Below are 48,835 nucleotides of genomic sequence, written 5' to 3' on the forward strand. Positions count from 1 at the left end.
TTCACCGCGGTTGGCGATCAGGATTTTGTGGAGGGTGGGCATGGTGGGGTTCCTGAGATGATAGCGGTGAATGGGATGGCCGCATCGCTGGCAAGCCAGCTCCCACAGGTTATTTGAGCAAATGAGAATCCGTGTGGGAGCGGGCTTGCTCGCGAAGCTTTTAGCTGACCCACCGAGGGTTACGTTTCTGCATAAAAGCCATGGTCCCCTCGATTCCTTCGTCTCCGGTCACCGCCGCGCTGAACCACTGCGCCGCCTCATCAAGCAAGTCACTCGACGGCTGTCCGGCACTCGCCAGCAACAACTTTTTCGTCACCGCATTCGCTTCCGGTGCGCAGCGCAGCACCTGTTGCAACACCTCATCCAGTCGCTCGGCCAACGCTTGCGCATCCTGTTCAACGAAATGCACCAGCCCTACTCGCTGCGCCTCAGCGCCATCGAAACGCGCCGCCGTCAGCGCGAGCCGGCGGGTTTCGGTCAAGCCGATCCGTTGCACCACAAACGGTGCGATTTGCGCCGGGATCAGGCCGAGGCTGGTTTCCGGCAAACCGAACTGCGCCTGGTGATCGGCCAGGGCGATATCGCTGACGCAGGCCAGACCGAAGCCGCCGCCGAGGACGGCGCCTTGCAGCACAGTGATCAGCACTTGTGGTGTGTGTTGGGCTTGTTCCAGTAACGCACCGAACGCCCGGTTCAACTCACGGTAAGCCTCCGCCCCCTGAGCCCGTGCATTGGCCATGTCCTTGATGTCGCCGCCGGCGCAAAAATGCCCGCCGGCACCGCTGAGCACCAAGGCCCGCACTGTGCGGTCATCGCGTATCGCCGCCAGCACTGCGCGCAGTTCGGCGACCATTTGCAGGCTCATCGCGTTGCGGCTGTCCGGGCGGTTGAGGGTGATGTGCAGCACGCCGCCATGCAGTTCCAGCAACAGCGTCTGGCAATCGGGCAGGCGGCTCATTTCTTTTTCCCGGGCAGGATGCCCATCAGTTTGCAGATGATGCCCAGCATGATTTCGTCGGCGCCGCCGCCAATCGACACCAGACGCACATCGCGATAGGCGCGGGCCACCGGGTTGTCCCACATGAAGCCCATGCCGCCCCAATATTGCAGGCAGCTGTCGCTGACTTCACGGCCGAGGCGTCCGGCCTTGAGCTTGGCCATCGACGCCAGTCGGGTGACGTCCTGACCTTTGATGTACTGCTCGGTGGCCTGATAGACCAGCGCGCGCAGGCATTCGATTTCGGTCTGCAATTCGGCCAGGCGGAAGTGAATCACCTGGTTGTCGATCAGCGCGTTGCCGAAGGTCTTGCGCTCCTTGCAGTACTCGATGGTGCTGTCGATGCAATATTCCAGGCCCTTGATCATGTTCGCCGCGCCGAACAGGCGTTCCTCCTGGAACTGCAGCATCTGCATCATGAACCCGGCGCCTTCGTGGCCGATGCGATTGCGCTGCGGCACGCGCACGTTGTCGAAGAACACCTGCGCGGTTTCCGAGCTGCGCATGCCGAGTTTGTCCAGGTGCGAGCTGAGGCTGATGCCCGGGGTGGTCATCGGCACCATGATCAGCGACTTGTTGATGTGCGGCTTGTCGTCCGACGTGTTGGCCAGCAGGCAGATGAAATCGGCGCTCGGCGAGTTGGTGATCCACATTTTGCTGCCGTTGATCACGTAGTCGTCGCCGTCCTTGCGCGCCGTGGTTTTCAGCCCGGCAACATCGGAGCCGGCGCCGACTTCGGAAACGCCGATGCAGCCGACCTGCTCGCCCGTGATCGCCGGCCGGAGGAACTCTTCGCGCAGTTCATCGGAGCCGAAGCGGGCGAGGGCCGGGGTGCACATGTCGGTCTGTACGCCGATCGACATCGGAATCCCGCCGCAATGAATGGTGCCGAACTCTTCGGCGGCGACAATCGAATAGCTGTAGTCGAGGCCCATGCCGCCGAATTTTTCCGGCTTGGAAATGCCCAGCAGGCCCAGCTCGCCGGCCTTGCGGAAAATCTCGTGGATCGGAAAGCGCCCGGCCTTTTCCCATTCTTCGACGTGCGGGTTGATCTCGTGCGTGACGAACTGGCGGACGGTGCGGCGCAGGGCTTCGTGTTCCGGGGTGAAGATCATTGTTGTTGTTCTCCGTAGGATCCGTGGCGGTCAGAAGCGGCTGACGCCGAAGCTGTTGGGTTGCAGCGTACGCCGGTCGGCTTCGTGGCAGATATCCAGCAAGTAGCCAAGCAGGGTGCGGGTGTCGCGCGGGTCGATCAGGCCGTCGTCCCACAGGTTGGCGCTGCCGTACAGGGCGGTGGATTGGCTGTCGAGTTTCTGCGCGGTCATCTGTTCGAGCATGTCGAGCATTTTCGGATCGGGCTCGATGCCGTCCTTCAGCTGTTTGGCCTCAGTGACGATGCGCAAGACCTTGCCGGCCTGCGCGCCACCCATCACTGCCGTTCGGCTGTTGGGCCAGGCGAAGATGAAGCGCGGATCGAGCCCGCGTCCGCACATCGCATAATTGCCGGCGCCGTAGGAACCGCCGACGACGATGGTCAGTTTAGGCACCCGTGCATTGGCCACCGCCTGGATCAGTTTCGAGCCGTGCTTGATCACGCCTTGCTGCTCCGATTCGGTGCCGACCATGAACCCCGTGGTGTTGTGGAAAAACAGCAGCGGCGTCTGGCTCTGGTCGCACAGCTGGATGAACTGCGCCGCCTTGCTCGCACCTTGCGGGGTGATCGGGCCGTTGTTGCCGATGAAGCCGCAGGCGCGGCCCTGGATTTTCAGTTGGCCGCAAAGGGTTTGCTGATCGAACTCGCCTTTGAATTCGAGAAAGTCCGACTCATCGGCGATCCTCGCGATGATTTCGCGCACGTCGTAGGGCTTTTTCGCATCGTCGGGGATCAGCCCCAGCAGTTCGTCGATGGGGTAGAGCGGTTCCTTGTATTGCGGCTCCGGCAGCCAGGGCAGCTGTTCGTTCCACGGCAGCATGCGCATGATGTCGCGGACCTGACGGATGCCGTCAGCATCGTTTTCAGCGAGATATTCGGCAGTGCCGGCGACCTGCGCGTGCATCTCGGCGCCACCGAGTTCTTCATCGGTGGCCACTTCGCCGGTCGCGGCTTTGAGCAACGGTGGGCCAGCGAGAAACAGCTTGGCCTTGCCGCGCACCACCACCACGTAATCCGACAAGCCCGGTTGATAGGCGCCGCCCGCCGTGGCCGAGCCGTGCACCACGGTGATCTGCGGCAAACCCATCGCTGACATGCGCGCCTGGTTGGCGAAACTGCGCGCGCCTTCGACAAAAATCTCCGCCGCGTAGTTGAGGTTGGCGCCGCCGCTTTCGGCGAGGGTGATCATCGGCAGTTTGTTTTCCCGGGCGATCTGTTGCAGGCGCAGGGATTTTTTCAGGCCGCTCGGCGAGATCGTGCCGCCCTTGATTGCGCTGTTGTTGGCGACCACCATCGCGCGGATGCCGCAGACATAACCGATGCCGGCAATCAGCCCGCCACCGGCCGAACTGCCGTCCTTGTCGTCATGCAACTTGTAGCCGGCGAGGCTGGCCAGTTCGAGGAACGGCGCGCCGGGGTCGAGTAACAGATTCAGGCGCTCGCGGGGCAACAGTTGCCCGCGTTTGCTGAATTTGTCTTTGGCTTCGGCGGCCTTGTTCAGCAGGTTCTGTTCAAGCTGCTGCACCTGCTCGATGGCGGCAAGCATGGCCGCGCGGTTGCGCGCGAACGCTTCGCTGTGCGGGTCGAGTTGCGACTGGATCTGCGCCATGGCTTATTCCTTGTCCTTGAGCGCGTCGGGACGCAACACTTCTGGTAAATAGGCGCGGTGAAAACCATTGAACGATTCGCTGTGGCTGGCCTTGTGCAGCGGCCAGGCGCGACTGCCGAGGCTGGCGGCGCCGTCGATTTTCACTGTGGTGCCACTGATGAACGCTGCCGCCGGGCTGAGCAGAAACACGATCGCCGCACTGACTTCCGATTCGGTGCCGATACGCTTGAGCGGCACGTGCTCGCGCAGGGTCGGGATCACCGCTTTGAACGCGCCTTCGTAAGTGTCCATGCCACTGGAGGCGATCCAGCCCGGCGCCACGGCGTTGACCCGCACTCCGGCATAACCCCACTCGAACGCGGCAGTCTTGGTGAAGTTGTCCATGCCCGAACGCGCCGCGCCCGAGTGGCCCATGCCGGGCATGCCGCCCCACATGTCGGCGAGCATGTTGACGATGCTGCCGCCGTGTTTGCTCATCGACTGGTTGAACACTTCCCGGGCCATGAGGAAACCGCCGACCAGATTGGTGCGCAGCACGGTTTCAAAACCCTTCTGATTGATCGAGGCCAAGGGCGACGGATACTGGCCGCCGGCATTGTTGACCAGACCGTGGATCGGCCCGTGTTCGACGATCAGCTCTTTGACCAATTGTTTGACCGCTTCTTCATCGCGGATATCGCAGGCCTTCCAGTGCGCGCGGCCGCCGTCCTCGGCGATTTCGGCGGCGACCTTTTCGAGTTTTTCCGGCTTGCGCCCGACCAGCAGCACATTGGCGCCAAGGGCCGCCAGTTCATGGGCGGTGCAGCGACCGATGCCGCTCCCGCCGCCGGTGACAATCAGGTTCTGGCCGCTGAACAGATCGGCGCGAAAAATCGACGCGTAAGCCATGCACACCATCCTCTAGTCGAGCTGTTCGGCGATGCTCTGCGGCACCGGAATCTGGATTTCCAATAGTTGTTGAGCGAAGGCCTTGCCCTGCGGATCGATGCGCAGACTGGCGACACCGCCACCGCCGAGGGCGTTTTCCAAGAGAAAGTTGAGGCTGTGGCTGCCGGGCAGATACCAGCGTTCGACACGCCCGAGAAGTGGATCGAGGACGTGACGCATCCAGTCGACCACCACCGAAGTGGTCAGCGCTTCGGCGATCCACGGCAGGTAATCGGGATGGCGCGGCATCACGCCGATGTTGCTGTGGTTGCCCTTGTCGCCGGAGCGCGCCACCGCCAGTTTCACCAGCGGCACACTGGCATCGGCGCGGCCCTGGGGTTTGGATGGCTGATGGGCGATCGGCAAATCTGCGCTGTCGAGGGCCACCGGGTCGGGCAGGGCGCACGGATGGCGCTCACCGGCCATGTCGATTTGCAGGGCGCAGGCGCTTTTATCGACGAGGAACGAGAACAAGCGGATGACTGGGTACACGGTCGGACGTCCGCCGACAATGCCGGTCAGACCCGGCGCCATACCGGTCGCGGCCTGGGCGATCTCTTTGGAAAACAGCACCAGCGCGCGTTTGTCAGGATGGCGCACGGCGATCTTGATCACCACTTCACGGCTGTCGCGGCGTTGGCCGTGGGGGCCGTAGGTGGCTTCGCTGCCGAGCAGTTCGACATGGGTTTCGCTATAGGGCGCCCAGCCGCGCAGGCTGAACATCTCGGCGGTCTTGTCGATGATCGCCTGACTGACACGCCGCGCCTTGTCTACCGCGTCGATGCCGGCCATCAGGCAACTCGCCGTACAGCGAAAACCGTCCGGGTACGTGGCGCTGACCTTGTATTTATCGCTGGGCGGCAGGCCTTTGGCACCGTGCACCTGCACGATATTTATGCCTTGTTGCTGAAGTTTGACCTGAGTGAAATCGCAGATCACATCGGGTAACAGATAGGCCTGCGGATCGCCGATTTCGTAGAGCATCTGCTCGCCGACGGTCAGCGGCGTGACCAGGCCGCCGGAGCCTTCGGGTTTGCTGACGAGGAACTGGCCGTCGGCGCTGACCTCGACGATCGGAAAACCGATGTGCTCGTAATCCGGCACCTCGCGCCAGTCGGTGAAATTACCGCCGGTGCACTGCGCGCCGCATTCGATGATGTGTCCGGCCAGCGCGGCCTGGGCGAGTTTGTCGTAGTCGTGCCACGACCAGCCGAATTCATGGACCAGCGCCGCGCTGACCACGGCGCTGTCGACCACCCGGCCAGTGATGACGATGTCGGCACCCAGGCGCAACGCTTCGACAATTCCTGGCGCGCCGAGGTAAGCGTTGGTCGATACGCACATTCGCGGCAGTGGAGCGCCGCTGAACATTTCGCGGATATCGGCGGGGTTTTTGAGCTGTCCTTGCAGGTCATCGCCGAGCAATACGGCAATCTTCAGCGGGACCCCAGCCTGGTCGCAGGCCGCTTGCAGGGCCGCCGCGCAAGCCTGCGGATTGACCCCGCCGGCGTTGCTGATCACGCGGATCTTCTGTTCAGCCAGTTGCGTCAGCAGCGGCGCCAGCACTTCAACGAAGTCGCTGGCGAACCCGGCCTGCGGGTCTTTCAGGCGCGCGCCTGCCATCAGCGACAGGGTGATCTCGGCGAGGTAATCGAACACCAGATAGTCGAGGTTTCCCCCCGTGACAAGCTGGGCGGCAGCGGTGGAGGTGTCGCCCCAGAAGGCACTGGCGCAGCCGATACGCACGGTGTTTGGCATTTTTATCTCCGACTCAGGGCCCTGCGACAGAAGTGTTTGGAGGCTACCAAGCAAGCGCTTGGTTTGTAAACAGGAGAAACATTCTTCTGCCCAAGCGCTTGCTTGGTGCCCGCGCGCGGCTTAAATTGCGCGCAACCCTGCGGTTACAGGGGGCAACACACTGATCGACTGTAGGAGAGAACGGGTGGACGAGCAAAAAGCCCTGCGGGTCATGCGCGAACTGGTCGAGCAAGGCCAGTTGACCGACCCGGACAGCGCCCGTGGCAAATTGCTGCAAGTGGCGGCTCACCTGTTTCGCAACAAAGGCTACGAGCGCACCACGGTGCGTGATCTGGCCAGCGCTGTGGGCATTCAGTCGGGCAGTATTTTTCATCACTTCAAAAGCAAGGATGAAATCCTTCGCGCAGTGATGGAGGAGACCATCCGCTACAACACCGCGTTGATGCGCGCAGCCCTGGCCGAGGCAAGCGACGTGCGCGACAAGGTGCTGGCGCTGATTCGTTGCGAGTTGCAGTCGATCATGGGCGGCAGCGGCGAAGCGATGGCGGTGCTGGTGTACGAATGGCGCTCGTTGTCCGAAGATGGCCAGGCTAAAGTCCTGGCTTTGCGTGACGTTTACGAAGACATCTGGCTGCAGGTTCTGGGCGAGGCCAAGGACGCCGGCTACATTCGCGGCGACGTTTTTATTACCCGACGTTTCCTCACCGGCGCACTGTCCTGGACCACCACCTGGTTCCGTGCTGGCGGCAGTTTGAGTCTCGATCAACTCGCCGACGAAGCGCTGATTCTGGTCCTCGAAGCACGTTGAATAGCCGTCTGGTTCGGGCGGGAAACTGGCTAACTCGGCGAAACCGCCTAGCTTGAATGCATTGATCGCTATTTTTTTCGGGGAGTGGGGTGTTTTGAAGTCTTCGCCAATTCGGACAGCCGCCGGGCTGATGCTCGCTGCGCTGGCTGCGTTATGGGTATTGCCCGCTCAGTCAGCGCAATTGGTCCGGGTCGGCGCCGCGCATTTCCCGCCCTATACGATTCGCCCGGAAAACGGCGCCGACACCGGCCTGTTGCCGCAATTGGTCGAGGCGCTGAACCGCTCACAGAGCGAGTATCAGTTCGTCCTGGTGCCGACGTCGATCCCGCGCCGTTTCGGGGATTTCAAGCAGGGCCGTATCGACATGGCGATCTTTGAAAACCCTGAATGGGGCTGGAAGGACATTCCTCACGATGACGTCGACATGGGCTTGGAAGACGCCGAGATTTTCGTCGCCCAGCGCGAGGATGGCCGCCAGCAGAACTACTTTTCCAGCCTCTCAGGCAAGCGCTTGGCGCTGTTCAGCGGCTATCACTACGAATTCGCCAACTTCAACGCCGACCCGAAATACCTCGCGAAAAACTACAACGCCACGCTGACCTATTCCCATGACAGCAACCTGCTGATGGTGCTGCGCGGGCGCGCCGACATTGCCCTGGTGACGCGTTCCTATCTGTTCGACTACCTGCTGCGCAACGAAAAGGTCCGCGATGCGCTTCTGGCCTCCCAGCGTACCGATCAGATCTATCACCATTACGCGATTCTGCGGCCAAGCGCTCCGATCAGCGGCGAAGCCTTCGGCAATCTGTTGCAGCGTTTGCGCGACAACGGCGAGTTATTGAAGATTTTCGAGCCGTACAGGATTGCCGTGGTGCCGGTGCCGCATCACTGAAGCGCTGTTTTCGTCCCGCGCTTAAATTTCCCTTCCCGGCTCACGTCACTTCGTTGAACTGTCGACGATTACGTGAGCCCGACCCATGTCCCATCTGAACGACCTGACTGCTTTGGCGTTGCCCTCAGGCAGTCAATTAAACGCTGATGCTACCGAGAGCCGACTGAGCCTGAGGCTGGACGGGCAACCGTTGATTCGGCTGCGCCTGGACCGCGAGGGCAAAGGCCCGATCCAGCTCGATGAGCGTTTTGCCCTGCCGCCCGGGCAGGCCTTGTGGGCCGCCTGCTATTGGTTGTTCGCCCGCGATCCGGCGTGTCAGCAATTGACCTGGCAACTCGATCAGCCGCCGACCGAGGCGTTGCTCAGCGGTTTGCTGATTAATACCGATGTCGCCGGCGAATATCGCTGCGAGCGCACGCTGTTCTGGCAACTGCCGCAGCCGTGGCTGGGCACTTCACTGACCGGCAGCTATCCGCAGCAAATGGTCATCAGCCAGGGCAAGCGCCACCCGCTGCGACCGGTGAAACCGCGCGGTGAAGTCTATCGGCGTTTCGATGCGCGGCTTGGCGCATGGGTTTCCTTGCGTACGCTGGAAATCGAAGAAGATCTGTCGCGCTTCAATCGCTGGCAGAACAGCCCGCGCGTGGCGAGTTTCTGGCAGGAGGAGGGCAGCCTTGAGCAGCATCGCGAGTACCTCAACAAGCTCGATGCCGATCCGCACACGCTGACGCTGATCGGCTGTTTCGATGATCAGCCGTTCGCCTATTTCGAAGCCTACTGGGCCAAGGAAGATCGCATCGCGCCGTTCTACGATGCCGGCGATTACGACCGTGGCATTCACATGCTGGTCGGTGAGGAAAGTCATCGCGGCCCGCACAAAGTCGCGAGCTGGTTATCGGCGCTGGTGCATTACCTGTTTCTCGATGATCCGCGCACCCAGCGCGTGGTTGCCGAGCCGCGTGCCGACAACGCGAAGATGATCGGGCATATGCACAACCAATGTTTTCACTGCGAGAAGGAATTCGATTTTCCGCACAAGCGCGCGGCGCTGATGATTCTGGGGCGGGAGCGGTTTTTTGATCGGTGCAGCTTGGCCTGATGCGTTCGGCCTCGGTATTGCGTTGAGTCTGAGGCCGCTTTCGCGAGCAGGCTCGCTCCCACTGGATTTGTGTTGTTGTTCAAACCCTGTGGGAGCGAGCCTGCTCGCGAATGGCTTGACGCAAAATCCGGATCCTAACGACGACCCGCGATCACCGCATCCCGCCGATTGCCCGAGACCTTGCGGCAGTGCACCAGCGCATCACGAATCATGAAGTTGACCAGGGTGGGCGATACGCCCAGTTCCTTGGCGATGTCTTTCTGCGGTACGCCGTGCAAGCGGTACATCTCGAAGGCATAACGGGTGCGGCTGGGCAGCTCGGTCAGCGCATCGGCGATGTGTTCGAGGGTTGAGAAGTTGATGTGCGAAGTTTCCGGCGAAGCGCCCTGAATCACCACGTTCAAGCCTTCCTCTTCCGGGCCTGAGTATTTCTGTTCGAGCGCCTGCTTGCGGTAATGATCGATGGCGAGGTTGCGCACGATCTGGAACAGGTAGCTCAGCTGAGCCTTGATCGACGACGTGATCGGCGGCGCCGATTGCAGTCGGAAAAACGCATCCTGCACCACGTCTTCGGCGCGAGACCTGCAGCCGGTAATGCGCGCTGCAATCTTGACCAGAATCAGTCGATTGTCGACGAATGCCTGAAGTAGCGGTGAATCGCACCTGCTTGTGGATACTTGTTCCGTCATGGAAATCACCTTGCTGCCAATAGGTTAGTGGGAGGGCCTCGGGGGATGGCGCCGTCCTACACATCGAGCGACAAATTATGTTGAATGATAATGATTGTCAAATGAGAAAGAGAGGTATTGCTGTAAGGCGATGTGTTTTGCGAACTGCGACACGCCGCCGCACCCCAGCCCTGCTGGACGTCGCGCCTGCCGACTAATTATTTCCCCAGGTCATCCGTTCTCATTGGTGAATGGTGCCGGGTGCAGATCCCCGGCCCCAGCGCATTTCGATGCCTCGCGCGGTCGGCACAGACCGCGCCCCGCACGCCTCTCGACAGGTGTGACGCAGCTACCCGATTCCACTTGCAAGCCGAATTCAGGCAGGAAACCTCATGACCGACGCGTTCGAACTCCCCAGCACCCTGGTCCATGCCCTCAAGCGTCGCGCGGCCCTGACGCCGGACCGACTGGCCTTGCGTTTTCTCGCCGAAAACGCCGATCAGGCTGTGGTGCTCAGCTATCGCGAACTGGATCAAAGGGCGCGCACCATTGCCGCCGCGTTGCAGGCCGAGGCCGGTTTCGGTGAGCGTGCGGTGTTGCTGTTTCCCAGTGGCGCGGATTACGTCGCGGCGTTTTTCGGCTGCCTGTATGCCGGTGTGATCGCGGTGCCGGCCTATCCGCCGGAGTCCGCGCGTCGTCATCACCAGGAGCGTTTGCTGTCGATCATCGCCGACGCCGAGCCCAAGCTGTTGCTGACCAGCGCCGATCTGCGCGATGCCTTGCAGCAAATCGACGGCGCACCGCCGCTGTTGTGTGTCGACACCCTCGACAGCGCACTGGCCGAACAGTGGGTTGAACCGAGCCTGCCAGCCGAGCACATCGCCTTCCTGCAATACACCTCCGGCTCCACCGCGTTGCCCAAGGGTGTGCAGGTCAGCCATGGCAACCTGGTCGCCAATGAACTGCTGATCCGTCATGGTTTCGGCATCGACGTTAATCCGGACGATGTCATCGTCAGTTGGTTGCCGCTGTACCACGACATGGGGCTGATCGGCGGTCTGTTGCAGCCGATTTTCAGCGGCGTGCCGTGCATTCTGATGTCGCCGGCCTACTTCCTCGGCCGGCCATTGCGCTGGCTGGAAGCGATCGCCGAATACGGCGGCACCATCAGCGGCGGGCCGGATTTCGCCTACCGCTTGTGCAGTGAACGGGTCAGCGAGTCGGCCCTTGAGCGCCTCGATCTGAGCCGTTGGCGCGTGGCCTATTCCGGCTCCGAGCCGATCCGTCTCGATACCCTCGAGCGCTTCGCGGAAAAATTCGCTGCTTGCGGTTTCAGCGACAACAGTTTCATGGCCTCGTACGGTCTGGCCGAGGCGACCCTGTTTGTCGCTGGCACACCGCGCGGCACCGGCATCCCGGCGCTGCGCGTGGACGATCAGGCGCTGGCGCAAAACCGCGCCGAGCCGGGCGATGGCAGCGCGATCATGAGCTGCGGCATCAGCCAGCCTGAGCACGCGGTGCTGATCGTCGAACCGAATACCCTCGAAGAACTCGCCGATAACGCTGTCGGCGAAGTCTTGGCCGCCGGCCCGAGCATCGCCCACGGTTACTGGCGCAACCCCGAAGCCAGCGCCAAGACTTTTGTCCAGCACGCCGGCCGCACCTGGTTGCGCACCGGCGACCTGGGTTTTATCCGTGACGGCGAACTGTTCGTCACCGGGCGCCTGAAAGACATGCTCATCGTCCGTGGCCATAACCTCTACCCGCAGGACATCGAGCAGACTGTCGAGCGCGAAGTCGAAGTGGTGCGCAAGGGCCGCGTGGCGGCGTTCGCGGTCACTCACGACGGCGAAGAGGGCATCGGCATCGCTGCGGAAATAAGCCGCAGCGTGCAGAAAATCCTTGCGCCAGATGCGCTGATCAAAGCCATTCGCCAAGCCGTGGCCGAGGCGTATCAGGAGGCGCCAAGCGTGGTGGTGCTGCTCAATCCGGGCGCGTTGCCGAAAACCTCCAGCGGCAAACTGCAGCGCTCGGCGTGCCGCAATCGTCTGGCTGATGGCAGCCTCGACAGTTACGCGCTGTTCCCTTCGATCACAGCCGCAACGGAAAACGCGACCAGCAGCACTTCGGACCTTGAAGCGTTGATCGGGCAAATCTGGGCCGAGCAACTCAACGTCAAGCAGGTCAGTGGCGACGACCATTTCTTTCTGCTCGGCGGCAACTCGATCGCTGCCACGCAAGTAGTGGCGCGGGTTCGCGAAGCACTCGGTGTCGAGCTGAGCCTGCGCCTGCTGTTCGAAGCGCCAACCCTGTCTGCCTTCGCCGCCGCTGTGGCGCAGCTAAAACAGGACGGCGGCAGCGCTCAAGGTCCGATCAGCACCTTGTCGCGCAGCGAGCCGATGCCGCAGTCGCTGGCACAAAACCGTCTGTGGATCACTTGGCAACTCGATCCACAGAGCAGCGCCTACAACATTCCCGGCGGCCTGCGCCTGCGTGGTGAACTCGACGAAGACGCCTTGCGCAACAGCTTCCAGCAACTGATCGAACGCCACGAATCCTTGCGCACACGTTTCTTCGAGCGCGACGGCGTGGCATTGCAGCAAGTGCTTGCCGCTGCCGAATTCAACCTGCAACTGGTCGACATCAGCGACCTGCCAGCGCCCGAGCGTGAAGCCCGTGCCGAGCAGATTCGCGAAGACGAGGCGCGCACTCGGTTCGATCTGGAAAAAGGCCTGTTGCTGGCGGTGACACTGGTGCGTCTCGATGACGAAGAACATCAACTGCTGGTGACCCTGCACCACATCATCGCTGACGGCTGGTCGCTGAATATCCTGCTCGACGAATTCTCGCGTCTCTATGCCGCCGCTACCCAAGGTGCAACGGCGACGCTGGCAGCGCTGCCCACGCAATACGCCGATTACGGCAACTGGCAGCGGCAATGGCTGGCGCAAGGCGAGGGCGAGCGGCAACTGGCGTACTGGAAAGCGCAGTTGGGCGAAGAGCATCCGCCACTGGAACTGGCCACCGATCACCCGCGCTCGGCCAGACACAACCACAGCGCCGCACGCTACAGCGTGCGCTTGAGTAGCAAACTCAGCGAGGCGATCCGTCAGACTGCGCAGGCCCACGAAGCCACGCCGTTCATGCTTCTGCTCGCTGCCTTGCAAAGTTTGCTGCACCGCTACAGCGGTCAGCGCGACATTCGCATCGGCGTGCCCAACGCCAACCGTCCGCGCCTGGAAACCCAAAGCCTGATCGGCTTCTTCATCAATACCCAGGTGTTGCGTGCGCAAATCGATTCGCGCCTGACATTTGCCGAGTTGCTGAACCAGACCCGCCAAGCCGCACTCGGCGCCCAGGCACATCAGGATCTGCCCTTCGAACAACTGCTCGAAGCTTTCCCGCAGGCCCGCGAACAGGGACTGTTCCAGGTCATGTTCAACCATCAGCAGCGCGACCTCAGTGCACTCAAGCGCCTGCCGGGTCTGCTCGCCGAAGAACTGCCGTGGCACAGCCGCGAGGCCAAGTTCGATCTGCAATTGCACAGCGAAGAGGATCGCAACGGGCGTCTGAGCTTGGCGTTCGACTACGCCAGCGAACTGTTCGATGCCACGACCATCGAGCGTCTGGCCGAGCATTTCCATAATCTGCTCAGCGAGGTCTGCGAACAGCCAAAGCAGGCCATCGGCGATCTGTGCTTGCTGACCGCCAGCGAGCAGAGTCAGCAGAAGGACTGGAGCGTTGCTCCGTGCACCCCGGCGCAACACTGGCTGCCGGAACTGCTCGAGCAACAATTGCGCAACACCCCGCAACGCACCGCGCTGGTGTGGGACGGCGGTAGTCTGGATTTTGCCGAGCTGCACGCGCAAGCCAACCGCCTCGCCCATTACCTGCGCGACAAAGGCGTTGGCCCGGACGTGTGCGTGGCCATTGCCGCCGAGCGTTCGCCGCAACTGCTGATCGGTCTGCTGGCGATCATCAAGGCCGGCGGCGCCTATGTGCCGCTTGATCCAGATTATCCGGCCGAACGCCTCGCCTACATGCTCAGTGACAGCGGCGTTGAATTGCTCCTGACCCAGACGCAATTGCTCGAGCGTTTGCCGGCCAGCGACGGTGTCAGCGTGATCGCCATGGATGCGCTGCACCTGGATAAATGGCCGAGCCAGGCACCGGGCCTGCGACTGCACGGCGATAACCTCGCCTACGTGATTTACACCTCGGGTTCCACCGGGCAACCGAAAGGCGTCGGCAACACCCACGCCGCGCTGGCCGAGCGCCTGCAATGGATGCAGGACACTTACCGCCTCGACGAAACCGACGTGCTGATGCAAAAAGCGCCGATCAGTTTCGACGTCTCGGTGTGGGAATGCTTCTGGCCGCTGATCACTGGCGCGCGTCTGCTGCTTGCCGCCCCCGGCGAGCACCGTGACCCGCATCGCATTGCGCAACTGATCCAGAAGCACGGCGTGACCACGCTGCACTTCGTGCCGCCGCTGCTGGCGCTGTTCATCGACGAGCCGCTGAGTGCCGAGTGCACCAGCCTGCGCCGGGTGTTTTCCGGCGGTGAAGCCTTGCCCGCCGAGTTGCGCAACCGGGTACTGGCGCAATTGCCAGCGGTGCAGTTACACAACCGCTACGGGCCGACGGAAACCGCGATCAACGTCACCCATTGGCACTGCACAACTGCCGATGGCGAGCGCTCACCGATTGGCCGGCCGCTGGGCAATGTGGTCTGCCGCATCCTTGATGCCGATCTCAATCCAGTGCCGGCGGGTGTCGCGGGTGAACTGTGCATCAGCGGTCTTGGTCTGGCTCGCGGTTACCTTGGTCGTCCAGCGTTGACCGCCGAGCGTTTTGTCGTCGATCCACTGGGCGAGCAGGGCGCCCGTTTGTACCGCACCGGCGACCGTGCGCGTTGGTCCTCGGATGGCGTGATCGAATACCTCGGCCGTCTCGATCAGCAGGTCAAGCTGCGTGGCTTTCGCGTTGAGCCGGAAGAAATCCAGGCGCGACTGCTGGCGCAAAATGGCGTCGCCCAGGCCGTGGTACTGGTGCGCGAAACCGCTGCCGGTGGGCAACTGATCGGCTACTTCACGGCGAGCGATACGCAGGAAAATGCCGACCAACAAATCGCTCGGCTGAAGAACGCTTTGGCCGCTGAGCTGCCGGATTACATGGTCCCGGCGCAACTGCTGCGCCTCGACGCGATGCCGCTCAGCCCCAGCGGCAAACTCGACCGCCGCGCCTTGCCCGAGCCGCAATGGCAAGTGCGTGAACACATCGAACCGGTCACTGAGCTGGAGCAACAGATCGCCGGCATCTGGCGCGAGGTGCTCGGCCTGAGCCAGGTCGGCCTGCGTGATGATTTCTTCGCCCTCGGCGGTCACTCGCTGCTGGCCACGCAAATCATTTCACGCACACGTCAGGCCTGTGACGTGGAGCTGCCGCTGCGCACCTTGTTCGAGCACAGCGAACTGGGCGATTACGCCGAACAGATTCGCCTGATCCAGGTCAGCGGTCGCACCAATCAACAGTTGCCGATTGCAAAAATCGACCGCAGCCAAGCGGTGCCGTTGTCCTATTCGCAACAGCGCATGTGGTTCCTCTGGCAGATGGAACCGGACAGCCCGGCGTACAACGTCGGCGGTATGGCGCGCTTGCGCGGCGTGCTGCATGTCGAGCATTTCGAGGCCGCGTTGCAGGCGCTGATCCTGCGCCACGAAACCTTGCGCACCACATTCCCAAGTGTCGATGGCGTCGCCCGCCAACAGGTGCATGCCGAGACCGGTGTGCGCATGGGCTGGAAGGATTTTTCCAGCCTGCCGGCGCAGCTGCGCGAGCAACAAGTGCAACAACTGGCTGACGCAGAAGCGCACCAGCCGTTCGATCTGGAAACTGGTCCGTTGCTGCGTGCCTGTCTGGTCAAGACCGCTGAGCACGAGCATTACTTCGTCCTGACCTTGCACCACATCGTCACCGAAGGCTGGGCAATGGACATCTTTGCCCGTGAACTCAGTGCGCTGTACGAAGCGTTCGTCGATGAGCGCGAATCACCGCTCGCGCCGCTGCCGGTGCAATACCTCGACTACAGCGTCTGGCAGCGTCAGTGGCTGGAGTCCGGCGAGCGCCAGCGCCAGCTCGATTACTGGACCGCGCAACTCGGTCGCGAACATCCGCTGCTGGAACTGCCCGGCGACCGTCCGCGTCCACCGGTGCAGAGCCATCAGGGCGAGCTGTTCCGTTTCGATCTGAGCGACGATCTCGCTGCGCGGGTGCGGGCGTTCAATGCGCAAAACGGTCTGACCCTGTTCATGACCATGACCGCCGCGCTCGCCACATTGCTCTACCGCTACAGCGGCCAGACCGACCTGCGCATCGGCGCGCCGGTGGCCAACCGCATCCGCCCGGAAAGCGAAGGGCTGATCGGTGCGTTTCTCAACACCCAGGTGCTGCGTTGCCAGCTCGATGAGCAGATGTCGGTCGGCGAACTGTTCGAGCAGGTGCGCCACACCGTGATCGAAGGCCAGTCCCATCAGGATCTGCCGTTCGATCATCTGGTCGAAGCCTTGCAGCCGCCACGCAGCGCGGCTTACAACCCGCTGTTCCAGGTGATGTGCAACGTGCAGCGCTGGGAATTCCAGCAGAGCCGCACGCTCGCTGGGATGACAGTCGAGTATCTGGCCAACGATGCGCGGGCGACCAAGTTCGATCTCAATCTGGAAGTCACCGACCTCGACCATCGCCTCGGCTGCTGCCTGACTTACAGCACCGATCTGTTCGACGAACCGACCATCGAACGCATGGCCAGGCATTGGCGCAACCTGCTTGAAGCGTTGATCGCTGATCCGCAGCAACGCCTCAGCGAACTGCCGTTGCTCGACAACACCGAGCAACAGCACCTGCTCGACAGCCTTGGCGTCGAGCCGGGCGAACATCGTCTCGACCAGTGCATCCATCATCTGTTTGCCGAACAGGCACTGGCGCGCAAAGACGCGCCGGCGCTGACCTTCGCCGGGCAGACCCTGAGCTACGCCGAACTCGATGCCCGGGCCAATCGTCTGGCCTGGGCGCTGCGTGAGCGCGGCGTCGGCCCGCAAGTGCGGGTCGGTCTGGCGCTGGAGCGTTCGCTGGAAATGGTGATCGGCCTGCTGGCGATTCTCAAGGCGGGCGGCGCTTATGTGCCGCTGGATCCGGAATACCCGCTGGATCGTTTGCACTACATGATCGAAGACAGTCGTATCGGCTTGCTACTCAGCGATCGGGCGATGTTCGAAGCCCTCGGTGAGTTGCCGCCAAGCGTGGCGCGCTGGTGCCTGGAAGATGACAGTGCAGCGTTGGCCAGCTTCCCGGCCAGCGAGTTGCCGTTTATCAGCCTGCCGCAACATCAGGCCTACTTGATTTACACCTCGGGCTCGACCGGCAAACCGAAAGGCGTGGTGGTCTCCCACGGCGAAATTGCCATGCACTGTCAGGCCGTGATCGAACGCTTCGGCATGCGCCCGGACGACTGTGAACTGCATTTCTATTCGATCAACTTCGACGCCGCCACCGAACGTTTGCTGGTGCCGCTGTTCAGCGGTGCGCAGGTGGTGCTGCGGGCGCAAGGGCAGTGGGACGCGGAAGAAATCTGCGGCTTGATTCGCAGGCATCGGATCAACGTCCTCGGCTTCACGCCGAGCTACGGCAGCCAGTTGGCGCAGTTCCTTGCCACGCAGAATGACGTCCTGCCGGTGCGCATGATCATCACCGGCGGTGAAGCGCTGACTGGCGAGCATCTGCAGCGCATCCGCGCGGCGTTCCAGCCAGCGCTGTTCTTCAACGCCTACGGCCCGACTGAAACCGTGGTCATGCCGCTGGCCAGTCTGGCGCCGCAGGTACTGGAAGAGGGCGCCGGCAGTGTGCCGATCGGCAGTGTGATCGGGGCGCGAGTCGCCTACATTCTCGACGCCGATCTGGCCTTGGTGCCGCAAGGCGCGACTGGTGAATTGTTTGTCGGCGGCGCCGGTCTGGCTCAGGCCTATCACGACCGCCCGGGCATCAGCGCCGAGCGTTTTGTCGCTGACCCGTTTGCCGCTGATGGCGGACGCATGTACCGCACCGGCGACTTGGTGCGCCAGCGTGCCGATGGTCTGGTCGAGTATCTGGGGCGGATCGACCATCAAGTGAAAATCCGCGGTTTCCGCATCGAACTGGGCGAGATCGAAACGCGCCTGCTCGATCACCCTTCGATCCGCGAAGCAGTGGTGCTGGCGCTGGATGCGCCGAGTGGCAAGCAGTTGGTGGGTTACCTCGTTACGGAGGTCGCCGACCAGAGCGAAGCGCAACAGGCTGAACTGCGCGAAGCGCTCAAGTCGCACCTCAAGGCGCAACTGCCGGACTACATGGTGCCGACCCACCTGATGCTGCTGGCAAGCATGCCACTCACCGCCAACGGCAAACTCGACCGTCGCGCCTTGCCGGCGCCGGATCCGCAGCTCAATCGTCAGGACTATGTCGCGCCAAGCAATGAGCTGGAGCAGACCCTGGCGCAGATCTGGTGCGATGTGCTCAACGTCAGGCAGGTCGGCCTCAACGACAACTTCTTCGAACTCGGCGGCGACTCGATTCTGTCGATTCAAGTGGTCAGCCGCGCGCGTCAGCAGGGCATCCACTTCAGCCCGCGCGACCTGTTCCAGCATCAGACTGTGCAGACGCTCGCCGCCGTTGCCAGTCGCACCCAGCAAGTGACAGCCGAGCAAGGCCTGGTGGTCGGCGAGTCGCGTCTGACGCCGATTCAGCACTGGTTCTTTGATACGGACATTCCCCAGCGCCAGCACTGGAATCAGGCGCTGTTGCTGGAACCGACTGCGCGCCTCGAGCCGCAACGATTGCAGCAAGCTTTGCTGGCCGTGATCGAGCAGCACGATGCGCTGCGTCTGCGTTTCACTGAAACCGATGATGCATGGCAAGCGACGCATCAAGCGCTGACGAATGAGGATGTGCTCTGGCAAGTCAGCGTCGATTCGCTGGATCGGTGCGAATCTCTGTTCGCCGACGCGCAACGCAGTCTGCATCTGCACAACGGCCCATTACTGCGCGCAGTGCTGGTCGATGTTGCGGGTGGTCAGCAGCGCCTGTTCATCGCCATCCACCACTTGGTGGTCGACGGCGTTTCCTGGCGCGTTTTGCTGGATGATCTGCAAACCGCCTATCGCCAGCTCGACGCTGCGCAGCCGCTGAAACTGCCGGCGAAAACCAGCGCCTTCAAGGACTGGGCCGCGCGTTTGCAGGCTTACGCCGGCAGCGAATCGCTGCGTGAGGAATTGAGCTGGTGGCAGGCGCAACTGGCCGGGCCGAGCGCTGATATGCCTTGCGAAAACCCGCAGGGCGGCAGGCAGAATCGCCATGCGCAAACCGTCAGCGTGCGCCTCGACGCCGAGCGCACCCGACAGTTGTTGCAACAGGCGCCGAGCGCTTACCGCACCCAGGTCAACGACCTGCTGCTGACCGCGCTGGCCCGTGTGCTGTGCCGCTGGAGCGGTCAGCCTTCTGCTCTGATTCAACTGGAAGGCCACGGTCGCGAAACCCTGTTCGACGAGATCGACCTGACCCGGACCGTCGGTTGGTTCACCAGCGCTTACCCGCTGCGCCTGACCCCGCATGATGTCGAAGAAGCCGCCGGGCAGGGCGCTTCAATCAAAGCGATCAAAGAGCAATTGCGCGCCGTGCCGCACAAAGGTCTCGGTTATGGCGTGCTGCGTTATCTCGCCGATGAAGGCTGCCGCCAAAGCATGGCCGCGCTGCCGCAGGCGCCGGTCACTTTCAATTACCTCGGCCAGTTCGACCAGAGCTTCGGCAGCGATGCGCTGTTCCGTCCGCTGGATGAGGCGGTCGGTGCCGCCCACGATCCGCAGGCGCCGTTGCCCACCGAGCTGAGTGTCGACAGTCAGGTTTACGGTGGTGAACTGCTGCTGCGCTGGACTTTCAGTGCCGAGCGTTACGAGGCGCAAACCATTAACGATCTGGCCGCCGCTTACCTCGGCGAGTTGCAAAGCCTGATCGCCCATTGTCTGCAAGACGAAGCCGGCGGCCTGACGCCGTCGGACTTCCCGCTGGCGAGACTAACTCAGGCACAACTCGACGCCTTGCCGGTGCCGGCCGCGCACATCGAAGATGTCTATCCGCTGACGCCGATGCAGGAAGGCATGTTGCTGCACACCTTGCTCGAGCCGGGCACCGGTCTGTACTACATGCAGGATCGTTATCGCATCAACAGCGAGCTCGACCCCGAGCGTTTCGCCCAGGCCTGGCAAGCGGTGGTCGCCCGTCATGAAGCTTTGCGCGCTTCGTTCTGCTGGAACGTTGGCGAAGACATGCTGCAAGTGATTCATACGCCGGGACGTACGCCGATCGAGTATCTGGACTGGAGCGCCGTTGCCGAAAACGAGCAGGAACCACAGCTGCAAGCGCTGCTGAGAATCGAGCGCGAGGCCGGTTTTGATCTGCTCAATCAGGCGCCATTCCACCTGCGCCTGATCAAGGTCGGCGCGGCGCGCTACTGGTTCATGATGAGCAACCACCACATCCTCATCGACGCCTGGTGCCGTTCGCTGCTGATGAACGACTTCTTCGAGATTTACGCCGCCCTCGGTGAAGGACGCGAAGCACAGTTGAGCGTGCCGCCGCGTTATCGCGACTACATCGGCTGGCTGCAACGCCAGAGCCTGGCCGAGGCGCGGCAGTGGTGGCGGCAGAATCTGCAAGGCTTCGAGCGCACCACGCCGATCCCGAGCGACCGGCCGTTCCTGCGCGAACACGCCGGCGAAAGTGGCGGCATGATCGTTGGTGATCGTTACACCCGCCTCAATGTTGAGGACGGTGCACGGCTGCGGGAACTGGCGCAGGCTCATCAACTGACCGTCAATACTTTCGCCCAAGCGGCGTGGGCGTTAGTCCTGCGGCGCCTGAGCGGCGATCGCGACGTGCTCTTCGGCGTCACCGTGGCCGGGCGCCCGGTGGAGATGCCGGAAATGCAGCGCACTGTTGGTCTGTTCATCAACAGCATTGCCCTGAGGGTGAAGATGCCCGAGGACGGTCAGCGCAGCAGCGTGCGTCAGTGGCTGAGCGCATTGCTCGACAGCAACATGCAACTGCGCGAGTACGAATACCTGCCGCTGGTGAACATCCAGGAACAGAGCGAATTGCCCAAAGGCCAGCCGCTGTTCGACAGCCTCTTCGTCTTCGAAAACGCTCCGGTGGAAGTCTCGGTGCTCGACCGTGCGCAGAGTTTGAATGCGACCTCGGATTCCGGCCGTACCCACACCAACTTCCCGCTGACGGCGGTGTGCTACCCGGGCGATGACCTTGGCCTGCATTTGTCGTATGACCAGCGTTATTTCGACGAGTCGACGGTCGAGCGCATGCTCGCTGAGTTCAAGCGCCTGTTGCTGGCGCTGGTCGATGGCTTCCATGGCGACATGGCCGATTTGCCGCTGCTGGGCGACGAAGAGCGCGATTTCCTCCTGCACGGTTGTAACCAGAGTGGTCACGACTACCCGCTGGAGCAGAGCTACGTGGCGCTGTTCGAAGCGCAGGTCGCGGCGCAACCGCAGCGCATTGCCGCCAGTTGCCTCGATCAGCAATTGAGCTATGCCGAACTGAACCACAACGCTAACCGCCTCGGCCATGCTCTGGTCGCTGCCGGTGTGCGCATGGATCAACCGGTGGCGCTGCTGGCCGAGCGTAATCTCGACCTGCTCGGCATGATCATCGGCAGCTTCAAGGCCGGCGCTGGTTATCTGCCGCTGGATCCGGGCCTGCCGAGCCAGCGCCTGAGCCGCATCATCGAGCTCAGCCGCACGCCGTTGCTGGTGTGCAGCGCAGCCTGCCGCGAACAGGCGCAAACCCTGCTCGAGGAATTTGGCTGTTCGAATCGTCCGCGCTTGTTGGTGTGGGAAGAGGTCCAGGCGTCGGCCGCAGCGACGCACAATCCTGGCATCCACAGTGGCCCGGACAATCTCGCCTATGTGATCTACACCTCGGGTTCGACCGGGCTGCCTAAAGGCGTGATGGTCGAGCAGCGCGGCATGCTCAACAACCAGTTGAGCAAACGTCCTTATCTCGACTTGAGCGAGGCCGATGTGATCGGGCAGACCGCCTCGCAAAGCTTCGACATTTCCGTCTGGCAGTTCCTTGCCGCGCCGTTGTTCGGCGCGCGGGTCGACATCGTACCGAATGCGATTGCCCACGATCCGCAAGGTCTGCTGGCGCATGTACAGGCGCAGGGCATCACCGTGCTGGAAAGTGTGCCGTCGCTGATTCAGGGCATGCTCGCCGCTGATCACATGAGCCTCGACGGCTTGCGCTGGATGTTGCCGACCGGTGAAGCGATGCCGCCGGAACTGGCCCATCAATGGCTGCTGCGTTACCCGGACATTGGTCTGGTCAATGCTTACGGCCCGGCGGAATGCTCGGATGACGTGGCGTTCTTCCGCGTCGACATGGCGTCGACGCGCGGCAGCTATTTGCCGATCGGCACGCCGACCGACAATAACTCGCTGTACCTGGTCGATGGCGCGCTGGATCTGGTGCCGCTCGGTGCGGTGGGCGAATTATGCGTGGCTGGTACCGGCGTCGGTCGCGGCTATGTCAGTGATCCGCTGCGCACCGCGCCGGTGTTTGTGCCGAACCCGTTCGGCGCGCCGGGCGAACGCCTGTACCGCACCGGGGATCTGGCTCGGCGCCGCACCGACGGCGTGCTGGAATACGTCGGCCGCGTCGATCATCAAGTGAAGATTCGCGGTTACCGCATCGAGCTCGGTGAAATCGAAGCGCGCCTGCACGAACAACCGCAAGTGCGCGACGCTGCGGTGGGTGTGCAGGAAGGCGTCAACGGCAAGCATCTGGTGGGCTACCTGGTCGCAGCCGATGCAGCGCTCAATCCGGGCGAGCGCCTGGAACGGATCAAGCAGCGCCTGCGCGCCGAACTGCCGGAATACATGGTCCCGCTGCACTGGCTATGGCTGGAGCAAATGCCACTCAGTGCCAACGGCAAACTCGACCGCAAAGCCTTGCCGGCACTGGAAATCGGTCAGTTGCAGAGTGCGGATTATCTGGCGCCGCGCAATCCACTGGAGCAGACCCTGGCTGATATCTGGGCTGAGGTGCTGAAAGTGGAAAAGGTCGGCGTGCGCGACAATTTCTTCGAACTGGGCGGGCATTCGCTGCTGGCTACGCAAATTGCATCGCGGGTACAAAAAGCCCTGCAACGCAACGTGCCGCTGCGCGCGATGTTCGAATGCAGCACGGTGGAGGAACTGGCCGAATACATTGATGGACTGGCGGCCAGTGACATTACAGAGGAGAAAGTTGATCGGTTGAATGATCTGATGGCGGAGCTGGAGGGGTTGTAGTTCTTCAGCGCCTGGGCCGGCCTCTTCGCGAGCAGGCTCGCTCCCACACAGGATCTGTGGTGTTTACAAAACCTCTGTGGGAGCGAGCCTGCTCGCGAATGGCGTCTGTACATTGCCGTACATTTCCATCCTTGACGATCAACAACCGGCAGCTCAGGCTGCCGGTTCTGTTTTTTCTCGCGGAGGTGGTCGATGCCCTTTTTCACGGTTGACGGACAAGCACTGCACTACATTGAACAAGGCACCGGCCCGGCCGTGTTGCTGGCTGGCAGTTATCTCTGGGATCAAGCGATGTGGGCGCCGCAGATTGCCGCACTGACTGCGCACTATCGCGTCCTGGCCCTGGATCTTTGGGGGCATGGCGAGTCCGGCAAGTTACCCGAAGACACCACATCGCTGGATGACATTGCCCGACAGGCGCAGGCCTTGCTTGATCATCTGGACATCGACCGCGTCACTCTGGTCGGGCTTTCGGTCGGCGGCATGTGGGGCGCGCGTTTGGCATTGTCCGCACCGCAACGTCTCAACGGTCTGGTGCTGATGGACACCTACGTCGGCGTCGAGCCGGAACCGACCCGGCAGTATTACTTCTCGCTGTTCAAGCAGATCGAAGACAGCGGGACCATCTCCGAACAACTGCTCGACATCGTCGTGCCGATCTTCTTCCGCCCGGGCATCGACCCGCAGTCGGCGCTGTATCAGGACTTCCGCGCAAAACTGCAGGGCTACTCGCCCGAGCGTCTGCGCGACAGCATTGTACCGATGGGACGCATCACGTTTGGCCGCGACGATCTGTTGCCACGCCTGGGCGAGCTGAACCCGGCGTCGACACTGGTGCTGTGCGGCGATCAGGACAAACCGCGACCACCCTCCGAAGCCCGGGAAATGGCTGAATTGATTGGTTGCCCGTGTGTGCTGGTACCGAAGGCGGGGCATATCTCCAATCTGGAGAATCACGAGTTTGTCACTGAGGCGCTGCTGGCGTTTCTGGCCGAGCGCAACCGCAAGACCGAGTGAGCTTCATTCGCGAGCAGGCTCGCTCCCACAGTTAATCGCATTCTTGCTGAGGGAATGCAGTCAACCGTGGGAGCGAGCCTGCTCGCGAAAGGGCCTCTCAGGGCACAATACAATCGCGAGTGTGAAATTCATCTATAAAAGCATTTGATAAGGGAACGACGTGCAACAGTTCTGGTGGCGTGACCTCAAGGATCTCGAGGACAAGTGGGTTGGATTGAGTATTGAGGTCAACCGATCGAAATCAAGCAAACCGCCGCTTCATCTGCAAAGTGGCAACAACGGGCGGATGAAGTTGATGCTCAATGAAAGCCCACTCTTCTGGGCGACCATTGCCACCTCATATTACGGTGCTTGGCTGGTTCGCAATCCGCGGCCCGTTCAACTCGAATCGCCATCCGTGCCACCCATCGGTTCGGTTGACGTACAGGAGCACTTTGAATTACCCGTCCAAGAGCGCTTCCCGCGCTGGTGTCGCTATTTCATCAACCAGTTGATGAACAATCAGGCGGACTTTCTCTATCCCGGCCACTGGGTGGCGCGCCCTTTATTGCCAGCAGTTAGCCGATACAAACCCGTCGCAGGTCGGGATGGCTGGTATTTTTCCACCCCGGCCGATGCGTCCAGTCATTTGCCCAACTGGTACGCGCGCGGCGAGGGCATTCTCGACAATGTGCAACCGCACACCGTGCATTGGCTTGATTGGGATTTGGGGCACTTGATCGGTCTGCACACGGTGGACCCTTTGGCAGGTCGCCTCAAATGGTGGCGCAAAAAAGCCAGGGAGGGCAGCTTGCCGCCGGTCCTGCTCTGGTATGTGGGTGGGCTGTGTTCTTACGTGATCATCGATGGACATTACAGATTGCAGGCCGCGCTCGATGAAGGTGTCAAACCTGATTTCATTGTCCTGAGCTCGACCAAAGCCCAGCAAATCAAACCATGCGATGCAACGCAACAGCGCGTGTTCGGTTCGTTGTTATTGCAGAATGCGAAAAATCCCAAGTTCAACGTTCACACATTCAATCAAGCGCTGATCAATACGTTTGACGACCGTCCCTGGCATTGGGCGGGGACGCACGCTTGGGCCGGTATTCCCTCAGACCAAGCGTGGTGCGCTGAGGTGACAACCTTTCTCACGGAACAGGGAAAGACTGAGCACTTGCAGGACATTATCGAACGGTGTGAGTACTGATCAACCCGCACCGGTCAGTGCTTGTGAAGGCTATTTCGGCCCGAGAATCTTCACCAACTTGTCCGGCGAAGGCGCGCCTTGCTGTTGTTGCAGTTCGCCTTTGTCGTCCAGGTAGAAAATCGCCGGGGTGGCCTGCAGTTCGAGGTCTTCCATCAACTGCATGTTGGTCGCGAGTTTGGTTTGCACGGCGACCGGGATGTCTTTCAAGGCCTTCAGCGCGCTGCCCTTGCCGGCTTTTTCATGATCTTCCAGGGCCTTGGCCGGGTCTTTCGCTGCCAGCAGCGCGGCTGACTTGCCAGGGCTGTCTTCGCGGATGATGCCGACCATGATGTGGCGCAACTGCACCTTGCCCGCCTTGACCCATGGCCGTGCCTGTTCCCAGAACATGTTGCAGTATGGGCAGTTCGGGTCGCTGAACAGGTACACCGTGCGCGGCGCGTCCTTGTTGCCGTCCTGAATCCAGTTGCTAGCCTCGAACTTGGCCCAGACTTCCTTGGACATCGGCGCGTAGACGAGTTTTTGCAAAGGTTCGCTGCTCAGGTCCTTGCCGTCGGCATCGTACAGATTGCCCACCACGACGTGTTTGCCGTCCGGGGTCAGGTACAGCGCCATGCCGCGATTCTGGTATTGCGCGGCGTACCCGCGCAGGCCATCGGGGGCGTCGAACTGGCCGACGATTTTCGCGCCCTTGGCTTCAATCTTTTTGATCGCCGCGGGCAGTTCTTCAGCAGCCTGCACCGACGGCAAGTGCAGCAGGGCAGTGCCCAGGGTCAGCGTCAGCAGGTGGCGGAGGCGGGGCATGGCAGTTTCCTTGCAGAGTTGGCCGGGGCAACGGCCTGATTCGGGCTTGAAGGTGAAGTGTCGAAGGTTTCCAGGGCGCGGGCGAGGCTGGCGTTCGACAGTTCACCGAGATGACTGGTCAGCAAGCGACCGTCCGGGCTATAGAACAGCGTAGTCGGTAACGCCATGGAACCCACGGCCTGACCGAGACGGCCATTGCGGTCGAACAGCACGTTGTTCAGGCTCAGGCCCTGGGTTTCCAGAAATGTCGCCACGCTTTGCATGCTTTCGGCCTGATTGACGAACAGGAAGGTCAGGTCCGGTCGCTGCTGTTGGGCGTTTTCCAGCACCGGCATTTCTCGCCGGCACGGCGGGCACCAGGTCGCCCACAGGTTGATCACCAGCGGGCCGCCCTGATAGTCACTGAGCTTGATCTTTTCCCCGGCGGCGTTGCGCAGGGAAATATCCGGCAGCCGCGTACCCTGTTCATAGATGTTCAGCGACAGGGTGGCAAGCAGCCAGAACGCTACGCCACTGACCACGCCGAAGCCCAGCGGGCGTCGCAGTCCGGGGCGCCGCCAGCCGCGATACAACGCCGCCAACAACAGAACGATCACCCCGGGCCAGGCGAGGAAACCACCGTCGCGCAGATCGATGATCTGCCACGGGTCATTGCGATAGTGCGACCAGTACAGAGCGACAAACGCAATGCGCGCCGCAAGCATGCCCAGCAAGAACAGGCTGAACAGCGCCGACTCGGGGTTATCGCCTCCGCGCTTGGCCACCCGCCAGCCGACAAACGTCGCCAGCGCCAAAGCACTGATCAGCAGCAGGTGGTTGAGCGCGATGGCGAAAGTGCCGAGGGTGAACGTCAGCATCAGTTGGCGTCTCGGGTAGTGGACCAGCGTTGCAGGAAGGTGTCGGCATCGACCTCACCAGTGATGCGCTGGCTGCGGCGTTCTTCGCCGTCAGCGCCGATCCAGATGAACGTCGGCGGCCCCGGCACTTTGTAGCGACTGAGCAGGTCGCGGCTGGCGGCGTTGTCGGCGGTCACATCCAGGCGCAGCAGGCGCACATCACTCAATGCCTGCATGACTTTGGCCTCGCCGAATACCTTCTTCTCCATGACCTTGCACGACACACACCAATCGGCGTAGTAATCGAGCAGTACCCACTGGCCCTGAGCCTTGGCCGCGTCGAGTTCACGTTGTAGAACGGCCGGCTCCTTGATCGTCGTGAAGGCATCGTGACCTGTCGGCGCTGCGCTGGCGACACGGCCGACGCTGTAGACCTGCAACGGCTGATACGGATCATCGCTGCCGCCCGCCGCACCGATCACCAACACGCTGCCCCACAAACCGAGCAACAGGGACAGGGCGCCAAACATCTGCGCGACGCGGCCAAACCCTGCGGATTGTTTCCAGGCGCTGTAAGCCGCAATCACCAGCAGCGCGCCACACAGACCCAGCCACAACGACGAATCCAGCACCGGACGCAGCATCAGCAATGCGGTTGCGAGAAAGAGGAAGCCGAATATGCCCTTGAGCAGATTCATCCATGCGCCGGGTTTCGGCAGGAAGCGGTTGCCGACGGTGACCAGCAGCAACAGCGGCACACCGATGCCGATGCCCAGCGCAAACAGGATCAGACCACCGTGCAAGGCGTTACCGCTTTGCGCGATGTACAGCAGCGCACCGGCCAGTGGCGCGGTCATGCACGGCCCGACCAACAGACCGGACAATGCGCCCAGCACACCGGCGCCGATCAGGCTGCCGCCGCTGCGGCTGCGCGACGCATGTTCAAGTCGATCACGCAGTGCCACCGGCAGTTGCAGCTCGAAGAAGCCGAACATCGGCAATGCCAGCACCACGAAAATCGTTGCAAACGCACCGAGCAGCCAAGGGTTCTGCAACCACGCCTGCAGGTTTGCACCGAGCAGCGCTGCAATCACACCCATCGCCGCATAGACCAGCGCCATGCAGATCACGTAGCTGCTTGCCAAGGCAAACCCGCGCCGAGGCGTGGCACCACTGCCGACAATCATGCCGGCCAGAATCGGCAGCATCGGCAGCGAACACGGCGTGAACGCCAACAGCAGACCAAGACCGAAGAACACCAACAGGCTCCAGCCCAGCGCCCGTTGTTGCAGGCTGCTGGCCAAGACCTGATCCGGCGCTTCAGCGCCCGTTGTTGCTGCGGCTTTGCCGCCCAGATCGATCACCCGGGTTTGCGGTGGGTAGCACAGACCGGCATCGGCGCAGCCCTGATAACTGACCTTGATCTGACCACTGGCCGCCGCCGGGATCTTCACTTCCAGCCCTTGCCGATAGACCGGCTGCTCGCCGAAGAACTCATCGCTGTGGGATTCGCCTTCAGGCAGCACCGGCTGCTGATCGGCGGCCAGTCCGTCGAATTTCAAACGTTTTTGATAGAGGTAGTAGCCGTCGGTGATCTGCCAGAACAGCTGGGTTTCGCCTGAATCCAGACGCTCGGAAGTCAGTACGAATGCCTTGTCGACGGGTAAAAAGTCCGGCTTGGACTCGAACGGATTGTTTCCGGCCTGAGCCAGACCGGAAATCAGCAGAGCAAACAGAAGAAAAAAATGACGCATGGAGGAGCCTTGTCCCTGTGCAAGTGGGGTGCAGGATGGGCGGCGGCGATTAACCGATAATTAACCCTATCCTACTAGCCTCGCCGGGATTGACCAATCAGCCACGCAGCAGGCCGGGCCAATTGTCGTCATTGATTGTTGTGGGGCCGGAAACCAGTCGGTCGGATTGAATGTTGTAGGTCAAATACTGATTGTTGGTGAGGAAGATGTACCAGTAGCTGTCCGCGAATGTCCGGTCATTCTGTGCCGCAGTGATAATTCGGTCTTTATAGGGTTTCAGCGCGCCTAGTTGATATTCGCCGAAGCGGTTGCGCGTAAGGGTCTTGGCCTTGTAGTTGAAAGAGAGATAGTGTCCGTCATCAAGGATAAACCGGAACAGGAAGGGGTGGCCGGTAAGTTGAAACCAGGTGCCGGCGATAATCTTGTCGAAATAAGGAAGGATCGGCTTCCAGATAGAGTCAGCGACCTTGTAGAAAGCAGCCACCTTATCGTTGTCCTGGTCATATTTGCAGACCATCGGCGTTGTTCCCTGATAAAAGAACAACCAGGCAATATCCTCGTCACTGCCGGCATTCCAGCCAAACGAAGTGGTGGTCAAGCCGAAGCGCAGGTCCTTTATATAGGGGTCGAAAGTATCCCAGCTGCCAGCAGTTGAGGCTGGATAATTTTCCGATACGCTATTGTCGCCAATATCAAAGCGCGAATAAGTGTCGGTGTCCTTGAAAAAGAAATAAATTCGATCGGGGCCGGAGCGCCAGTCTATGGCGACGAAGTTATTCAAGTTGCTCATGTTTTAAATTCCGTTTAAAAGTGGATTTGAAGCGGCAGGCAGAAACTAAATGAAGTCATGTTTTCGATACAGTCCGGAATTGTTTCTGGATGGGTAAACAGCAAAAAAAGAATTGTGAGGCTGGGCCTCGCATTCGCCGCTGATACGCGATAACCCACCTTGTTTTCGTGCAGCTTCCCGAACCCCGACATGTAGCGCCATAATTGCGCCTTAATCTTCGCCTGTTTCACTCGCGTTTTTATCCACGGAGCCCCCATGCACGTACTGGTTTGCGAAGACGACGAACTGATCGCCAGCGGTATCGTTGCCGGTCTCACGGCACAGGGCCTGACCGTCGAGCACGTCAACACTGCGTCGAAGGCGCGGGCGATGCTCAAGGTCGCGGAATTCGACGTGATGGTGCTCGACCTCGGCCTGCCCGACGAAGACGGCCTCAAGTTGCTGCAGCAATTGCGCCAGAGCGGCCTGGAAATCCCCGTGTTGATTCTCACCGCTCGCGATTCAGTAACTGATCGTGTCGACGGCTTGCAGGCCGGCGCTGACGACTACCTGCTCAAGCCTTTCGACCTGCGCGAACTGTTCGCTCGGCTGCAAACCTTGTTGCGCCGAGTGGCCGGGCGCAGCGTCAATCTGATCGAGCACGGCGCGCTCACCTACGACCCGAGCAGCCGGGAAACCCGCCTGGCCGGGCAACCGGTGGATTTGTCGCGCCGCGAGCAGTCACTGTTGCAGGCACTGCTGCACAATCGCGGACGGGTGCTGTCCACCGAGCAACTGAAGGACAGCGTCTACGGTTTCAACGACGAACTGGAAAGCAACGCACTGAACGTGCATATCCATCATCTGCGCAGCAAGCTTGGTAAAGGCATCGTCGAAACCGTGCGCGGTCTGGGCTATCGCCTCGGGCCTGCCGATGGCGCAGAGCAAGGCAAGTGATGAGTCTGCGCCTGCGCCTGAGCCTGACGCTCGGCGCCGCCTTCGCGCTGATCTGGGCACTGGCGGCGGCGTGGATGCTCAGCGATTTGCGCAATCAGATGATGTTTTCTCTCGATCAGCGTCTGGTTGCCTCGGCGCGCATGGTCGCCGGCCTGCTCGAGCAATTGCCGACGCTGCCGAGCAAAGGCGAGGGCACCCACTTCAGTGCTGAACAGCTGAACATTCCCGGCGGCATGGCCTGTCAGGTCAGCTCATTGCGCGGCGAGATTCTCGCGCGAAGCCACAACAACCCCGAGCAAGCGCTGGAAGCCGAGAAAATGGGCTTCCACGATCAGATGATCGACGGCGCGCCGTGGCGCAGTTTTACCCTGGCCCGCGGCGATGTGCGCATCACGACGGCAGACCGGCAGATCGAGCGCGAAGCCTTGAACATGTCGATTCTGCTCGCCGCTTCGGTACCGGTTGGCGTCGCCTTGCTGGGTTGTCTGTGCCTGTTGTGGCTAGGCATCGGTCAGGGCCTGGCGCCACTGAATCGCCTGCGCGAAGCGCTGATGCGACGCAATGCCGATTCCCTTGAGCCATTGCAGCTGCAAGCGTTTCCCAGCGAATTGAAGCCGTTGCTGGAAACCCAGAATCAATTGTTCCAGCGCATTGGCAAGACCATCGAGCGTGAACGCCGCCTGACCGGTGACGCCGCACATGAATTGCGCAGCCCGCTGACGGCGATCAAGACCCACCTGCAAGTGGCGCGCATGACCGATGGCAGCGCCCGTGATCAGTCGTTGGCTCGCGCCGAGGAGGGCGCCGATCGCCTACACCGCACCCTTGAACAGTTGCTGTTGCTGGCACGGGTCGAGGGCAGTCTGTCGTTCGATGACGGTTCGCAATGCAGTGCCGAGCAAGTGGCCCGACTGGCGATCCAGGACGCCACCGGCGGTGAGCGACTGCGGATCAAACTGCATGTGCCGGATGACCTGTCCGCCGCGCCGCTGCAAATGCCTGCGGTACTGGCGATTGCTGCCCTGCGCAACCTGCTCGACAACGCTCTGCGCCATACGCCTGAAGAGTGTGCGGTCGAGGTCAATCTGGAAAACATCGGCAAGCGCGTGCGGTTTGTGGTGCGCGACCATGGCCCGGGCATCGCGCCTGACGACATACAACATCTGACTCAGCGCTTCTGGCGCAACGGGCAAAGCACCGGCTGTGGGCTGGGTCTGGCGATTGTCCAAGCGATTGTGCAGCGCTGTGACTGCGCCTTGCATTTCGACAGCCGCCCGGATGGCTTGCGGGTCGAACTGACCATGCCGTTGCAAACCCACTGATCTCACCTCAGATCCCCTGTGGGAGCGAGCAGGCTCGCTCCCACAAAAAAAAGCATGTTCTGGCACATCAAATGTAACTTCTTGGCGTTCGCTATCCGCCAGTGGCGGGGCTAAGGTCAACCCAGCTTTGACTCAATGGATTGAGGGAACGGCGCCATGGAAGCACCCGTCTGCATACGTCCGGCCATCCTGGCCGATACCGGCATCATCAACCGCATTGTCGAGCGCTCGATCCGTATCGGATGTGCACTCGATCACCGCAATCATCCACTTCTCGTCAGTGACTGGCTCAACCGCTCCTCCGCCGATTTCATCAGTAGCCGGCTCGCCGACCCACACGTCTATCTCTGCATCGCTTTGCTTGATGACAAACCGGTTGGTGTCGGCATGGTCCGGGTCAGTGGCGAAATCCTGTTGTGTTACGTCCAGCCTGAATCCTTCCGCCGCGGTGTCGGCCGGGCGCTGATGCAGACTCTCGAGGGCTGGTTGCGCATTCGTGGTGTGCAGCATGTGCACCTCAACAGCACCCGCACCGCCGAGGCGTTCTATCGGCACCTGGGTTACCAACAGGCAGCGCTACCCGGTCTCTGCAACGGCCTGCAATCCGTGCCGCTGCGCAAACCTTTGTCCTCACCGGCCGGACAACTCGATCAAGGGTGTAAATCCGCACCGCGCTGAAGCGTTTCCAGAACAGGAAACCTGCAAGTGCGCCCCGACCGGAACGCGCACCTGTCGGTGTGCTGTTCTGGTCACTATCCATAGCGAATTGAGGGGTCGAGAGATGTCAGTCGCCACCAGTCTTATCGAAGAGCCGTCGGCCCGGGTCGCCTCGGCGCCAGCGGAGACGTTGTATGAATTCCACGAATCACCGTTGCTGGCGCGCCAGAGCCAGCAGGAGTCAAACGCCCGCAGCTATCCGCGGCGCATTCCGCTGGCGCTCAAGCGTGCCAGGGGCTTGTATGTCGAGGATGTTGAAGGGCGTACATTCATCGACTGCCTCGCCGGGGCCGGCACGCTGGCGCTGGGGCATAACCACCCGGTGGTAATCGAGGCGATCCAGCAAGTGCTGGCCGATGAGTTGCCGCTGCACACCCTTGACCTGACCACGCCGGTCAAGGATCAATTCGTCCAGGACCTGTTCGGACTGCTGCCGAAGGAACTGGCGGCGCAGGCAAAAATCCAGTTCTGCGGCCCGACCGGCACCGACGCCGTGGAAGCAGCGCTGAAACTGGTGCGCACGGCTACCGGCCGCAGCACGGTGCTGTCGTTTTCCGGCGGTTATCACGGCATGAGTCAGGGGGCGTTGAGCCTGATGGGCAGCCTCGGGCCGAAAAAACCAATGGGTGCCTTGCTCAGCAACGGCGTGCAGTTCATGCCGTTTCCCTACGATTACCGTTGCCCGTTTGGCCTAGGTGGCGCGGCCGGAATCAAAGCCAATCTGAGCTATCTGGAAAATCTGCTCAACGATCCCGAGGCCGGGGTGCAATTGCCGGCGGCGGTGATCGTCGAGGCGGTGCAGGGCGAGGGCGGAGTGATTCCAGCTGATATCGAATGGTTGCGCGGTTTGCGCCGAATCACCGAGAAGGCTGGTGTGGCGCTGATTGTCGATGAGATCCAGAGCGGTTTCGCTCGTACCGGCAAGATGTTCGCCTTTGAACACGCGGGCATTGTTCCGGATGTGGTTGTACTGTCCAAGGCCATCGGTGGCAGCCTGCCATTGGCGGTAGTGGTTTACCGCGACTGGCTCGACACCTGGCAACCGGGCGCCCATGCAGGCACGTTCCGCGGCAATCAGATGGCCATGGCCGCCGGTTCAGCGGTGATGCGCTATCTGGTCGAGCACAAGGTTTGCGAGCACGCCGCCGCCATGGGTGATCGACTCAGGGAGCATCTGCACATCCTGCAACGCGACTTCCCGCAGTTGGGCGATATTCGTGGTCGCGGCCTGATGCTCGGCGTTGAACTGGTGGACCCGAACGGCGCGCCCGACGCGCTCGGTCATCCGCCAGCGTATGCGCGTCTGGCGCCGCTGGTGCAGCGTGAATGCCTCAAGCGTGGCCTGATTCTGGAGCTGGGCGGTCGGCATGGTGCGGTGGTGCGCTTCCTGCCGCCGCTGGTGATCACTGCCGCGGAAATCGATCGGGTGGCCGAGATCTTCGGTCGTGCATTGGCCGCTGCCACCGCCGCGTTGTAAATTTTTTCGCGCGGCGAACGTTCTTTCTACATACCCCGGCTGCATCCGTTGTGCAGCCAACCTTACATCGATGGAGAACCAGCATGACGTCAGTATTCGACCGCGAGGACATCCTCTTTCAGGTCGTGGTCAACCACGAAGAGCAATACTCGATCTGGCCCGATTACAAAGCCGTGCCGGAAGGCTGGCGTACCGTTGGCAAGAGCGGCCTGAAAAAGGAATGCCTGGCCTACATCGAAGAAGTCTGGACCGACATGCGCCCGTTGAGCCTGCGCCAGAAGATGGATGCACAAGTCGCGGCGCAATAAGCGATCGGGCAAAAGAAACCCGCTGGACCAGTGATGGTCAGCGGGGTTTTTCATGCCTTGAATTTGTATTGCCTGCACAGTCTCATCGCTGGCAAGCCAGCTCCCACAGGTATTGTGGTTGATCACAAATGTGTGTTCGCCAAAAAACTTTGTGGGAGCTGGCTTGCCAGCGATGAACGATGACGCGGATTTACTCAAACTACGCTCCGCTCAACCCCTTGAGCAACACATCCACATTCCCCTCCAGCTCCGCCAGCGGATCCGCCGCATCGGTACTCAACACCACCAGGCGGCTGCCGGATTCGGCAATCGCCGCTTTCACCGGCTCCGCTGGCTGGCGATGGTGCAGGACCACCGCCACGTCGTTGTCCTTGAGCGTCGCCGTCAGCTTCTTCAACTCATCTGGCGTCCACTCGGCATCAGGACGCGCGTCCTGTCCGGCCAGTTCGAGATTGAGGCTGCCAATCAGATAGCCGAAGTGATCGCTCAAGCTCATCACGCTCAGGTTGTCCGCTTCGGCCAAGCGCGCTTCGGTGTCGGCGCTGAGTTTCAGCAGGCGCTGTTTCAACGCCGCCAGGTTGGCCTCGATCGCAGGCTTGGCGCTCGGTGCCAGGCGCACCAGGTCCGCCGCCATCACATCGGCCATGCGTCCCATGTTGTTGCTCGCCAGCCATGGCTGACTGTTCAGGCCATCAACCTGCAGGCCCGGCTGCACGGCGATGCCGGGCAGGGCGCCGTCGACCGGGCGCGCAGCGTCGACTTCGACGATACGGATGTTGCTGCGCCGCGCGATTGGGTACAGCGGATCATCGGCCCACAGCGAACGCAGACCGATTACCGCATCCGCGTCGGTAGCCAGTTTGCTCAGCGCCGGCGCGCCACGGCCGGTGAAATACGCAGTCTGACGGCTACCCGGAAGGTTGGCCGGCGCTGCACGTTCGAGTTTGACGTCGGTACCCTTGAGCAATGCTTCGCCCAATCCATAGGTGATCGGTAACGAGGCCAGAACGCGCAAGGGTTTCGCACTTTCAGCCGCCAGCAGCGGGGTGCAGACCACGCCACACAGGGCCATGGCCAGAGTCAGGTTACGCAGTGAAAAAGCCATTTATCCAAGGTTCCCTTTCAGGCTGGGGACGACGCCGCGCGCAATGGCGGCGAGGGCGAAAGCGATGCCGGCGACCAGAATGATCGCGGCGCCGGATGGAATCGGCAGGTCGAACACGATTGGCGCAAGTATCCCGCACAGCGTACTGACAGTGGCGATCAGCACCGAGCACCAGAAAAAACCTTTGAGCGACTGGCTGAGCAAACGCGCCGCCGCCGCCGGAATCACCAGCAAGGCACCGACCAGAATTGCGCCGATCACCTTCACTGCCGCAACGGTGATCAAGGTCACCAGAATCACGAACAGGTAATCCAGGGTCTTCACCGCTACGCCACGCACCGCTGCCAATTGCGGATTGAAACTGGCGAGCATGATGCGGTTGTACAGCGGCAGGGCGAGGGCCATGACCAGCGAACCGACGATGGCCAGCACCGCCAGATCATTGCCGTTGACGGTCAGTACCGAACCGAACAGCACGTTTTCCAGAATGTGCACGTTGATCTTGCCGGCGAGAATCAGCAGCAGGCTTGCGCCCAGTGCCAGCGACACCGAGAGAAACACGCCGATCAGCGTATCCGGTGCCAGACCGGTGCGGTTGCGCAGGTAATTGAGCAGGATGCCGAACAGCAGGCAGTAACCGAACAGGCTGCCGTAGGGGCCGGTGTAGGGTTCGCCGAGCAGAATGCCGATGGCGACACCGGTCAACGCGGCATGGCCGACTGCTTCGGAAAAGAATGCAAAGCGCTTGACCACCACCAGCGTGCCGAGCCCGCCCAGCACCGGGCCGATCAGCAGGCCGGCGAGCAGGGCGTTGACGACAAAGCCGTAGGCCAGCGCTTCCGGCAGATAACCGGAAGACGCCCAGCCCTGGACCATCAAACGAAAGGCTTCGTAACTCATCAGACCGCGCTCCGTGGATGGGTGGAAAACAGCGTCAGCAGACGCTCCGGAGTCAGTGCTTGTTGCGGTGTGGCATCGAACAGCACGCGGCGGTTGAGACCGGTGACCCGATCGGCCAGCCGACCCACCGCTTCCAGATCATGTTCGATCCACAACACCGTGATGCCCGCCGCGCGCCAGTCAGTCAGCAGACGTTCGAACACCTGAATCCCGGCCTCATCGAGGGCCGACATCGGCTCGTCGAGCACCAGCAATTGCGGTGCCGGGATCAAGCCCTGCGCGAGCAGTACCCGCTGCCGCTCACCACCGGACAGCGCGCCCATGCGCCGCTTGCGCTTGTCCTCCATGCCGACGCGCTCCAGCGCCGCGCCGATGGCGCCGGCGTAGTGTTTGCTCAAACCGAGGAAGGCCGGGCGGCGTTGACACATTGCCGCCATGAAATCGTCGACGGTCATCGGCAAGCCGCGATCGAACTCCAGCGCCTGCGGGACGTAACCAATGGTGCCGGGCTCGCCGGGCCAGTGCAGACTGAGCTGGCCCTGATGCGGCATCTGCCCGAGCAGGGTCTTGATCAGCGAACTCTTGCCACCGCCGTTGGGGCCGACCAGCGCATGCACGCTGCCGGGCTGCACCTGGAAGCTGACCTTGTCGAGAATCGTCGTACGCCCCAAGGTCAGGCTGATACCCGCAAACTCCAGCGCCGGCCCGTTTTTTCCCTGTGGGAGTGAGCCTGCTCGCGAATGCGGTGTGTCATTCAACGAAGATGTTGGCTGATCCGGCGCCTTCGCGAGCAGGCTCGCTCCCACAGGGGGTTCAGCGTGATCGGCGATCAAGGTTTCTTTCGACGTCATGCCCCCGACTCCTGAATCGCCCGAACCACGGTGTTGAGGTTGCCGGTCATTTCCTTTTCATACTTGTCGGCGGTGTATTCGCCGTAGGAAATGTGCGACAGCGGGTACAGCTTCACCCCGGATTCGCGCTGGATGGTGTCGACGTAGCTGGAAGGGAAATCCATCTCGGAGAAGATCACTTTCACGTCGAGTTCGCGTAATTGATCGATGGTTTTTTTCAGCTGGCTCGGGCTTGGCTCGATGCCGTGGGCGGGCTCGACCACGGCTGTCACTTCCAGACCGAATTCACGCAACAGATAGTCGTAAGCTGCGTGCACCGTGGCCACGCGCAGTTCGGCATTCGGTGCCTGGGTCAGTTTGGCCAACGCCTCGGCGCGCATCTGCCGCAGGCGTTTGCCATAGGCGCGGGCGTTCTGGGTGTAGGTCTTGGCGTTGTCCGGATCGAGCTTGCCCAGTTCGCGGGCAATGTTGTTGACCTGGGCGATGGAAGCGCTGATCGACAGGAACGTGTGCGGATTGACCACTTTGCCGGCGCCGCGCGCAGCGACACCGGTGGCCGCCAGCAGCGGAACGTTCTCGTTGGCTTCGATGGTTTTGACGTTGGGTGTTTCGCTGGCGGCGATCATCCGGTCGGCGAAGTCGTCATGGCCGACGCCGTTGAGCACGACCACGTCCAGTCCGCTGATGCGCTTGATGTCTTCGGCGCGCGGTTCGTAGGCGTGCGGATTGAAGCCCGCAGGAATCAGCGGCACCACTTCGGCCTTGTCGCCGACGATGTTGGCGACGTAGCTGTAATACGGATGCAGAGTGATGCCGATACGCAGGCGTTTGCCTTGCTCGGCGCTGGCCAACGGGCTCAGCAGGCAGGCGCACAGGCCAAGCAGAAACAGGCGTAACAAGGGACGGCGAGGAGATGAAATGGACATGGGCAAGCAGTCTTCTCTCGGATAAAGGCGAGGAATCAATGGCGATGTTCGCGGGTAACCCCGGCATCGAATTGCGCGACGATCTGTTTCCAGCCAGCGGCGGACAGCGCGGCGTCAGACAGATCCGCAGCAGGCGCGGGATCGGCGCCGCGGTTGAGCCAGATGTCCGGCGTCGCGTTGTCGTCAGTGCCGACACGCATCAGAAACGAGCCGGCGACATCAGGCGTTGCACTACGGCCGAAATAGGCACGGTCGGCGAGCATCTGCCACGCATGACCGCCACGGCTGACCGAACTGGCATCCTGCGCGAACGGCGCAAAACCTTCGTCGGCCAGCATCTGTGGCGTCGGCAGGGCTTGTTGCTCTTCGCGCAGCAAGCGGATTTCGTCGAGGGTCACTCGCAGGTCGGCATAGATGCCTTGCTCGGCGGCGCTGAGATCGCGGCGGGCGTCGTACTGGTTACTGGCAACCGGCTCCGCTTCATGAGAAACCCCGCGCCACGCCACCACCGAGCCGGCGACCGCGAGGATCAGCAGGCACAACAGCAGCACGTTGAGGGTTTCATGGCCGGCGCCGGCCGGGCGTACCACTTGCGTCGTCGGGGTACTCATGGGGCTTCGATATCCGCCTGGTCGATTTCCACGACGTGGCCGGGGCCGGCGTCGAACAGCACATAGAACTCGCTGCCGGGCTTCTTGAACGTCAGCGTCGAGTCATCGCCTAATTTGCCCGGCACCAGAATGGTTTCGTCGTAGCCGATCACATCGAGGGTCACCCCCGGCGCACCGCTGCCATCGGAGAAACCGCCGGTGCATTTGATCTGTTCGGCATCGATGGCTTTGCATTCGCACATCGGGTTGTGCGCCAGTGCGCTGGCGCTGAAAGCCGCGCTCAGCAGCAGCGCAGCGCTAGCGAGCAAACGGGTATGAAGGGGTGAGCGAGTCATGGTTTGGCTCCTTGTCTGTTCAGCCACGCAACCGTGGCGGGGGAGGCTTGGCTCAGAGGAATCGCGGCTTGGTGCATGCTGCCGTCCCAGCCTTCCATGGTGATCCACAGCTCGGCGTCAGGTTTGGTCTTTGCCGGGATCGGCATTTGCGTGCCCATGCGATAAGGCGTACCGAAGAAGATCGTGCCGGCGGCGCGCAGGCTGCGCGGTTTGCCGATGCGCAGGTAAGTCGCCTTGACCTGATCGACGCAGGTGTCACAGACGGCGGCAGTGAAGTCCTTCATATAGCCGGCCGGTCCGCTCAGGTGCGGTGCCTCTTCGCGTAACTCGGCCAGGCGCAGGCTCCATGGGCCGACCTGAACCGTGCCAATTTCCCGTTGACCCAGGCCACTGTCGCCGCGAAACAGCGAGGCATCGGCAAAGTACTTCGGCATGAAACCCAGCGGGATCAGCAACAGCAGGACGTTGATATGGAAGCGCCACTTGTGCCAGAAACGCGACAGGCGCGAGGGCGGTGTGACCGAGATGGCTTTGTTCACAGGCTGGCCTCCGAAGGTTCACGGCGCAGCGCCGGTTGTGCCTTGATGCGGTTTTTCTTGTCCTCGCGTTTCAGCGCATTGGCGGTGGCCAACGCGGTGCGCTTGGTCCAGATCAGCAGGCCGCTGAGGATCATCATGGTCAGCAACAGACCGAAGAAGAACCAGATCAACTTGATCCAGATCCCACCGAAGTCGCCGGTATGCAGCGGACGCATGGATTCGGTGACGAATTCCAGCGAGGAGCGGTCGGACAGCAAGCGTGAGGAAGCCAATTCGCCGTTGTAGGGGTTGAGTGTCGCGGTCTGATACATCAGCGGATACCAGCCACGGCCGCTGACGCTCATGTGCGAGTAGGCATTGCCCGGCAGGTTGACGTAGCTGGCTTCCAGCCCCGGAATCTTCTGCTGAGCGATTTCGATGGCGCGGTCCAGGCTGATGCGCGGCGGCGGGGTGCCGGCGGCCGAAATCGGCACACTTTCGCGGGACATCGCCGGAATGATCGGCTCGCTGGAAATCGAAATCTGGTTATCGAACAGGATCGCCTTGATCAGGAACCAGATGCCGGTGATGGAGATCACCGCGATGAACCAGATCGACCAGATGCCGCACAGGCGATGAAAGTCGCCCCAGAAAATCCGCGCGCCATGGCGTACGCGCAGGGTCGGGCGCAAAAAACCTTTCCAGAAGCGTTTGTAGACCACCAGCCCGGTAATCAGCGACACCAGCATCGGCACGCCGAGCAGCGACACCAGATACCAGCCCCAGCTGTAGCCATTGGTGAACGGCACCAGCCACCAGCCATGCAGGGCGCGGGTAAAGGCCTTGAAATCGAAGGCCGGCGCGGTGCCCTGAATGACCCCCGTGTACGGATTGACATACACCGTCAACGAGCGCCCGTCGGGGTAGCTGACTTCGACGTCGAGGGCAAAGTGCGACTCGTCGGGGCGATTGATGCTCTGCACCAGGGTTTGCGGCTCGGCTTGTTTGATCGCGGCGAGAATCTGGTCGTAGCTCAGTCGCGGCGCATCGTCCGACGGCTGACTGGCGCGCATTTGCGGGTTGGCCAGCCAGACAATCTCCTGGCTGACCACCGCCAGCGTGCCGGTGACACAGACGATCAATACAAAGAACCAGATCGGCAACGCCAGCCAGCTATGCACCAGGAACCACAGTTTGGAACGGGATTTCTTCGACATGATTGCGCGTCTTGATTGCGGTGGAAGGGGCCGGGCTACGGGCTTCGCAGCACGGAACTCCCCGGGAGGCCGCTCGTGGCTTTTGCCTACGCGAACGGCCTGCATTCCTATAAGACGGATGAGCGAAGAAAATCCCGAAAGCGGATATGAAAGCAAATGTTTCGCAATTACATCGGCAGTGCATATTTTGCCGGTTGATCCGAGGCAACAAGCCCTCAGCCTTGGTTGAACATCTCCATCGCTCGCTGGCGAATCTGCTCTTCGCTCAAATCCTCTTTGCGCGTGGCGAGAAACCACAGATGGCCGAACGGATCTCTCAACGTGCCGCTGCGGTCACCGTAAAACTGGTCTTTGACCTCGGAGACGCTTTGCGCCCCGGCATCCAGCGCTTGTTGAAAGGATTGGTCGACATCGGTGACGTAGAGATGCAAGCCGATCGAGACCGCTTGCTGCGGATTGCTCAGCGGTCCTTGATCGCAAGGCGTGCCGAGCATGATCGCGCCGTCGCCGATGCGCAGTTCGGCATGGCCGATGTTGCCGTCGGGCATGGTCAGGCGCATGACTTCGCTGGCATTGAAGGCTTTCTTGTAGAACTCGATGGCCTCGGCGGCCTGTTGGATGCCGAGATACGGGGTAATGCTGTGATACCCCTCGGGAATGGGTTTGACGCTCATGACGTTCTCCCTGTTTTGTTTTCAACAAATGTGGTTACGCCGGATTTGCCCGGAGCAATCACTATAGAACCGTCCTTACTGCGCGGAATTTGCGCCGACGAGCCGCGCTCATCATTCATCGCGAAAGTGCGGGCCTGGCCCTTGGTCACCGAGCATGTCGCCTTTATTGCGCAGCGGACACGCTTCCATGGACAGACAGCCGCAGCCGATGCACCCGGTCAGCTGATCGCGCATCAGCGTCATTTGCCTGATCCGTTCGTCGAGCTCGCGCTGCCATTGTTCAGAGAGCATTTTCCAGTCCGCCGCCGACGGCGCGCGATCCTGCGGCAGGATTTTCAGCGCTTCGCCGATCTCCGCCAGCGGTATCCCCAGCCGTTGCGCGACTTTGATCAACGCCACCCGGCGCAGGACGGCGCGCGGATAACGGCGCTGATTGCCGGCGTTGCGTTCACTCTTGATCAACCCTTTGGCTTCGTAAAAATGCAGCGCGGTGACCGCGACGCCACTGCGCGCCGCAACCTCGCCCACGGTTAGAGGCTTGTGCACCTGCTCCTTGCTGATCATGCGGAAAATACTCTTGACCTTGACTTAACTAGAGGTTTTACCCTTCAGCTCTTCGGGTCGCAAGGCTCGCTTCAATAAATGGGGGCTTTCCATGAGCAATCGCAGTTTTACCCAATTGATCGAATTCGAAATCGAACCCCGTCAGCAAGCGGCGCTGGTCTCGGCACTGGCCACGCAGACCGAGGGGCTGGCCCAGCGTTACGACGGGTTTATCAGCGCCAGCGTGCAGGCCAGCGACGACGGGCGCCGCGTGCTGAGCTTTTTGCAGTGGCAAAGTCGCGAAGCGGGGGAGGCGGCATTTCGCAGTTTCGAAAGCGGCGAGGAGGATTTCTGGCAGTTGATCCGCACCCATCGGGCGAAAACCGTGACCTTCAATTCATTCCAGGTGCACAGCAGCATTGCCCGCAGTCACGACGATGCGCTGCATTGCCGTCTGCCGGTTTAGCCAGTATTAGCGCAAAGCTGATAGCCACTATTGAGAGCGTTGATTTCTGCGCGAGCGTGCCCGGGCGTAGCCTTTCTCCATCGACCCCACATTGCTCGCCAGGACGCTCCCATGAACCGTTTACTGACTGTTTCGCTGATGCTCGCTGTTTCCGTACTCGCCGGTTGTGCCGGCCATGTTTCGCCCGAGCTGCGCCCTTACACCGCAGAAGAATCCCGCGAACTGGCGCTGGAAGCGCTGAACCGCAGCGGTTTGTCGTTCGACGAATACCACGCGAAAAAAGCCCAATTGCTCGACCAGCCGCAGAAGACCTTCGGCTTCGATCAGCAGGGTGAGATGAGCGCCGAACGTGCCATACAGCTGCACGGTCGTCCAAGCTGAAAGCAAACTGTACTGCTTGAAGTTTTCCCTAACTGTCCGTGGGTTTGCCGGGCCGTGTGGGATAGGGTCAACAGCTGAATGACCCTGGATGGACTGCCTCGATGAACCTCTCGCTTGATCTGCTGTTGGGCTTTGCCCTGTTTGCCCTTGTTACCTCGATCACACCGGGGCCGAACAACACCATGTTGCTGGCGTCCGGCGTGAACTTTGGCTTCAATCGCACCATTCCGCACATGCTCGGCATCAGCTGCGGCTTCTTTCTATTGGTGGTCGCGGTGGGCTTCGGCCTTGGCGCGGTGTTTCAGGCCTATCCGATTCTGTATACGGTGCTGCGCTATGTCGGCGCGGCGTATTTGCTCTATCTGGCGTGGAAGATCGCCCACTCCGGCCCGGTCGGTGACAGTGCCGTCGGCGAGGCGAAACCGATCAGCTATCTGGGCGCCGCGGCGTTCCAATGGGTCAACCCCAAGGCGTGGATCATGGCCATCGGTGCCATCAGCACCTATACGCCGATGCAGGGTTATTTCTACAACGTCGTGATCATCGCGGCGGTATTCGCCATCATCAATCTGCCCAGTGTCGGCCTGTGGGCGGCGTGCGGCACGCTGTTGCGCAATGTGCTCAAGGATCCGCGCTGGTTGCGCGTGTTCAATTGGGGCATGGCGGCGCTGTTGGTGATCTCGCTGTATCCGTTACTTCTCGAAAGCTTTCATTGACGCATTGCTTCAATCGCCGGCCCGATGCCTGTTAAGCTCGGTTTCAGGAGCGTTCCTACGCACTTTTAATGAAGCCCTACTTCTTTAACGGCATCCGATCAGGTATTGATGACGCTCTCGAACCCATGCACAGCTCACGAGGCTGTGCATCGTCGTTTGTAGACACGAGCCTCCTGATCCCGGAACACGCTCTGCGAGTCCTTTATGAACACACGTCCGTTGTATTTCGATTACGCCGCCACCACCCCGGTGGACGAGCGGGTCATCCAGGTGATGATCGAATGTCTGGGTTTTCACGGTAACTTCGGTAACCCGGCGTCCAGCTCCCACGCTTTCGGCCAGCAGGCCCGGCAGACGGTCGAGCAGGCGCGCCGGCAAGTCGCCGATCTGGTCGGCGCGCAGCCTGAGCAGATTGTCTGGACCTCCGGTGCCACCGAATCCAACAACCTCGCGCTCAAAGGCGTCGCCCAGGCTCGTGGCGTTGCCGGCGGGCACATCATTACAAGCCAGATTGAACACAAGGCGATCCTCGACACCGCCCGGCAATTGCAGGATTCAGGCATTGCCGTGACCTATCTGGTGCCGGACGCAGAAGGCTTGATCACGCCGCAAGCGGTCCGCGAAGCCATGCGTGACGACACCTTTCTCGTGTCGCTGATGCTGGTCAACAACGAGTTGGGCACGGTCAACGATGTCGAGGCGATTGGCGAAGTGGTGCGCAGTCGGCAGGCGTTGTTTCATGTGGATGCGGCGCAAGGCGCGGGCAAAGTCGCGATCGATCTGAGCCGCTGGCCGGTGGATCTGATGTCGTTTTCCGCACACAAACTCTACGGTCCCAAGGGCATCGGCGCCCTGTATGTGGGCCCGCTCGCGCAGCAACGCCTGCAGGCGCAAATCCATGGTGGCGGTCATGAAGGTGGCCTGCGCTCCGGAACCCTGGCGACTCATCAGATTGCCGGGATGGGCGCTGCTTTCGCTTTGGCCGCCGACGCATTCGATGAAGAGAAAAAATCCATCATCGCTTTGCGCGAACGCTTGCTCGAACAGCTTTTGAAGTTGCCCGGCGTGCGCCTCAATGGCAGTGCCTCGCAACGTATTCCGCACACCCTGAGCCTGACCTTCAGCGAGGGCGAGTTCAACAGCGCCGCATTGAGCCATTCGATCGCGTTTTCCGCGACGTCGGCGTGTAATTCCGCAAGTAATGCGCCGTCCCACGTGCTGCTCGCGCTCGGACACGATGCGCGGCTGGCGGGGCGCACCATTCGCTTGAGCCTCGGGCGGTTTACCACCGTTGAGGATGTCGACAAGGCCGTTGACCTGATCACAACCGCCTGCGCCAGTGCCCCGGCATTTTGGGCAACAGGCCTCTAAACAGCTGAAAATTATCGGCTACGAACAATAACGATGACGCGATTAGCAGGAGACATGATGAGTTCCCACACCTTGACCGAAGGATCGGTGCCTCAGCGCCTGGCGCATACCCGTGAACTGATGCGCCGCGAAGGCATCCATGCGCTGCTGGTGCCGTCCGCCGACCCGCATCTTTCGGAATACCTGCCGGGTTACTGGCAGGGCCGGCAATGGCTGTCGGGTTTCCACGGCTCGGTCGGTACGTTGATCGTCACTGCGGATTTCGCCGGTGTGTGGGCCGACAGTCGTTACTGGGAACAGGCGACGAAAGAGCTCAACGGCAGCGGCATCGAACTGGTCAAGCTGCAACCGGGGCAACCGAGCCCGCTGGACTGGCTGGCGGAGCAAACACCCGAGGGCGGCGTGGTTGCAGTGGATGGTGCAGTAATGGCGGTGGCTTCGGCGCGCACACTGAGCAGCAAGCTTGAGGCACGCGGTGCTCGCCTGCGCACCGATACCGACCTGTTGCAGGAAGTCTGGCGTGATCGCCCGAGCCTGCCGAACGCGCCGATCTATCAGCATCTGCCGCCACAAGCGACCGTCAGCCGTGGCGAGAAACTGGCGAAATTGCGCGAAACCTTGCAAGAGCGTGGCGCCGATTGGCATTTCATCGCCACCCTCGACGACATCGCTTGGCTGTTCAACCTGCGTGGCGGTGATGTTTCGTTCAATCCGGTGTTTGTTTCGTTCGCCTTGATCAATCAGCAACAGGCCACGCTGTTCGTCGCCCTGAGCAAGGTCGATGCCGATCTGCGCGGCGTGCTCGAACAGGATGGCGTGACGCTGCGTGACTACAGCGAAGTGGCCGATGCATTGCGTGCTGTGCCGAGTGGCGCGAGCCTGCTGGTCGATCCGGCGCGAGTGACCACAGGTTTGCTGGATCACCTGGACAGTGGCGTGAAACTGGTCGAAGGCCTGAACCCGACCACGCTGGCCAAATCGCAGAAAAGCGAAGCCGACGCTCAGCACATCCGCAAAGCGATGGAGCAGGATGGCGCGGCGTTGTGCGAATTCTTTGCCTGGCTGGAATCGGCGTGGGGGCGCGAGCGCATCACCGAGCTGACCATCGACGAGAAACTTACCGCTGCCCGTGAGCGGCGTCCCGATTACGTTTCGCTGAGCTTCAACACGATTGCCGCGTTCAACGCCAATGGCGCGATGCCGCACTATCACGCTACAGAAGAGGAGCATGCGCTGATCCAGGGTGATGGTCTGTTGCTCATCGATTCCGGTGGTCAATACCTCGGCGGTACCACAGACATCACGCGCATGGTCCCGGTGGGTACGCCGACCCAGGAGCAGAAACAGGATTGCACGCGCGTGTTGAAAGGCGTGATTGCGCTGTCGCGGGCACGATTCCCGAAAGGCATTCTGTCACCTCTGCTCGATGCCATCGCCCGTGCGCCGATCTGGGCTGACAACGTCGACTACGGTCACGGCACCGGTCATGGCGTGGGCTATTTCCTCAATGTTCACGAAGGTCCGCAAGTGATCGCTTATCAAGCGGCACCGGCACCGCAGACGGCGATGCAGCCGGGGATGATTACCTCGATCGAACCCGGCACTTATCGCCCGGGCCGCTGGGGCGTGCGCATCGAGAACCTGGCGATGAACCGCGAGGCCGGCAGCAGCGAATTCGGCGACTTCCTCAAGTTCGAAACCCTGACGCTGTGCCCGATCGATACCCGCTGCCTGATTGCTGACCTGTTGACCCACGAAGAAAAGCAGTGGCTGAACGACTACCACCGCGAAGTGCGTGAGCGACTGAGTCCATTGCTGGATGGCGCGGCGTTGAGCTGGTTGAACGAGCGCACTGTGGCCATTTGATCGATTTACCCAAGGCACCGCTCGCGGTGCCTTGGGGCTTGGCTTCAGTCCTGGCGCAATGCCTCTTCCACGAAGTCGAGTCGATCCTGACCGAAGAACAACTGATCGCCAATGAACATGCTGGGGGCACCGAAAACGCCGCGCTTGATCGCGGCTTCGGTGTTTTCCTTGAGTGCGGCTTTTACTGATTCATCGTTGGTCAGCGCGATTATCTCTTGGGGATCGAAGCCGTTTTCAGTCAGCACGGCGGCAACGGTTTGCGGATCGTTGAGGTTACGGCCTTCGACCCAAAGCGCCTTGAACAGGCAATCGACGAACTCGGCGAAGCGTTGCGGCTGATGTAGTTGGATGCCGGTGACGGCACGCATCAATGTCAGCGTATTGATCGGAAAGTGCGGATTGAGTCTGAGCTGGACGCCATAGCGTTTGGCGAAGCGATCCAGGTCCAGAAACATGTAGCGACCCTTGGCCGGAATCATTGCTGGCGAAGCGTTGCCAGTGGCTTTGAACACCCCTCCCAACAGCATTGGAATGTAGGTCAATTCGCTTTGGGTATCAGCGCAAATCTTCGGCAGTTGGGTGTACGCCAGATAGGTGGCGGGGCTGCCAAGGTCGAAATAGAATTCCACGGTTTTCGTCATGATCAAGTTGCGCTCTTGTTGTTGTAATCCGGGAGAGGGCTTACCAGCGTTCATTCCATGGGCGCAGGTCCAGCTCGAAGGTCCAGGCATCCCGAGGCTGACTGTGCAGATACCAGTAGTTTTCGGCAATGTGCTCTGGCTTGAGAATGCCGTCCTGATCCTTGGTCGCGTATTTCTCAGGAAAGCTGTTACGGATGAAATCGGTGTCGATCGCACCATCAACCACAATGTGGGCGACATGAATGTTCATCGGCCCCAACTCTCTCGCCATGCTTTGTGCCAATGCGCGAATGCCATGTTTGGCTCCAGCGAAAGCGGCGAACCCTGAAGCACCGCGCAATCCGGCAGTGGCACCGGTGAACAGAATCGTGCCGCGCTGCCGGGTCACCATGCGCTTGGCCACTTCACGGGCATTGAGAAAGCCGGAGAAGCAGGCCATCTCCCAGATCTTGAAATATTTGCGTGCGGTTTCTTCGAGAATGCTGCAGGGCACGTTGGCACCGATGTTGAAGACAAAGGCCTCAATCGGGCCGACTCGGGTTTCGATGTCTTCAATCAGCGCGATGACGTCTTCTTCCTTACGTGCATCGCAGGCGAAACCATGAGCCTCACCGCCCTCAGCGATGATTGCGTCAACCAGTGGCTGAAGTTTTTCGGCGCTGCGCCGGGTCACGCAGGCAATGAAACCTTCACTGGCAAAACGCTTGGCAATCGCTCCGCCCGTGGCATCCCCGGCCCCGACAACCAGCACGACCTTCTTGTTATTCATGGGTGAATCCCTTTGGGTTAACGATCGTTTAGTTAACGAACGTTATGCTAGGATTCGGGCAGCGTCAAGGCGAGCTATTTCAGGAGATGACATGCGTTATTCGGCCGGACACAAATCGGAAACCCGCGAACGGTTGCTGCAAAGCAGCGCGCTGTCGGCGAAAAAATCGGGGTTTTCCACAGTGGGCGTGGATGGCCTGATGAAAGCCATCGGTTTGAGTGGTGCGGCCTTCTACAGCCACTTTTCATCCAAGGATGCCTTGTTCGCAGCCATCGTCGAGCGGGAGTTGAGCGAGAGTCTTGAGCGTCTTGGCGGGCAGGGCGGTGCGGATCGGCAGCGACTGGAGCGTTGTCTGAAGCATTACCTGAGCATGGCCCACGTCGAACAACCCGAGGTCGGTTGCGCGCTGCCGACATTGGGCGCGGAGATTGCCCGTGCCGATGTGCAGGTGCGTGAGCAGGCTGAAGAGTGGATCTGTCGTCTTCAGCAAAGCTGG

At 61.2% G+C, this 48,835-nt stretch carries 40 protein-coding genes (2 of these 40 cut by a window edge); 17 read left to right on the forward strand and 23 right to left on the reverse strand.

Translation table 11 applies throughout. From position 1 onward, the window contains the following. The 6 genes from ACMYUN_RS23575 to ACMYUN_RS23600 all read right to left on the reverse strand — a co-directional run. Window positions 1–42 carry the 5' portion of an acetyl/propionyl/methylcrotonyl-CoA carboxylase subunit alpha gene (locus ACMYUN_RS23575; RefSeq protein ID WP_415761900.1) on the reverse strand. The gene continues 1,920 nt to the left of window position 1, outside the view, so the window shows 42 of its 1,962 coding nt (coding positions 1–42); its start codon is at window positions 40–42; its stop codon lies beyond the left edge, outside the window. 118 nt (window positions 43–160) lie between these two features. Further along, entirely contained in the window at window positions 161–958 is a 798-nt protein-coding gene (locus tag ACMYUN_RS23580) for an enoyl-CoA hydratase/isomerase family protein (protein WP_415761901.1), read from the reverse strand. After that, window positions 955–2,112 carry a citronellyl-CoA dehydrogenase gene (gene atuD, locus ACMYUN_RS23585; protein ID WP_039759842.1) on the reverse strand — a complete coding sequence of 386 codons (1,158 nt, stop codon included), beginning with the start codon at window positions 2,110–2,112 and terminating at the stop codon, window positions 955–957. Before atuD ends, ACMYUN_RS23580 begins: the two co-directional genes overlap by 4 nt. A gap of 30 nt (window positions 2,113–2,142) precedes the next feature. Next, the gene (gene atuC, locus ACMYUN_RS23590; RefSeq protein WP_415761902.1) at window positions 2,143–3,759 is read right to left on the reverse strand and encodes a geranyl-CoA carboxylase subunit beta; all 1,617 of its coding nucleotides are present in this window, start codon (window positions 3,757–3,759) and stop codon (window positions 2,143–2,145) included. Between the two features lie 3 nt (window positions 3,760–3,762). Beyond that, a complete protein-coding gene (locus tag ACMYUN_RS23595) occupies window positions 3,763–4,647 on the reverse strand; it encodes an SDR family oxidoreductase (protein ID WP_310405819.1) in 885 nt (294 codons plus the stop codon). A 12-nt stretch (window positions 4,648–4,659) separates the two neighbouring features. Then, window positions 4,660–6,444, reverse strand: coding sequence for an acyclic terpene utilization AtuA family protein (locus tag ACMYUN_RS23600; protein ID WP_415761903.1), 1,785 nt, complete (start codon window positions 6,442–6,444; stop codon window positions 4,660–4,662). Window positions 6,445–6,628: 184 nt separating this feature from the next. Here ACMYUN_RS23600 and ACMYUN_RS23605 point away from each other — a divergent pair, with 184 nt between their 5' ends. From ACMYUN_RS23605 to ACMYUN_RS23615, 3 genes are all read left to right on the forward strand, one after another. Continuing rightward, a complete protein-coding gene (locus tag ACMYUN_RS23605) occupies window positions 6,629–7,252 on the forward strand; it encodes a TetR/AcrR family transcriptional regulator (RefSeq protein WP_039759835.1) in 624 nt (207 codons plus the stop codon). Between the two features lie 94 nt (window positions 7,253–7,346). Then, window positions 7,347–8,144, forward strand: coding sequence for a substrate-binding periplasmic protein (locus ACMYUN_RS23610; RefSeq protein ID WP_415761904.1), 798 nt, complete (start codon window positions 7,347–7,349; stop codon window positions 8,142–8,144). Window positions 8,145–8,229: 85 nt separating this feature from the next. Beyond that, entirely contained in the window at window positions 8,230–9,243 is a 1,014-nt protein-coding gene (locus tag ACMYUN_RS23615) for a GNAT family N-acetyltransferase (RefSeq protein WP_415761906.1), read from the forward strand. Between the two features lie 134 nt (window positions 9,244–9,377). On the opposite strand, the gene ACMYUN_RS23620 is transcribed toward ACMYUN_RS23615, so the two are convergent. Next, a complete protein-coding gene (locus ACMYUN_RS23620; RefSeq protein WP_039759828.1) occupies window positions 9,378–9,932 on the reverse strand; it encodes an RNA polymerase factor sigma-70 in 555 nt (184 codons plus the stop codon). Window positions 9,933–10,303: 371 nt separating this feature from the next. Between ACMYUN_RS23620 and ACMYUN_RS23625 the strand changes: the two genes are divergently transcribed. The 3 genes from ACMYUN_RS23625 (at window position 10,304) to ACMYUN_RS23635 (ending at window position 25,508) form a co-directional block, all read left to right on the forward strand. Then, entirely contained in the window at window positions 10,304–23,302 is a 12,999-nt protein-coding gene (locus ACMYUN_RS23625; protein ID WP_415761907.1) for a non-ribosomal peptide synthetase, read from the forward strand. 192 nt (window positions 23,303–23,494) lie between these two features. After that, a complete protein-coding gene (locus ACMYUN_RS23630) occupies window positions 23,495–24,319 on the forward strand; it encodes an alpha/beta fold hydrolase (RefSeq protein WP_415761908.1) in 825 nt (274 codons plus the stop codon). Window positions 24,320–24,479: 160 nt separating this feature from the next. After that, entirely contained in the window at window positions 24,480–25,508 is a 1,029-nt protein-coding gene (locus tag ACMYUN_RS23635) for a ParB/Srx family N-terminal domain-containing protein (RefSeq protein ID WP_415761909.1), read from the forward strand. Window positions 25,509–25,538: 30 nt separating this feature from the next. Here ACMYUN_RS23635 and dsbG read toward each other — a convergent pair whose 3' ends face one another. From dsbG to ACMYUN_RS23655, 4 genes are all read right to left on the reverse strand, one after another. Continuing rightward, the gene (dsbG, locus tag ACMYUN_RS23640) at window positions 25,539–26,309 is read right to left on the reverse strand and encodes a thiol:disulfide interchange protein DsbG (RefSeq protein ID WP_039759820.1); all 771 of its coding nucleotides are present in this window, start codon (window positions 26,307–26,309) and stop codon (window positions 25,539–25,541) included. Then, complete coding sequence (locus ACMYUN_RS23645; protein WP_039759818.1) at window positions 26,285–27,166, reverse strand: TlpA disulfide reductase family protein; 882 nt, start codon at window positions 27,164–27,166, stop codon at window positions 26,285–26,287. Before ACMYUN_RS23645 ends, dsbG begins: the two co-directional genes overlap by 25 nt. Beyond that, the gene (gene dsbD / locus ACMYUN_RS23650; RefSeq protein WP_415761910.1) at window positions 27,166–28,899 is read right to left on the reverse strand and encodes a protein-disulfide reductase DsbD; all 1,734 of its coding nucleotides are present in this window, start codon (window positions 28,897–28,899) and stop codon (window positions 27,166–27,168) included. The genes ACMYUN_RS23645 and dsbD overlap by 1 nt, the downstream gene beginning before the upstream one ends. A gap of 97 nt (window positions 28,900–28,996) precedes the next feature. After that, window positions 28,997–29,689 (reverse strand): hypothetical protein, encoded by a 693-nt coding sequence (locus ACMYUN_RS23655; RefSeq protein ID WP_415761911.1) that lies wholly within the window; start codon window positions 29,687–29,689, stop codon window positions 28,997–28,999. A 255-nt stretch (window positions 29,690–29,944) separates the two neighbouring features. Here ACMYUN_RS23655 and ACMYUN_RS23660 point away from each other — a divergent pair, with 255 nt between their 5' ends. From ACMYUN_RS23660 to ACMYUN_RS23680, 5 genes are all read left to right on the forward strand, one after another. Continuing rightward, window positions 29,945–30,625, forward strand: a complete 681-nt coding sequence (locus ACMYUN_RS23660) for a response regulator (RefSeq protein ID WP_039759813.1) — start codon at window positions 29,945–29,947, stop codon at window positions 30,623–30,625. Beyond that, window positions 30,625–31,947, forward strand: coding sequence for an ATP-binding protein (locus tag ACMYUN_RS23665; RefSeq protein ID WP_415761912.1), 1,323 nt, complete (start codon window positions 30,625–30,627; stop codon window positions 31,945–31,947). Before ACMYUN_RS23660 ends, ACMYUN_RS23665 begins: the two co-directional genes overlap by 1 nt. A 156-nt stretch (window positions 31,948–32,103) precedes the next feature. Then, window positions 32,104–32,625, forward strand: coding sequence for a GNAT family N-acetyltransferase (locus ACMYUN_RS23670; protein ID WP_415761913.1), 522 nt, complete (start codon window positions 32,104–32,106; stop codon window positions 32,623–32,625). Window positions 32,626–32,728: 103 nt separating this feature from the next. Further along, window positions 32,729–34,141, forward strand: a complete 1,413-nt coding sequence (locus ACMYUN_RS23675; protein ID WP_415761914.1) for an aspartate aminotransferase family protein — start codon at window positions 32,729–32,731, stop codon at window positions 34,139–34,141. A gap of 83 nt (window positions 34,142–34,224) precedes the next feature. Beyond that, a complete protein-coding gene (locus tag ACMYUN_RS23680) occupies window positions 34,225–34,449 on the forward strand; it encodes an MbtH family protein (protein ID WP_041478467.1) in 225 nt (74 codons plus the stop codon). A 199-nt stretch (window positions 34,450–34,648) separates the two neighbouring features. Here ACMYUN_RS23680 and ACMYUN_RS23685 read toward each other — a convergent pair whose 3' ends face one another. The 10 genes from ACMYUN_RS23685 to soxR all read right to left on the reverse strand — a co-directional run bounded on the left by ACMYUN_RS23685 (window position 34,649) and on the right by soxR (window position 42,150). Beyond that, window positions 34,649–35,554, reverse strand: a complete 906-nt coding sequence (locus ACMYUN_RS23685) for a metal ABC transporter substrate-binding protein (RefSeq protein WP_129997279.1) — start codon at window positions 35,552–35,554, stop codon at window positions 34,649–34,651. Continuing rightward, a complete protein-coding gene (locus ACMYUN_RS23690; RefSeq protein ID WP_007917717.1) occupies window positions 35,555–36,454 on the reverse strand; it encodes a metal ABC transporter permease in 900 nt (299 codons plus the stop codon). Next, window positions 36,454–37,305: a metal ABC transporter ATP-binding protein gene (locus ACMYUN_RS23695; protein ID WP_415761915.1), complete on the reverse strand. Its 852-nt coding sequence runs from the start codon at window positions 37,303–37,305 to the stop codon at window positions 36,454–36,456. Before ACMYUN_RS23695 ends, ACMYUN_RS23690 begins: the two co-directional genes overlap by 1 nt. Then, on the reverse strand, window positions 37,302–38,231 hold the full coding sequence (locus ACMYUN_RS23700) for a metal ABC transporter substrate-binding protein (protein WP_415761916.1): 930 nt from the start codon (window positions 38,229–38,231) through the stop codon (window positions 37,302–37,304). Before ACMYUN_RS23700 ends, ACMYUN_RS23695 begins: the two co-directional genes overlap by 4 nt. A 35-nt stretch (window positions 38,232–38,266) precedes the next feature. Next, complete coding sequence (locus tag ACMYUN_RS23705) at window positions 38,267–38,842, reverse strand: DUF6162 family protein (RefSeq protein WP_415761917.1); 576 nt, start codon at window positions 38,840–38,842, stop codon at window positions 38,267–38,269. After that, window positions 38,839–39,177, reverse strand: coding sequence for a hypothetical protein (locus ACMYUN_RS23710; RefSeq protein ID WP_039759799.1), 339 nt, complete (start codon window positions 39,175–39,177; stop codon window positions 38,839–38,841). Before ACMYUN_RS23710 ends, ACMYUN_RS23705 begins: the two co-directional genes overlap by 4 nt. Next, on the reverse strand, window positions 39,174–39,716 hold the full coding sequence (locus ACMYUN_RS23715) for a thiamine pyrophosphate-binding protein (RefSeq protein WP_415761918.1): 543 nt from the start codon (window positions 39,714–39,716) through the stop codon (window positions 39,174–39,176). Before ACMYUN_RS23715 ends, ACMYUN_RS23710 begins: the two co-directional genes overlap by 4 nt. Next, the gene (locus tag ACMYUN_RS23720; protein WP_415761919.1) at window positions 39,713–40,912 is read right to left on the reverse strand and encodes a PepSY-associated TM helix domain-containing protein; all 1,200 of its coding nucleotides are present in this window, start codon (window positions 40,910–40,912) and stop codon (window positions 39,713–39,715) included. Before ACMYUN_RS23720 ends, ACMYUN_RS23715 begins: the two co-directional genes overlap by 4 nt. A gap of 215 nt (window positions 40,913–41,127) precedes the next feature. After that, window positions 41,128–41,586 (reverse strand): VOC family protein, encoded by a 459-nt coding sequence (locus ACMYUN_RS23725; RefSeq protein WP_415761920.1) that lies wholly within the window; start codon window positions 41,584–41,586, stop codon window positions 41,128–41,130. Window positions 41,587–41,697: 111 nt separating this feature from the next. After that, window positions 41,698–42,150, reverse strand: a complete 453-nt coding sequence (gene soxR / locus ACMYUN_RS23730; RefSeq protein ID WP_039759792.1) for a redox-sensitive transcriptional activator SoxR — start codon at window positions 42,148–42,150, stop codon at window positions 41,698–41,700. 91 nt (window positions 42,151–42,241) lie between these two features. Between soxR and ACMYUN_RS23735 the strand changes: the two genes are divergently transcribed. The 5 genes from ACMYUN_RS23735 to ACMYUN_RS23755 all read left to right on the forward strand — a co-directional run bounded on the left by ACMYUN_RS23735 (window position 42,242) and on the right by ACMYUN_RS23755 (window position 46,929). Further along, a complete protein-coding gene (locus ACMYUN_RS23735; RefSeq protein ID WP_415761921.1) occupies window positions 42,242–42,595 on the forward strand; it encodes an antibiotic biosynthesis monooxygenase in 354 nt (117 codons plus the stop codon). 111 nt (window positions 42,596–42,706) lie between these two features. After that, the gene (locus ACMYUN_RS23740; RefSeq protein WP_415761922.1) at window positions 42,707–42,976 is read left to right on the forward strand and encodes a hypothetical protein; all 270 of its coding nucleotides are present in this window, start codon (window positions 42,707–42,709) and stop codon (window positions 42,974–42,976) included. A 101-nt stretch (window positions 42,977–43,077) separates the two neighbouring features. After that, window positions 43,078–43,692, forward strand: a complete 615-nt coding sequence (locus tag ACMYUN_RS23745) for a LysE family translocator (protein ID WP_133339307.1) — start codon at window positions 43,078–43,080, stop codon at window positions 43,690–43,692. 204 nt (window positions 43,693–43,896) lie between these two features. Further along, window positions 43,897–45,063 (forward strand): aminotransferase class V-fold PLP-dependent enzyme, encoded by a 1,167-nt coding sequence (locus tag ACMYUN_RS23750; RefSeq protein ID WP_415761923.1) that lies wholly within the window; start codon window positions 43,897–43,899, stop codon window positions 45,061–45,063. Window positions 45,064–45,120: 57 nt separating this feature from the next. After that, a complete protein-coding gene (locus tag ACMYUN_RS23755; RefSeq protein WP_415761924.1) occupies window positions 45,121–46,929 on the forward strand; it encodes an aminopeptidase P family protein in 1,809 nt (602 codons plus the stop codon). 44 nt (window positions 46,930–46,973) lie between these two features. Here the strand turns inward: ACMYUN_RS23755 and ACMYUN_RS23760 are convergent, their stop codons facing one another. Both ACMYUN_RS23760 and ACMYUN_RS23765 read right to left on the reverse strand, forming a co-directional pair. Next, complete coding sequence (locus tag ACMYUN_RS23760) at window positions 46,974–47,570, reverse strand: 2-hydroxychromene-2-carboxylate isomerase (protein ID WP_415763999.1); 597 nt, start codon at window positions 47,568–47,570, stop codon at window positions 46,974–46,976. A 40-nt stretch (window positions 47,571–47,610) separates the two neighbouring features. After that, window positions 47,611–48,339, reverse strand: a complete 729-nt coding sequence (locus ACMYUN_RS23765) for an SDR family oxidoreductase (protein WP_415761925.1) — start codon at window positions 48,337–48,339, stop codon at window positions 47,611–47,613. 91 nt (window positions 48,340–48,430) lie between these two features. Between ACMYUN_RS23765 and ACMYUN_RS23770 the strand changes: the two genes are divergently transcribed. Beyond that, on the forward strand, window positions 48,431–48,835 hold the 5' portion of the coding sequence (locus tag ACMYUN_RS23770) for a TetR/AcrR family transcriptional regulator (protein ID WP_415761926.1). The gene runs 165 nt beyond the window's last position; 405 of the gene's 570 nt are visible here — the first part of the coding sequence; its start codon is at window positions 48,431–48,433; its stop codon lies beyond the right edge, outside the window.

The sequence above is a fragment of the Pseudomonas sp. CP4 genome (assembly GCF_047758505.1).
In the GTDB taxonomy this organism is placed as follows: domain Bacteria; phylum Pseudomonadota; class Gammaproteobacteria; order Pseudomonadales; family Pseudomonadaceae; genus Aquipseudomonas; species Aquipseudomonas fluorescens_AO.

What these genes read in the sequence shown, in the direction of transcription:
- ACMYUN_RS23580 (WP_415761901.1), bottom strand. Translation starts at nt 958, where the DNA reads ATGAGCCGCCTGCCCGATTGCCAGACGCTGTTGCTGGAACTGCATGGC.
- atuD (WP_039759842.1), bottom strand. Translation starts at nt 2,112, where the DNA reads ATGATCTTCACCCCGGAACACGAAGCCCTGCGCCGCACCGTCCGCCAG.
- atuC (WP_415761902.1), bottom strand. Translation starts at nt 3,759, where the DNA reads ATGGCGCAGATCCAGTCGCAACTCGACCCGCACAGCGAAGCGTTCGCG.
- ACMYUN_RS23595 (WP_310405819.1), bottom strand. Translation starts at nt 4,647, where the DNA reads ATGGCTTACGCGTCGATTTTTCGCGCCGATCTGTTCAGCGGCCAGAAC.
- ACMYUN_RS23600 (WP_415761903.1), bottom strand. Translation starts at nt 6,444, where the DNA reads ATGCCAAACACCGTGCGTATCGGCTGCGCCAGTGCCTTCTGGGGCGAC.
- ACMYUN_RS23615 (WP_415761906.1), top strand. Translation starts at nt 8,230, where the DNA reads ATGTCCCATCTGAACGACCTGACTGCTTTGGCGTTGCCCTCAGGCAGT.
- ACMYUN_RS23620 (WP_039759828.1), bottom strand. Translation starts at nt 9,932, where the DNA reads ATGACGGAACAAGTATCCACAAGCAGGTGCGATTCACCGCTACTTCAG.
- ACMYUN_RS23625 (WP_415761907.1), top strand. Translation starts at nt 10,304, where the DNA reads ATGACCGACGCGTTCGAACTCCCCAGCACCCTGGTCCATGCCCTCAAG.
- ACMYUN_RS23630 (WP_415761908.1), top strand. Translation starts at nt 23,495, where the DNA reads ATGCCCTTTTTCACGGTTGACGGACAAGCACTGCACTACATTGAACAA.
- dsbG (WP_039759820.1), bottom strand. Translation starts at nt 26,309, where the DNA reads ATGCCCCGCCTCCGCCACCTGCTGACGCTGACCCTGGGCACTGCCCTG.
- ACMYUN_RS23645 (WP_039759818.1), bottom strand. Translation starts at nt 27,166, where the DNA reads ATGCTGACGTTCACCCTCGGCACTTTCGCCATCGCGCTCAACCACCTG.
- dsbD (WP_415761910.1), bottom strand. Translation starts at nt 28,899, where the DNA reads ATGCGTCATTTTTTTCTTCTGTTTGCTCTGCTGATTTCCGGTCTGGCT.
- ACMYUN_RS23655 (WP_415761911.1), bottom strand. Translation starts at nt 29,689, where the DNA reads ATGAGCAACTTGAATAACTTCGTCGCCATAGACTGGCGCTCCGGCCCC.
- ACMYUN_RS23660 (WP_039759813.1), top strand. Translation starts at nt 29,945, where the DNA reads ATGCACGTACTGGTTTGCGAAGACGACGAACTGATCGCCAGCGGTATC.
- ACMYUN_RS23665 (WP_415761912.1), top strand. Translation starts at nt 30,625, where the DNA reads ATGAGTCTGCGCCTGCGCCTGAGCCTGACGCTCGGCGCCGCCTTCGCG.
- ACMYUN_RS23670 (WP_415761913.1), top strand. Translation starts at nt 32,104, where the DNA reads ATGGAAGCACCCGTCTGCATACGTCCGGCCATCCTGGCCGATACCGGC.
- ACMYUN_RS23675 (WP_415761914.1), top strand. Translation starts at nt 32,729, where the DNA reads ATGTCAGTCGCCACCAGTCTTATCGAAGAGCCGTCGGCCCGGGTCGCC.
- ACMYUN_RS23680 (WP_041478467.1), top strand. Translation starts at nt 34,225, where the DNA reads ATGACGTCAGTATTCGACCGCGAGGACATCCTCTTTCAGGTCGTGGTC.
- ACMYUN_RS23685 (WP_129997279.1), bottom strand. Translation starts at nt 35,554, where the DNA reads ATGGCTTTTTCACTGCGTAACCTGACTCTGGCCATGGCCCTGTGTGGC.
- ACMYUN_RS23690 (WP_007917717.1), bottom strand. Translation starts at nt 36,454, where the DNA reads ATGAGTTACGAAGCCTTTCGTTTGATGGTCCAGGGCTGGGCGTCTTCC.
- ACMYUN_RS23695 (WP_415761915.1), bottom strand. Translation starts at nt 37,305, where the DNA reads ATGACGTCGAAAGAAACCTTGATCGCCGATCACGCTGAACCCCCTGTG.
- ACMYUN_RS23700 (WP_415761916.1), bottom strand. Translation starts at nt 38,231, where the DNA reads ATGTCCATTTCATCTCCTCGCCGTCCCTTGTTACGCCTGTTTCTGCTT.
- ACMYUN_RS23705 (WP_415761917.1), bottom strand. Translation starts at nt 38,842, where the DNA reads ATGAGTACCCCGACGACGCAAGTGGTACGCCCGGCCGGCGCCGGCCAT.
- ACMYUN_RS23710 (WP_039759799.1), bottom strand. Translation starts at nt 39,177, where the DNA reads ATGACTCGCTCACCCCTTCATACCCGTTTGCTCGCTAGCGCTGCGCTG.
- ACMYUN_RS23720 (WP_415761919.1), bottom strand. Translation starts at nt 40,912, where the DNA reads ATGTCGAAGAAATCCCGTTCCAAACTGTGGTTCCTGGTGCATAGCTGG.
- ACMYUN_RS23725 (WP_415761920.1), bottom strand. Translation starts at nt 41,586, where the DNA reads ATGAGCGTCAAACCCATTCCCGAGGGGTATCACAGCATTACCCCGTAT.
- soxR (WP_039759792.1), bottom strand. Translation starts at nt 42,150, where the DNA reads ATGATCAGCAAGGAGCAGGTGCACAAGCCTCTAACCGTGGGCGAGGTT.
- ACMYUN_RS23735 (WP_415761921.1), top strand. Translation starts at nt 42,242, where the DNA reads ATGAGCAATCGCAGTTTTACCCAATTGATCGAATTCGAAATCGAACCC.
- ACMYUN_RS23740 (WP_415761922.1), top strand. Translation starts at nt 42,707, where the DNA reads ATGAACCGTTTACTGACTGTTTCGCTGATGCTCGCTGTTTCCGTACTC.
- ACMYUN_RS23745 (WP_133339307.1), top strand. Translation starts at nt 43,078, where the DNA reads ATGAACCTCTCGCTTGATCTGCTGTTGGGCTTTGCCCTGTTTGCCCTT.
- ACMYUN_RS23750 (WP_415761923.1), top strand. Translation starts at nt 43,897, where the DNA reads ATGAACACACGTCCGTTGTATTTCGATTACGCCGCCACCACCCCGGTG.
- ACMYUN_RS23755 (WP_415761924.1), top strand. Translation starts at nt 45,121, where the DNA reads ATGAGTTCCCACACCTTGACCGAAGGATCGGTGCCTCAGCGCCTGGCG.
- ACMYUN_RS23760 (WP_415763999.1), bottom strand. Translation starts at nt 47,570, where the DNA reads ATGACGAAAACCGTGGAATTCTATTTCGACCTTGGCAGCCCCGCCACC.
- ACMYUN_RS23765 (WP_415761925.1), bottom strand. Translation starts at nt 48,339, where the DNA reads ATGAATAACAAGAAGGTCGTGCTGGTTGTCGGGGCCGGGGATGCCACG.